Below are 55485 nucleotides of genomic sequence, written 5' to 3' on the forward strand. Positions count from 1 at the left end.
GGCTCTGCCGAGTATCGCCCGGCGAGATGGTCGCGTCGCCGGTGTCGACGACGCCGAAGGAATCGAACGGATCGACGCCGGTTTCGATGTTGAAATGCTGGTAGGGCGGCGACGGGACCGTCGAGGCGGCGCGCACCGCTCGTGGCCCGTATCGCGTTCCTGGACGGATCGTCGTCGCCGTGTCCAGCGGCGCACCGAGCACGCCGATGTCCGCGTCGCTGTCTTCTAGTTCCTCCTCCGTCGTCGCCGTCGGGAGTTTCAGAAAGGAGGGAATGCCGCTGAAGATCGGTTCGTTTGCTTCCTTGTGCTTGTCGCCGTAGATATCCTCACCGTTTCTATTGTCTTCCATTGGTATCCTCTTTGTAACTGGTCAAACGTTTTGTGTACTGCCGACATATGTTGTCTCCTTTCGTATCTAATAAGCGCTTCTTAGAATGTGTAATACCGCATCCGGGAGACACAGGTGTCCCAGTTGTTGGGGGTATCGGCCCATACTGTCCAAGGGTCCTAATACAAACAAGCTCGATAGATGAGACAATGCAGCTGAATACGGCAACAAAATCGACACAAGTTGGGCAAATGTGTATCATTTTCGCGCTCGGATAACTGTTTTGAGCACCCGACGCAATCGACCGTGTAGATAGCTCGAATGACGAACGAATGTCGCGCGCACACGGGACGGGTCGGGTATTACGTTCGATGAGAGGTGGCAATCCAGTTCGGTCGAACAGGAAACTCCAGCAGGTCGGTTCCTCGACGCTTGCAGTCACCTTGCCGGTAGACTGGGTTGAAAAGCAGGGGCTGAGCAAAGGCGACGAGGTGGTCGTCCAGCGCGACGAGAGCGGCGGGTCGCTGCTGGTCGTCCCGAACGATCCTCACGAGAACGAACAGAGCGTCGAAATCGACGCCGACGAGTTCAGCCCCGAGCAGTTCAGGCAGGTGTTGCTCACCCAGTACATCCTCGGCCGACACCAGGTAACGGTCACGAGTTCGGATGGACTCTCGAACGAGCAGTTCAACGTCGTCATCGAACTCGAACAGCAGTTGATGGGCTTCGGCGTCGTCGAGCAGACCCAGCAGCGGGTCGTCATTCGGTGTTCGGTCGCAGTGAAGGAGTTCGATATTCGGAATCTGCTCGAACGACTGGCCAGGACGGAGGCGGGGATCCGGGCGGCAGCGGTGTCGGTGGCGCTGGGTGAGCAAGAGACACTGCCAGACCGACAGGAACAACAGCTCTGGCGGCTGTTCTGTCTGTTCCTTCGGCTTGTCTTCACGACCTACCGAAACCCTCGGCTCAACGATGCCGTCGGCATCGACACCGGCTTCCCACTGATCGGCTACCGGTCGGTCGGGACGGACCTCGTCATGATGGCCGGGAGTTCCCGCCAACTCGCCGAATCCGGCAAGCAGACCGGACTCGACCGCCAGCAGCGTGTGGACCTCGCCGACGCTGTCGACGAAGCAGTCACGGCGACGGTCGCAGTCGTCGTCGAACCGACCCACGACGATGTCGAATCAGCCCGGACGATGATCGCCGAGACGCGGACACAATTCGAGGAGACTGCGACGGACACCGGCCCTGAGGGGACCCGGCTCTTGCCCTACTTCCGGACGATTCTTGATCACGCCGAGCGGATGCAAGCAGTCGCTGCTCGGTTGGCCTACCGGGAAGCAGAGACAAAAAACGAAACTGAAGACGAGACGAGGGTCTAGAAGAGGTCTTCGACGTGGTCGGCGACCTCGTTTGGCGTGTCACCGACGGGGACGCCAGCGCTCTCCAGTGCGTTGATCTTGCTCTCGGCCGTTCCGGTTCCGGAACTGGAGACGATTGCACCGGCGTGGCCCATTCGTTTGCCCGGCGGTGCCGTTCGGCCGGCGATGAAGCCGACAACCGGCGTGTCGACGTGTTCGTCGATGTAGGCAGCGGCTTCCTCCTCGTCCTCGCCGCCGATTTCGCCGCACATCACGATGGCGTCGGTGTCGGGGTCGTCCTCGAACAGTTCCAGCGCGCCGATGAAGTCCGTCCCGATGATCGGGTCGCCGCCGATCCCGATTGCGGTCGACTGGCCGAGACCGCGCTCGGTGAGGTTGTCGACGACCTGGTAGGTGAGCGTTCCCGAGCGGGAGACGAGACCGACGTTGCCGGCCTCGAAGATGTTGCCCGGCAGGATGCCGAGTTTGGCGACTCCCGGCGTGATGAGGCCCGGACAGTTCGGCCCGACGAGGTGCGTGTCGGTGTCCTGAAGCTGCCGGTAGACCCGGCTCATGTCCTGGGTCGGAATGCCCTCGGTGATCGCGACGACCAGATCGACCGGCGCGTCCAGCGCCTCGAACAGCGCGTCACCGGCGAAGGCCGGCGGGACGAAGACGACGGCTGCGTTGGCGTCTTCTTCGCGGGCCGCTCCCGCGACGGTGTCGTAGACTGGGACGCCAGCGACTTCCTGTCCGCCGCGGCCGGGCACCGCGCCGGCGACGACGTTGGTTCCGTACTCCATCATCTGTTCGGTGTGGAACTTCCCTTCGCCGCCGGTGATTCCCTGCACGACGACGCGGGTGTCCTCGTCGACGAGGACGCTCATTGTTCCACCTCCTCGGCCGCCTCGACGGCAGCCTGGACGGCGTCTTCGAGTGTCGCTTCGACCTGAACGAGATCTGTGTTGAGAATTTCCATGCCTTCCTCCGCGTTCGTCCCCGCGAGGCGGACGATGACCTGTTTCGGAATGTCGTCGAACTGTTCGAGCGCCTGGTTGATCCCGTTGGCAACCTCGTCACCGCGGGTAATCCCGCCGAAGATATTGAAGACGACGGCGTCGACGTTCTCGTCAGAGAAGACCATATCGAGGGCGTTGGCGACTCGCTCGGCTTTCGCACCGCCACCGATATCGAGGAAGTTCGCGGGCGTACCGCCGTAGTAATCCACGAGATCCAGCGTCGTCATCACCAGTCCCGCACCGTTGCCGATGATGCCGACGTTGCCCGAGAGACGGACGTAATCGAAGCCGTACTCGTTGGCTTTGGCTTCGAGGTCGTCTTCTGCGGCCTCGTCTTCCATCTCGGCCAGATCCTGCTGGCGGAACAGCGCGTCGCCGTCGAGGTTGAAGACCGCGTCGGCGGCGATCACTTCGTTGTCGTCGGTGACCATCAGTGGGTTGATCTCGGCGTCCGCGCCGTCTCGCTCCTCCCAGAGGTCGTACAGCGTCGAGAGGACACTCGCAACGTCCATCGCGATGTCCTGATCAACGCCGGCCTCGTAGACCACCTTTCGCGCTTCGTACTCGTGCAAGCCGAAGGCGGGGTCGATGTGTTCGCGGGCGATTGCGTCGGGGTCTTCCTCGGCGACCTCCTCGATGTTGACACCGCCGCGGGTCGAGACCATCGCGACTGGCTGACCCTCACCGCGATCCATCGTCACGCCGACGTACAGTTCGTTGACGAAGTCGACTGCTTCCTCGACCAGCACGCGGTCGACCGTGTAGCCTTTGAGATCCATCCCCAGAATCTCGTCGGCGGCCTCGCGGGCTTCCTCGTCGTCTTCGACGAGTTTGATCCCGCCGGCTTTGCCACGCCCACCCACGTGGACTTGTGCCTTGATGGCGACGGGGTAGCCGATCTCACCGGCAGCCTCGACGGCCTCGTCTACTGTCCGCGCGAGCGTTGCGTCGGGTGTCGGAATTCCTGCATCGGCGAATACCTCCTTCGCCTGATATTCGTGTAATCGCATCCTAGCCACTTGTTCTCCCGACGCCGTGTTAGTTGTACCGAAACGGATCGCTCCCGACCGTGCAATCGTGGCGATACTGACCGCCTTCTCCCGAATTTGTTCATTATCTTTGCGGACAATAACAGAGATGCCCCCTTCGATGTCTGTGATGGTGACAGGTCCGATAACTGACTTACAGATTCGCGTCACGGGCCGCCGCGTTGAGCGACGTTTCGGCGATATTTCCGCCGTACTCGGCGGTCCGGGTCAGGCTGTCGAGAGTGAGCGCGATCAGGTGACTCTCTGAGATTTCTCGCTCGTGCAGTTCTCGTCCGATCGCGTTGATATCCTCGATCAGTTCGTCTCGCCGGTCCAGTGCCTCGTGAGCCGTTTCAATCTCTCCTTCGTCGATAATCGTGGTTGCGGACTGTTCGACGATGTCACGGGCCGTCGCCCCGGCGGTCACGATTCGATCGGCGAACTCCGTCGGCGGCGGGTTCTCGAACTGTGTCGCGAGATCTGCGATCTTGACTGCGTGGTCGGCGATTCGCTCGAACTGTCTCGCTGTCGTCTGGTAGTCTGACAGCGCCAACTGTTCGAGTTCCAGTTCCTCGGCGTTGACTGGATTCTCCAGCGCGCGCTGGAAGTGACGCACCACCATCGCGTACAGTCTGTCGATCTGGTCGTCTCGCTGTGCAATCTGTTCGGCACGGTCAGTATCTCCCTCGGTGAGTGCCGTGATCGCATCCTCGTGCATCGAGAGCGCCACCTGTTGCATCTGTTTCGTCGACTGCTCGACGGAGACGGTCGTCGAGTTGAGCAGGTTTTTGACCGTGACCTGCGTTTCTGTCGATTTGATGATCTCCAGACCGATCAGTTTCCGTGCCGTCTCTGCGACGACACGACGGGTGTCTTCGAACCCTGTCGGGTCAGTGAACGTCACGCTGTCGAATCCGCTCGTGTAGAACGCGAGGATGATTCGGCGAATCTTCACCGCTGAGTACCCCTTGACGGAGACGGTGGCCTCTTTCAGTTCGTCACTTATGCGGGCCGGCTGGATGACCATCTGCGACCCATCCGGATACAACTGCAGGATATCTCCCGGCTCTACGTCGATGTCGTTTGCCCACGCTTTCGGCAGTGAAACCGTGTAGGTCGACCCGCCTGTGAGCTGTATCTTGCGTTCTTTCATCCCGGCTGATATAACCAACGACGACCTACCGTATTAGTGATTATATGATGTGTACGCACACCACAGTGGGATATATACCAGACACACAGTCTACAGCGAGACGCGTATCACTCTATCCGACTTACGAAAACTACGTTACGAACTGATTGCTATTGAGTGATATATATCACAAATATCTGGATTAGCCCGCATGTAGTCGAACGGTCCGATCTGTCTCGGAGGTACGCCTCTGGTCGGGTCAGTTAACTCCGTACCAATCTGAGCAGTTTATATCAATATTATAAAATGTCTTTATAGGCACTCCGGTAGATGCAGGTGATGACGCAGGACTCAGAGCGTCTGTCTGGGCGAGTATCACGACGCAAATTCCTCATTGGCGGAAGCACAATCGGCGCGACGGCGCTGGCCGGTTGTACCCTCGGGAGCGGTGACGAGTCAGACGGTGGGCCGCAGTCGCTGACCGCTGACGGCTCTTCGACGGTGTACCCGATCACGAACGACGCGGCCTCACTGTGGAACGGTAATCCGCCGGCGGACGACAAAGAGTACTGGGGACCGGGCCAATACGATATCGACACGGGCCAGAACCTCGCCGACTACTGGGGAGGACTCTACGGATTCGAGGCGACCGAGGAACGGAGTGTCCCGCCCTTCCAGACGCAGGTGGCACTCAGCCACTCCGGTACCGGTGTCGAGGCGGTGATCAGTGAGCGTGTCGACATCGGGGATGCGAGTTCGACCGCAGAGTCGATTCTCGGTTCGGATTCCGATGATCTCGACAACATCGTCGACCACGTCGTCGCTGTCGACGGCCAACCAATCGTCGTGAGTCGGGAAATCGCCGATGCAGGCGTCGAACAGGTTACCGGTGACGAACTCCGAGCGATCTACAAAGGAGAGATCACCAACTGGAGCGAAGTCGGCGGTCCCGACAAGGAAATCTTCGCGATCGGCCGTGCGGAGAACTCCGGTACTGACACTGCGTTCCGCTCAAATCTCTACGGCGACCCGGACGAGCCGATTTCGCCGGACACACGACAGGGCCAGAACCAGCAGGTCGCACGCCTCGTCGGCAACAACGACAACGCCATCGCCTACATCGCACTGGCGTTCGTCGAACCCGACGGCGATACGCCGCCGATCGGTCTCGAACTCGACGGCACACTCTACGAGTACGGAACCAACCTCGGCGCGAAGGGCTACCCGCTGAGCCGAGACCTGCACTGTTACACCTGGGAGGACACCGACAAACGGGAGAGTGCCTTCCTCAACATGATCCTCTCGGAGTTCGGCCAGCAGAACTTCGTCGAGCCGAACAACTACTTCAAGCTCCCGCCCGAGCGACGCGAGGAAGAGCGCAGCAAACTGTCCGATCAGGCCTAAGGCGTCCGTCCGGTCCCTCGCTGCCGTTTCGGAACGCAGGCGGGATCATTTTTACCTACACATGAGCAACACACAACATTCGGTCGCGCGCGCGGGCTCGTACATCCGGGAGCGGAAGGACTCGGTGGTGCGAACAGTGACGGAGATGGATCGCGGCAGTCTCTCGCTGTCGGTGGTACAGATCTCGCTGATCACGCTGGCGTTCGGGAGCTTTCTGCTCCAGTCTGACTGGGCGCTGGCCTTTCTGTACGCGTTCGTGGTCGTTACCGGTATCGGGTGGGTCACGAGACAAGGATTGACTGCCAAGCTTCTCACCTTCCAGATGACCGTATTGACGCTGTCGACGCTTGGGTTGATCGCGGTGTTCCTCTTTATGGAAGCCGTTCCGGCGTTCCAGGAGATGGGTGTCGGACACGTCCTCTCCCCGTTCGGATCGAACCAGTGGGGTGTCGCACAGGGACAGTACTCGCTGGTCCCGATGATCGTCGGGACGTTGATAACGACGGCGTTTGCGATGCTCGTCGCGGGACCGTTCGGAATCGCTGGCGCGCTGTTCATCAGCGAGATCGCGCCCGACTGGCTCCGTGAGATCACGAAACCGGCCGTCGAACTGCTGGCCGGGATCCCCTCGATCGTCTACGGATTCATCGGATTCAACCTGATCAACAACTACGTCGGCAACGTATTCGGGCTCAACTACGGCGGCGCGCTGATATCGATCGGTTTCGTCATCGGCTTCATGGCCCTACCGACGGTGATCTCGGTGGCTGAAGACGCGCTGTCGGCCGTCCCCGAATCGATGAAAGACGGGTCGGTGGCGATGGGCGCGACGGACTGGCAGACGATGAAAAGCGTCTCGATCCCCACGGCATTCTCGGGTATCTCCGCGGCGGTCCTGCTCGGTCTCGGGCGGGCAATCGGTGAGACGATGGCCGCGACCGTGATGATCGCTCACGTCCGCCGAATGCCGGGGCCGAACGTCTACGACTTCTTCGACAGCACCGAGACGCTGACCACGCTGATTGCCTCGGGATACGGGAACGCGCCCGCGGGATCGATGTTTCTGAGCACGCTGTTCGCTGCCGGGGTGCTCCTGCTGGTGATCGTCACCGGACTTGGGATCGTCTCACAACTAATTCAACGGCGGATGCAGCGCAAACTGCGAGGCGGACAATGAGCCAACGGTACGAGACACAACTGGTTGACGGCGGTGGAACGACCTACGAACAGTTTGCACTCGGCGTGATTGTGGGATCGTTCGTCGCGTTCGTGGCCGCGGCGGCCACGTTACTCGGCTGGGTGCCCCTCGCCGAACAGATCGGCGGTGTCACCGCAGCCACGTACTTCGGCGTCGCTGTCGTCGGACTCGGCACCGCGACGGCAGCGCTGGGTGGCCTCTCCGCCTGGGGGGCCGCGAACACGACACCCGATCAATCAGCAGGACTCGCGGTCGGGCTCCTCCACGCCGTCCTCTGGACGATGATCGTCGGCCTGGTGCTCGCCAACACACTCGGAATCGGCCTTCTCGGCTGGCTGGTCGCCGTCGGTGCCGGACTTACGACAGGATATCTGACACTCGCGATCCGGGAAGATCTCGGTGCGACGATTCCGACCGCGGCGTTCGTCTGTCTGATCGGGCTCATCTTCGCTACCGGGATCATCTCGCCGGAATGGCGCTGGAATCCCGACGGTTTCATCGCAATGATTCCAGGGACACTCGTCGTCCCGCTGTTGACAATGACAGGGAGCCTCCTCACAGGGTGGGCGAGCGCCTCCGCCTACGAGGGGTTCGGAACCCGTGGGCGACAGAACGGTGCCTTCGTCCTCATCTCGCTGGTCGTGTTGCTGACGCTTTCGGTGCTCGTCTTTCTGGTCGGGTTCGTCTTCCAGCGCGGGATCGGAGTCGTCGTCGAGAACCTCACGCTGAGTGCTGGAACGGTCGTCGTCGTGCTCGGAACGACGCTGTTCGCTTTGCTGCGAGGGACGACTGTGAACCCGGCGCACGCTGACGGGACGGACAAGATACTCGCCTTCGTTAGCCTGACGACGGCCGTCGTGACTGGCATACTCGGCGCGGTCTTTCTGGGCACGATCGGGCTGAACTACACCGTCTCGGGGTACGCCGTGACAGTCGAACCGACGGCGCTCGTCGGTGCGGTACCGGGTCTGCTTGCGGGCGGACTCCTCCTCGGCCTCACTCGTGGGTCGGGTCGGTGGAGTCCGGCGACTGGCCGCGGCCAACAGATCAGACGGGCGTTTCGCGTTGCGTTGCTCGTCGTGATGGCTGTCGCGGTGGTCGAACTGGTCGCCGGACTCGAACTCGCTGTCGGCGGAGTCGCGGCCGTGACAGTAATCCTCGGTGGAGTCGGGATGGCCGGATTAGCGCTCGCGGCACTTCGACCCACCACAGACGAACCCGACGGTGAGACCGCACTGGTCCCAGTCTCCTGGCTCGGCCGGCTTGGACTGGTCGTCTTCGCCGTCGCCTGTCTCCGCGTCTTTCTTACCGGCCATCCGATTGGGGCTGCCGAGGTCGGCATCGTCGGTAACGGTACCATCGACTGGCCGTTTCTCTCCAATCCCTCGCAGGGACTGGGCATCCAGCAGGGGGTGATGCCAGCGATGTTCGGAACGATTTGGATCGTTCTCGGAGCTGTGGTCTTCGCAGTGCCGATGGCGCTCGGCGCGGCTGTCTTCCTGACCGAATACGCCGAAGATAGCCTGTTCACACAGGCCGTCGACATTGCGACCAACGGGCTCTGGAGCACGCCGAGTATCGTCTTCGGGCTGTTCGGACTCGCCTTCCTCGTGCCGCGGCTGGGCGGGAGCCCCTCGGTTCTCGCCTCGCAGCTCGTCCTCGGATTCATGTTGCTCCCGCTGGTGCTCATCACCAGTCGTGAGGCGATGAAAAGCGTTCCCGACGAGTATCGTGACGCAAGCGCGGCACTCGGCGTCTCGAAGTGGCAGACGATCAGAAGCGTGGTCGTCCCGGCCGCGATGCCCGGTGTCATCACCGGTGTCATTCTCGGGGTCGGCCGGATCGCGGGCGAAACTGCACCCCTCCTGTTGGTCCTCAACGGGCCGAACTTCCCGAACTCCGGGCCACAGGTGCTCTCCAGTTTCGTCGTTCGGATCGGGGCACAGCCGCCCTTTATCCACGTCTCAAACCCCGCCTTGCTCGAACGAGCGAGTGCGCTGCCCTACCAACTGTTCGCAGTCATCACGGCCGGCGTCGGTGCGGAAGAGTCGTTCGGCTGGGCAACGGCACTGGTCCTTCTCGGTGTCGTCCTCGGCTTCTTCGCGATGAGCATCGCAACCAGACGCTACTTCAGGAGCAAACTCCACCAATGACAGAATCACTCAGTACCACGACCGAAGACAGTATCGACTCCGAACAACCCTCGTCACCGGAACAGACGACAACCGGAGAGAGCGAGGAACGGACGAAAGCGGAGTGGCGCGAGTACTCCTTTGCCGGCGATCCGGTCCTCTCGGTCGAGGATCTCAACGTCTGGTACGGCGACGACCACGCGCTGAAAGACATCTCAATCGACATTCCCGAACAGAGCGTCACGGCACTCATCGGTCCCTCGGGCTGTGGGAAATCGACGTTCCTTCGCTGCCTCAACCGGATGAACGACCGGATCAAGGAGGCCGAAGTCGACGGCACCGTCGAGTTCAACGACGAGAACATCTATGCGGATGGCGCGAATCTCGTCGAGTTGCGTAAACGCGTCGGGATGGTGTTCCAGCACCCCAACCCCTTCCCGAAATCGATCCGGGAGAACGTGGCCTATGGTCCGCGAAAACACGGCGATCTGAACCGCGGGCTCGTCTCGCGACTGCTCGGCCGCGACGAGAAAGCACAGGAAGACGAACTGGTCGAGGACTGTCTCCGTGATGCCGCGCTATGGGACGAGGTGTCTGATCGCCTCGAAGACAATGCACTGGGCCTCTCGGGCGGCCAGCAACAGCGGCTCTGTATCGCCCGCTGTCTGGCCGTCGACCCGGAGGTTATCCTGATGGACGAGCCAGCCTCTGCACTGGATCCAATCGCAACCTCGAAAATCGAGGATCTGATCGAGGAACTCGCAGAGGAGTATACAGTCGTTATTGTCACCCACAATATGCAGCAGGCCGCGCGGATCTCCGACCAGACGGCAGTCTTCCTGACTGGCGGCGAACTCGTCGAGTACGGCGACACCGAGCAGGTGTTCGAAGATCCAGAGAGTCAGCGCGTCGAGGACTACATCACCGGCAAGTTCGGGTGATCTCGATGGCTGGAGAGGGATATCAACAGTCGCTGACGGCACTGCGCTCGGATGTCTGTTCGATGGGAGAACAGACCGTCGATCAGTTCGAACGCGCACTCGAAAGTCTGGCGACCGGAGACAAACGGCTCGCGAGGGCGGTGATCGAAGGTGACGGCCAACTGAACGAGACGTATCTCTCGCTCGAAGACCAGTGTGTCCACCTGTTCAGCCAGCAGGAGGCCTTCGCCGGTGATCTCCGGTTCATCACCGCTTCGTTCAAGATCATCACTGATCTCGAGCGGATCGGTGATCTCGCGATGAATCTCTCGGAGTACGCGCTGGCAGCGAAACACGAACTCGTTCCCGAAGACTCCGTCGACGAGATTGGGCAGGACGCACTTTCGATGCTCGAACAGAGCCTCTCAGCGTACGAAAGTGAGGATGTCGACCTCGCTCAGCAGGTCGTGGCACGAGATGATCAGATCGACGAACTCTGTCAGACTGCCAGCGAGCGGGTCACCCGTGATCTCATCGAACGTGAGGCCGAAGACGACGGCCCGTGGCGGATCGAGCAACTGTTAGACGATGTGACGCGCGTCCTGATGACGATCCGTGACATTGAGCGCGTCGCCGATCACGCGGTCAACATCGCCGCTCGAACCTACTACATGGTGGAGAACGACCCCAAACTCATCTACTGACATGAAAACACGCAAAATTCAGTCCGTTGGCGGCGGAACTTTCACCGTCTCGATCCCGAAAGAGTGGGCGGACGCACAGGGGATCGCCGCCGGTGACACTGTCGAGCTACATAGACACCTGGATGGCATCTTCGCCATTCAGGCACCCGAGTCCGAACAGACCGCGCCGGCCCACATTACGGTCCATCTCACGCGGGAGGAGACGGCTGCAATCGAACGGACGATCCGGGCAGCATACGCGACGGGGGCGAAAACGGTCCGACTCGAACACTCGGAGCGGTTTACGGCCGAACAGAAGGAACTGCTCGACCGGGTCGCACGGAACCTCACCGGCGTCTCCATCGTCGAGGATTCGGAGACGACGATCACGGTCAAGACGCTCCTCGATACCAGCGAGGTTTCGGTGTCGCAGTCGGTCCGACAGCTCAGATTTGTCGTGCTTTCGATGCACAGAGACGCGACCGCTGCGCTGGCCCAGGGGGACGCGCCGCCGACAGCGGGCGACCGCGACGATCAGGCTGACCGACTCTCGGCGATGATTACTCGGTCGTTCTCGCGGGCGATCCGGCGACTCGACGAAGCCGACGCGCTCGGCGTGCCCCGGGCCGAACTGTTCGAGCTCTGGGAGGCCACCCGGGAACTCGAACGCATCGGCGACCACGCCGAGGCGATCGTAACCACGGGCGCGGCCGCCGGCAACGAGTTCGACCGCGAGACTGTGGCTGAGCTTCGAGCGCTCGCCGAGACGGCCCGAGAGATCGTTTCGGACGCAGTCAGCACGCTCATCGACGACGCGGGTGTCGAGACGGCCCAGCAGGCCCTTGACACTCGCGAGCGAGTTCGTGAAGAGATCTCTGCGGCCAAAAGCCGGCTCGGGTCGGACGCTGGGGACCACTCTCGGGCGGTGCTCGACAGACTTCGCCGAACGGCCGAACACGGCGGCAATATCGCCGAGATCGGTCTCAAGCAGGCAGTCCGAACCGGGGAGTTGACCGCCGTGAGCGGAGCCAGCGACCCCCTGTGAGTACGACCATTCTGAGACTGACAGGAGCGACGACCGCTTACTCGTCGAGTGCCACTTCGATCCCGCGAGCACCGAGATCATCGGCAAAGGCTGTCGAGTCTGTCTCGATCGCCTCGAAGGTGTTGTAATGTATCGGCACGACCAGATCGGGATCCATCGCCTCTGCGAGGTTGGCGGCAGCCTCGCGGTCCATAGTGAACCTTCCGCCAATCGGTGGGAGTAACACGTCCACGTCCAGTCGCTCGTGTCCGGGCAGCACGTCTGTATCGCCGGGCCAGAACAGCCGTGTCCCGTCTACGCTCAGGAGAAATCCACAGCCTCGGCCCTCGGGGTGGATCGGCGTTCCGTCCGCGCGTGTGTGCGGTCCGTCGGGTTCGTTGTACGCAGGGACCGTCCAGATCGGCGTGTCCGCGGCGATCAGTTGCGCTTCCGTCCCGATTTTTTCGAGGTCGTACGCCAGGTCGAGGAGTCGCGGCAGGTTGCGGGAACTCGTGCGGGTGTTGATCCCCTCACAGGCTACGACCGTCCCTCCGTCATCGAGTACGCGGTCGATTCCGTCTGGGTCGTAGTGATGGACGTGACTGAGACAGACGAGATCACCGTCTTCGGGGCGGTAATCGGTCGCCTCGGGATGGGCCCGCCCGCGGTCGGAATCCGGTTCCCACTCGCCGGTCAACACGCCATACCGGCCCGGATCGAGGTAGATCGTTCGCTCGCCCTCGATTCGGACGGTGGCGTAGCCAAGCCACTCGATAGTGAGGTTGTCGTAGCTGACGGTCATATCTCCCGTTTGGGCCGAGCGGTATCTACATGTTCGGCCTCGGCGGCGGACGAAAGTCGTTTGTTCGAGACAGCCAAATCGCGGGGTATGAGTCTCGACGATCTGACCGAAGATATCGAAGGACAGTACGCCGATCTGGGCGAGGAAGTCGACATGGAACTGGACCGGGAGACGCGCAACGAACTGGCGATGCTTTCGGTCGCGCTCGAACCCGACGATACCGACGAACTACTCCGGCGGGCAGTACACATGCTCTTTCAGACCGCCGTCGAGACCGGCAACCTCGATTTCCACCTGCGGAGCCAGTACGACGTGACCTACGACGAGTATCTCTCCGGCATGACATTCGAGGAGATGACCGGCGGACAGTTCCCGCAGCCACAGCAAAACGACGACCGCCGGTACCAGTTCTAAGCCTCAGACCGCCCGAACGCTCTCGGCGAACAACTCGGCACCGAGTCCGATCTCACGCGCTGTTACGTCCAGCGGCGGGAGCAGCCGCATCGTCCGTTTCCCACAGCCCATGATCAGGAATCCCCGCGAGAAAGCTTCTTCCTGGACGGCATCGCGGAGATTCTCACTCTCGAATTCGACGGCCAGCATCAGCCCCTTCCCGCGCACGTCGACGACGCCGTCGAGAGTCGCGTCCCGGAGCAGTTCTTTCATCTGGCGGCCGCGCTCGGCGGCGTTGTCGAGCAGGTCGTACTCCTCGATGGCGTCGATAGTGAACACGCCCTGCGCGGAGGCTATAATATCGCCAGCCCCCCACGTCGATGAGAGACGGCTCTTCTCCTCGGGAAACACTTCTTCTCGGGAGATGGTCGCGCCGACGCGGGCTGATTTCGCGCTCGCGATAACATCTGGCTCGATGGCGTAGTGATCTGACCCCCACCACTCGCCGGTCCGGCCGAGTCCGGACTGCACTTCGTCGACGACCAGCGGAATATCGTACTTTTCGGTGATCGACGCGATTTCGTTCATAAACGCATCCGAGGGGAACCGGTAGCCGCCTTCGCCTTGGATCGGTTCCATCACGAGGGCGGCGACTTCCTCTGGATTGACGTATCCTCCGTCACCGACCATCTTCCGCAGACTCGATGTCTCGTCGAAGAAGAATCCGCAGTCACACGTCTCCGGCGAACAGTTTCGATCCGAGCAGTACGGCATATCCTGCACGCTCGCGATTTCGGGGAACTCTCGGCGATAGATCTCCTTCGATCGGTTGAGCGAGAGTGTTCCGAGAGTGCGGCCGTGGAAGGCACCTTCACAGGTGATAGCGTACTTCCCGTGGGTGTGATCGTAACTGATCTTCAGCGCGTTCTCGACGGCCTCGGCCCCGGAGTTCGAGAGAAAGACCGTATCCATGTCGTACTGGCCGGAAATCGAGGTTAGCCGCTCCATCAGGTCGGCCGGGCCTGGCAAGCCGGCGTCGTCCAGCACCGACGTAGCCGGGAGATAGAAATCCTGTCCGGCGATTTTCAGCGGATCGACCACGTCGAACTCCGCGAGTGGATCGAGAACTTTCGGGTTGTTGTACCCCAGCGGCATCGCCCCCACGTGGCCGGTGAAGTCCATGAGTACGTTGCCGTCCACATCGGTACAGAACGGGCCGATTGCGGGCGCGCTGGGGTCCCAAACGAACTCGTAGACGTAGGTGCTCGGGGCCGCGCGTTCGTGATGAAAATCGACCACTCGCCGCCCGCGCTCACCCGGCAACTCGGTGACCTGAGGCTCCGCAGTCTCTCGATCCATGGCGGATTTTGTGCGGGTGACGGCAAGTAAGTTAGCCTCAGCCCAGCACGAAGTCTTTGAATGTCTTGAAGTACAACCGTGGCGTGCGCGCTCGGGAACCAGTCAGGGCGTCGTCGAGAATCGTCGGCGCACCCTCGCTCACGCCGCTGCCGTGGCCGACACGGATTCTGCTCGGGTCGAAGTAGTCCAGACGGGTCGGCGGGAACAGTCGAAGCATCGGATGAACGCCGAGTTGGCGCTCGTTCGTGTGGAAGTAATCCGTGTTGCCGACGGACTCCGGCACGATGAGTACGCCCGTCTCCTCGTTGAACAGGGCACCCTCCTGCCAGAATGAGTTGTCGACCAGTTTGTGTAGTGTGAATCCGGATTCGTCGAGGGAATTCCCGAACCGCTCGACCGGAGCGCCGATGTCTTCTTCGACGCCGCTCATGAAGGATGGAATCCAGACGGAGACGTCGTGTCGGTTGGCCAGTTTGGCACTATCGCGTTTGTGTCTGTCGAGCAGAATGACGACTCCGGCAACGTCGCCGAACTCTTCGACGAGATCGTCGAGACCGGGCACGTCGATCGGATCGATCAGCCAGACACCGCCGTCGTCGCCCTTGATCGCGTGGCAGGCCCGCTGCATCGCCTCGTCGGGGTGCGGAATCCAGCCCACACCGTCTTCAGATCGATCGATCTCGCGCCACTCCGTTGGCTCTCCTGAACCTTTGATTGACATATGTCTAGTTACTGAACCGCTCAGTACAAAAGACCGTCTATCGACACTGCGGTTCGATCTCTCAATTTATACGTCGATGCTCGTCGAGTCGTCGACGCGGTCGAAGACGACTTCGAGGACGCCGTTGTTGTATGTCGCGCTGGCGGAGTGTTCGTCGACACGGCTCGGAAGCGAGACGCGTTCATCGTAGCGTCGCTCGCCGCCACCGGCTTCGAGGTGGAGGGTCTTACCGTCACACTGCAGATCGATTGCGTCTTTCTCGACGCCCGGAATGTCCGCGACGACGCGGATTTCGTCGTCGTGTTCGTGGATGTCGAAGTGGATGTCGTGACCGCCCTGGTCGCGGTCGCGCCCGCGCTCGGAGTTGTGCTCGAAGTGGACGTTCGCGTTCGGCCCCATCATCTCGTTCATCATCCGTTCGATCTCGTCGAAGAACTCGTCGAAGGGGTCGTCTCGATCGTCGTCTCTCATGAATACCATGTAGGTCCAGACTACTGAAAAGGCTTCGGCAGAATGCGCGTTCTGAGAACGGGACAACACCGACGGCTTTTGTACCGGTGTATCCAAGGTGTCTCTATGAGCGAACCTACAGAACGGATTGCAGTCGCCTGTCCGGCGTGCTCGCCGGAGCGGGAGACTGTCCACGAAATCCTCTCCCCCGGCGGTCAGGCGACGATCCGCTGTACCGAATGTGATCACGTTCACAAAAAACAACTCCCGGAAGAACAGACCCAGACGAAAGATGTCGTCGTCTCCCAAGACGGCGAGTCGTTTTCGGCCTCGACCGAGGCACCGGTCGACGAGACGATCGCAACTGGTGAGGAGTTCCTGCTCGAAACCGACGAGGCGATTCTGACGGTCCGAATCACCAGCCTCGAAATCGACAAGGGACGCACCGAAGAGGCCGCCGTCGAGGATGTCAATACGATCTGGACGCGCGCGGTCGGCAACGTCAAGGTCAACGTGACGGCACACCCGAAATCCGGTGAACACGACGAGACCCGAAGTTTCTCGTTGCAGGTGCCCGGTGATTACGAGTTCGTCGTTGACGAGACCGAAGAACTCGGAGGTGAGGAGTTCACCATCGAGGGGATTTATCTCCGCGACGACGCGACCGGCTACGACCACGAGAAACTGGATTTCGGCGGCGACGCAGCACTGGCGAAAGATATCAAACGACTGTACGTCAGAGACGAGTCGACTACGGCGTGGTCGGCGTGGTAGCATGGCGTACGAGCAGGCCCGCGGCCAACTGATTGCGGATCTCGTCGAGCGGGAATCGCTGAGCGAGCGGACGGCTGAAGCGATGCGCGCAGTCCCACGTCACGAGTTCGTTCCTCCCTCGCGACGTGAGTCGGCCTACGAGGACCGGCCCCTGCCGATCGGCAACGGACAGACCATCAGCGCCCCGCATATGGTTGCGATCATGGTCGATCTGCTCGATCCCGACCCAGGTGACCGCATTCTCGAAATCGGGACTGGCTGTGGCTACCACGCGGCGGTGACCGCCGAACTGGTCGGGCCAGAAAACGTTTTTAGCGTCGAATACCACGAGGATCTCGCGGCACAGGCCCGGGAGACCCTCGACGATCTAGGGTACGGAGCAATCAGTGTCCGATCAGGTGATGGCAAGCAGGGCTGGCCCGAACACGCACCGTACGATGGCGCGTATCTCACCTGTGCTGGCTCGTCGTTCCCGTCGCCGATCGTCGAACAGGTCCGTTCCGGTGGTATCGTCCTGGGACCAATTGCCGACGGTCGCCAGCGGTTGATCCGCGGCGTCGTCGATGAAGACGAACTCGACGAGCGCGAACCGCACGGGTACGTCAGGTTCGTGCCGCTTCAATAGCCGAGCGGTCCATTCATTACTGCTCGGGACAACAGCTATCCATGGACCCTGCGGTACTGCGAGACGATATGGTCGACAGTCTGGTCCACCCCAGCAAGGGATGTGTCCAGAGTGACGATATCGCCGGCGCGATGCGAAGCGTCCCCCGGGATGCCTTCGTCGAGGACGAACGCGCAGCGTACGCCGACCGGGCCTTCGAGCGGTTCGGGACCCGCGTGCTGGCCCCGAGCACGGCTGCCCGCCTGCTCGAAGCTCTCGCTCCCGACTCCGACGATTCGGTGCTCGTCGTCGGTGTCGGCGTCGGCTACACGACGGCTGTGATCGCCGAAATCGTGGGCAGCCGGCAGGTACAGGCCGTCGACATCAACCGCCAACTCGTCTACGAGGCGCGGGACAATCTTTCCGGGGCCGGCTACGCTGAGGTACTCGTCGACTGTCGTGACGGAGCCGACGGCCTCCCGGAGTATGCTCCCTACGACCGAATCCTCCTCGAAGCTGCGGCCGTTCGGCCGCCCGAGGCACTGCTGAACCAGCTAAGCGAGGACGGCCGACTCGTCATGCCGCTCGGCACGGCGACACAGTCGATATCGGTGGTCGACAGCGACGGCGACGTGCAACGGCTGGGGAGTTGTGCGTTCAATCCGATGCTCGTCGAAGGCGAGCAAGCGAACACTGTCGAGCGCAATCGGACCCACCGAGAGGACCGGGAGTTTGCCGAACGTGACGCTCGCCGTCGCAAGGGCTGGGAACTCGATTGGATCGACTGGGACTAACTGGCGATCACCAAGATTCCGGTATTTTCCTGTTTGTCCACGTATTCCCCGTGTGGGGGCTTGATATCGAGTTCGATTCGGCCTTCGTCCTGATTCGGACGGAGCCGTGGCTCGACTGTTAGCTGTGCCACCCCGTCTTCGTTGGTCTCAGCGCGGGCGAGTGCGTCCAACTGTGCGGTGTCACCGCGGGCGATGACCGTCGCCGCTTCGATCGGTTCGCCGTCGGTATCGACGACGGTGACGTTGACTGTCTGATTCCCTTCCTCGACAATGTCTGGCTGTGGATTCGTGTCCAGTTCGGTCTCGTTCAGTGAACTGAAGCCGCCGACGACACTCAACATGACGCCGAGACACGCGACCCCGACGACGAGTGCGATCACCAGACGGATCGGCAAGCCTTCGATTGCTCGTTCGTCCTGCCAGAGAGTGCGATCTGACATACGCGCTCTGGCCCGGGGTTGGTATATAAATCCTCGTCCGATGGTGCAGAAAAGAGTCGATCAGTTCCCTTCGACCAGTCGGCGCAACTGCTCGGGCGGGACCGCACCACGGGCGGCGTGGGCTCCGTACACGAAGGTCGGAACGCCTGTAATCCGCTCTTTCTGTGCGGACTCGAACGCCGCTTCGAGTTCTTCGGCAGTCGAGTCGTCTGACAGAGCCGCAGCGACGATATCGGTCGGGATGCCGGCATCGTCGGCCAGATCTTCGAGCACCTCCTGATCGCCGATATCGCGGCCGTCTTCCCAGAGTGCGTCGAAGACACTCCGGTGGAACTGGCTGAACTGCTCGGGATGTTCTTCCCGGATGCGGTAGGCGACGCGCTGGGCGTCGTAGGAGTCGACATCTTTCATCAGTGGTTCGGCCATCTCCACGCCGTACTCCTCGGCGAGACGTTCCACGTTCTGTTTGGCTTGCTCGTAGTATTCGTCGTCTTTCCCGTTGTCCACGGAGTGATCGATCGTTCCGTCGGGGCGGCGCTGTTGGCTTCGGAGGTCGAAGGGATGCCAGTCTGTCGGGACTGGGTTATCGCGCTGGTCCTGATACTGATCGAGTGACTCGTAGCCGAGATAACAGAACGGGCAGACGTAATCGGCGTATACGAGGACTGAATCGGTAGCCTGTTGGCTCATGGCCTAATTAGACGGTGGATACAAAAAATCCCGTCGCTGTGTAACCTCGGCCGGTCACTCGGCGGCCTGCAGTTCGATTACGAAGACAGCGCCGTCGGATTCCTCGCGGTCCTCGATCCAGATCTCACCGCCGTATCCGGTTACGATCTCACGGACCAGATATAGCCCGATTCCGGTTCCTCCGCTTTCGAGTCCTTTCTCTTCTTTTCCGAACACCGTCTCCTTCTGGGAGTCTGGCACACCGGGGCCGTTGTCGGCTACTCGGATCGTTACAGTTTCGCCGTCGACGTCCGCGGAGACGCTGACTTTGGCTGTCTCCTTGTCGTTGTGCTGGACCGCGTTTTTCAGCAGATTCCTGAAGACGGTCTCCAGCATATCGTCTCCGTGTACCGAGATCCCTTCGAGCGAATCTGAGACGGTGAACTCTGCGTCAGGCTGTGACGACTGAAGTTCGGAGACTTCGCGGTCGACGACGGTTTTCAGTGGAATCGGTTCCAGGTCACTCTCGGACTGGAGGATGACATCAGTGAGATCACGCGCGGTGACGGTCAGTTCGGCGGCCTGCTCGTTGCTCTCCTTGAGCCGTTTCAGATGTTCTTTCCCCTCTTCGTCGAGATGGTCTTCGAGCAGTTCGGCGTACGTCGAGACAACTTGCAGGTCATTGCGGATATCGTGGCGGACGACCTGATTGAGCAGTTCGAGGTCGTCGCGCTGGGATTTGAGTTTCTGCTCGGTCTCCTTGCGTTCGGTGATGTTCCGACTGGTGGTGATGAACCCGTCGATAGGACTGTCTGGATCCGGCATCGTTCCGGTCGTGGCCAGCCAGATCCAGTCTCCCTCTTTCGGTTTGAACCGAAATTCGACTTCCTCGTTGAATTCTTCCTCGTTCGAGAGCGTCTCGAACGCGTCGACGACTCGACCCCGATCATCGGGATGAATATAATCGAGGATATTTTCCCCGAGCAACGCAGTTCGTGACCACCCCTTCACAGGTTTCGAGTTCGGTGACTGGTACAGTACGGTACCGTCGTCGTCGATGATCGAAACCACATCAGAGGTCTCTTCGATAAGCGTCCGGTATTGTTCCGCACTGAGTTCTTCCAGCCCGTTTCTCCCCTCGCTCATGCTACGTATCTGGCAATATGTGCTGGGTAGTTAAGTATCCTGACGGTAGATTGCGCTGTATCGAAATTGCTGTCAGGGAAATCCAGTCAGTAAAAATTCAGGTTTTGGTTGGGCCTCTCTGTGGTCGGAACCACCCTCATCGGAGGGCGCCACATGGATACCGTCTCGGTCGAGCGAACGTTCGATGCCCCGCCGTCGCACGAGGACTCGGCTTCTACGAGCAGGGCATCGTCCAGACCCTGTTCTGGGCGCGACTGCCCGGAGACACGCTGATTATCCTCGGGACGGTGATCTACGCTGCCGATATCGTACGTAAACGGTCTGTCCTCCGAGCGACCGAGTCCGATCCCAGTGCCGAGGATATCGCCGTCGCTGAGGGTGTACTTGACGACGACTGAGCGATGCGTCCGCTCAGTCAGCAAAATTCTCCCGGATAATCAAAACCGAAAGCGGTGCTACAGGCGTTCAACCGGCCAATTCCGGTAGCTTATCACCGTGGGCAACATCAATAAATTATGACGAATTCCTTCCTGGAACGGTTCCAGCCGTTCGGGATCCGGTCGCTGATAACTCACGCGATTATGGCGGTCACGTTGATGGGGGCAATCCTGTCTGCGTTCGTTCTCGAAGGGGAGGTTGGCAGGATCTCTTTCGTCGCCTTTGTGAATTTCACCGCCGGGATGTGGATCTGCCAGTCGATTCACGCCCTCGGTAATCCTCAGTACGAGGGTGTCCTCAGCGTGGTGAGGGGTAATAGTGACTGACGCGATCGATGTTGGGCGACTGGCTCGACTACTGGCGTTGATCGCCTTCGTGACTGCGCTGTTTGTCCTCACCGCTGCGGAGACACTCGACGGTCGGATCCTCCAGATCGGCGTGTTCGCGATCGGAACCATCTCGGCGATCACCGGACTGATCGGCGTGTTGATCGCGGCCGGTGCCGCCTACGACGCCCCCTGAAAATCGCCCTTCGGAACGGGGGTTGACTTTCAGTGTATATATTAACCTATAGTTTGATGTGACGCCAGTTAGATAGTTGCTCTATGCACAAGCCACTGCTGGTAACGGACTTTCTCGACCGTGCACGAGATCACTACAGCGAAGAGGAAGCAGTCGTCGCGACGACGGGGGAACGGTACACGTACGAGGAACTCGGTGAGCGCGCCGACGGATTCGCCGCTGCGCTCCAAGAACGCGGCATCGAGAAGGGGGACCGAGTCGCCGTGCTGGACCCGAACACACACTACCATCTCGAAGCCGCATACGGGTCGATGCAGATCGGTGCCGTCCACACGCCGCTGAACTACCGGCTCACACCGGACGACTTCACGTACATCCTCGAAGACGCTGGCGTGGACGCTGTCTATGCGGACTACGATTTCGCCGAGAAGATCGAGGCCATCCGCGACGAGGTGCCGACGGAGACGTTCATCACAAACGATACGGATGCCGTCGACGGCGACTGGGAGTCGTTCGAGGCGGTCCTCGACGAGAACGATGGCGAGTACGACCGCCCTGATATGACCGAAGACGAGGTCGTCACCATCAACTACACCTCCGGGACGACGGGCGATCCGAAAGGTGTCTGCCGGACACATCGCACAGAGACGCTGCACGCTTACATCATGTCGATCCATCAGGAGATCAGCGATGACGATATCTACCTCTGGACGCTGCCGATGTTCCACGTCAATGGGTGGGGACATATCTACGCCATCACGGGAATGGGCGCGAAACACATCTGTACCCGTGGTGTGGAGGCAGCGGACATCTTCGAGGCAGTCCAGACCGAGGATGTCTCCTACATGTGCGGCGCGCCGACGGTGTTGAACATGCTGATCGATTACTACGAGGCGGAGGATCCGGCGACGACCGGGGCCAACGACGTGCGAATCGCGACCGCGGGCGCTGCGCCGCCGGAGGCGACCATCCGTACAGTCGAAGAAAAGTTCGGTTGGTATCTCAAACACGTCTACGGCGCGACCGAGACGGGACCGCTGATCACCACCTCCGACGCCCGCCGGTACTTCGACGACGACAGCAGCGACCGGTTCGCGGTCAAGAAACGGCAGGGCTTCGGCTATCTCGGCACCGAGATCCGCGTCGTCGACGAGGACGGCAACGACGTGCCACAGGACGACCAGACCATCGGCGAAGTCGTGGTCAAGGGCAATCAGGTCATGGAGAAGTACTGGAACAAGCCCGAGGCCACCGAGGAAGCGTTCAACGACCGCGCGGAGGGGTACTACCACCTCGGCGACCTGGCGGTAGTCGACGAAAACGGGATGATTTCGATCCAGGACCGCAAGAAGGACATCATCATCTCCGGCGGGGAGAACATCTCTAGCATCGAACTGGAGGACACGCTCTTCGAGCACGACGCCGTCAGTGATGTCGCGGTAATCCCCTCGCCGGACGAGGAGTGGGGCGAGACGCCGAAGGCCTTCGTCGTCCCATCGAACGAGGATCCGGAGAATCCACCGGTCTCTGCGACGGAGTTGACCGAGTTCACGCGGGAGAACCTGGCGAACTACAAGACCGTTCGGCGGATCGAGTACGTCGAAGAACTGCCCACGACGGCAACCGGGAAGGTGCAGAAATTCGAACTCCGCGAGCAGGAGTGGGAGGACGAAGACCGGATGGTCGGACAGGGATAATTTCTCCACCCGACTGATTCCGAGCGACAGCAGTTTTTCACAGAATTGTGCTCTGGGAGTTACAACCAGCGCTACCGTCAATATTCGGCCGAATTTAACATATTAACATCTTGGTTTTCATGGGATGCTACTGTATTCATATACAGACATGGGATCCAATCTCACGCGACGACAGCTACTGGGAACGATGGGGACGACAGGTGCACTGGCGCTCGCCGGCTGTGCGGTCGGCGATGATGAGGAGTCTTCGGCGTCGCTGACGATCGGTGTCCTGCAGGACTTCTCGGGACCGCTCCCCGCTTACGGTGCGCAGGGGACCGCCGGGTTCTACAACGGACTCGCACAGAAAGCCGACGACGACCCGCTGCCATCCGACGCCGTCGACGCAGGCGAGTACGAGTACTCCGTCGGTGATACCGACATCGAACTGCTCGTCCGGGACACGCAGTTCAATCCGCAGGAAGCGCAGTCGCTTGCGGAAGACCTGACGACCGAAGACGAGGTCGATCTCCTCTTTGGTGTCGGGAACTCCGGCGGTGCTCAGCGTGTCATCACACAGGTTGTCGACCGGTCTGATGTGCCGTTCATCATGGGCCCGGCCGCGTCGGCGGGACTGACTGCCAACGACGAGACCTGTCGAGAACAGGTATTCAGAGCGAACGAGAACACGGCCATGGACGCTCGAAGTGGTGGTGTCTACATCGCCGAATCGACCGATGTCGACAAGATGGCGCTGTTCGGGGCGGACGATACCTTCGGACAGTCGGTCATCAACAACTACCGGACGGTACTGGAGAATCGGGGGGTCGACATCGTGCTCGAACGGTCGGTGGCCAGCGGGCAGCAGGAGTGGGAAGGGCTGCTCGAAGACGCCGAAAACGAGGGCGCGCAGGGAATGGTCGGCGGGTTCACCGCGTCGACGCTGCCCTTCTTCGCGACCGAGTTCCTCACTGGAGACTACGATCTGCAACTGTTCGGCGGCTTCGCCTCTCGTGTGACGCTCGGAATCGTCGGCGATACACTGAGCGACGTGCTCGGTGACAACTTCACCAACGAGGGGATCGCAAACGCCAACTTCGGACCGTTCACCACGCGCTATCACTGGAACCAGTACGACAACGAGATCAACGACGCCTTCATCGACCGGCACACGAGCACCTACGATGTCGTCCCGGACCTGTTCACCAGCGGAGCCTTCACAGCCGCTTCAGCAGTTGTCCAGGCCGTCGAGGAGGAAGGCGAGGGCTCGCGAGACGCCATCGTCTCGGGCCTGCGCGGGATGACCGTCGAGGAGACGCCGAAAGGCGAGGGCGGGTACACTTTCCAGGAGTACAACAATCAGGCTCAATCGCAGATGACCGTCGCCAACGTCGAAGTGACGCCAGAGGACCAGGGCAACTGGCCAGCGGCCATCCAGCCCGGCGAACCGGTCGAGACGGTCGCGGCCGAGGACGTGACAATCCCGGCGAGCGAAATGAGCTGCGATCTGTCGTAACATGCTCCGGACGACAGATCTCACGAAGCGATTCGGTGGAATCACCGCCACCGACCACGTCAATTTCGAGCTCGGCGAGGAGCTCACGTCGCTGATCGGTCCCAACGGGGCCGGAAAGACGACGTTTTTCAACCTCCTCACCGGCGCGCTCACGCCATCCGACGGCACGGTCGAGTTCAAACAGGATGGCGAGTGGGTCGATATCACCGACGCAAAGCCTCAGGAAACCGCCAAACTGGGGATCCACCGCTCGTTCCAGATCACGAATATCTTCCCGACGAGCACGGTCCTCGAGAACGTCCGTGTGGCGGCCCAAGCCCACGGCCAAAACTCCCTGCGCTTCTGGCGCAACGTCAACGCTTTCGAGGAACACCACGAGGAAGCACACGCAATTTTAGAGCGTGTCGGCCTCGATGGACAGGAGCAGGTCACGGCGGAGAACCTGAGCCACGGCGAGAAGCGCCAACTCGAAGTCGCGATTGCACTGGCGGGTGATCCGGACGTGCTCCTACTCGACGAACCGAACGCCGGCGTCTCGACGGAGAACGTCGGCGATATCAAGGACCTGATCGAGGATGTCGCGACCGATCACGCCGTGCTGCTGGTCGAACACAACATGGACATCGTGATGGATGTCTCGGAGCGTGTGGTCGTGCTCAATCAGGGCGCGGTCATCGCCGACGACAAGCCGGAAAACGTCCGCGGCGATCCGGACGTCCAGGAAGCCTATCTCGGCGGCTACGAAGCCGGTGATCTCGAACAACAGACGACGACGGACGGAGGTGTGGTATGAGCCTGCTCGATGTGTCGGACATCCACACCTACTACGGCGAGAGCCACATCCTCGAAGGCGTTTCGCTGGAAGTCGGGGAGGGTGAAGTTGTCGCGCTGCTCGGCCGCAACGGCGTCGGGAAGACGACGACGATGCGATCGATCCTCCAGCTAACCCCACCGGTCGAGGGGTCGATCACCTTCGACGGCGAGGAGCTTGTGGGCAAGGACACCTACGAGGTCGCGGAGGCGGGAATCGGCTGGATTCCCGAGGAGCGACGAATGTTCGCCCGGCTGAGCGTCGAGGAGAACATCCGCGCAGCAGTGCCGGACGGCGAGGACGTGCCAGAGGCGCTGCAGACGTCCTACGAGACGTTCCCGATTCTCGAAGAACGGTCGGATCAGCGGGCCGGTGATCTCTCCGGCGGCCAACAGCAGATGCTCGCAATCGCTCGCGGCCTCGTCGGCGACAACGATCTACTGCTCGTCGACGAACCCAGCGAGGGGCTGGCCCCACAGATCGTCACAGACGTGGGCCGGGCGCTGATGGACGCCGCCGAAGAGATTCCGATCTTGCTCGTCGAGCAGAAACTCGGTCTCGCGCTCGACCTCGCGGACCGATTTTACGTGATGGATCACGGCCAAATCATCGACGAGGGCAAGACGGACGAGGTTTCCACTGAAGACGAACGACTCAGGAGGTATCTCTCAGCATGATCGAACAACTCGCACTCGACCCGCTGTTCGTCGGCGACCTGTTCGATCTGCTCACGTCGCCCGGCGACTTCAGCGGCGTTCTGGTGGAAGGGCTGGCAAAAGCGAGCCTGTACCTGATGATCGCGAGCGGACTGACGCTGATCTTCGGGTTGATGGACGTGATCAACTTCGCCCACGGCGCATTCACGATGTACGGCGCGTACATCGCGGCGGGGTTGATGCTCGGCCTCGTGACTGCGGGGATGGGCTGGGGAACCGTAATGCTCGTCTTCCTCGGCGTGATCGTGCTCGTATTCGCCATTCTGGCCGCGCTCGGCACTCTCTTCGAGGTGACGCTGGTCAGAAAGCTCTACGAGTATCCGCCGATCTATCAGATCCTGCTCACGTTCGGCATCACGATCACGATGGAGCAGTTCATGCGGATGATCGTCGAGTTCCGCGATATCAACAACGGCCAGTGGAATCTCGACTGGGCCTCGCCACGACGGCAAACCCTTCCGTCGGAACTCGGCGATGGCGGGTTTCTGTTCATCGAATACTCGAATCTCCAACTGTTCGAGATTCTGCTCGGTGTCCTCACCGTCGTCGGAATCTGGGCCTTCCTCAACAAGACCCGATACGGGCTGTTCGTCCGCGCGGGCGTCGAGGACGAAGAGATGGCCAAAGCGCTCGGAGTCAACGTGCAGCGCACCTTCACGGTCGTCTTCGCTATCGGCTCGGGAATCGCCGGCGCGGCGGGGGTCATCCTGATGTGGGACCCGCTCTGGAGCGTGAGCGTTCCGCTGGCACTCGATGTTCTCCTTCCGGCGTTCGTCATCGTGATCGTCGGCGGCCTCGGGTCGTTCAAGGGAACAGTCGTCGCCTCGCTGCTCGTCGGAATGATCGACGCGCTCGGGACGTGGGCCTTTACGACCGGCGTCATCGAGTTCACCGGGGTCGACGAACTGATGATCTTCAGCATCCTCGTGGTCATGCTCATCTTGCGGCCACGTGGACTGTTCGGTGTCGAAGGAATGGGTGATCACGGATGAGTACTGACACAGTCGACGGATTCGAGACGACGGATAGCTGGCCCGTTCAGTACCTGCAGGACCACGCGATTCACGTCGCGGTCGTGCTGGTGTTTCTGGCCTATCCGTTCGTCTACGACATTCTCGTCGATCTGTTCGCACTGACCGCAGAGATGATTCTGCCCGAACCGCGGACGATGCTGATGATCTTCGTTCTCGGGCTGTTCGCGATGTCGTTCGACTTCGTGAGCGGGTACACGGGCTATCTCTCCTTCGGTCACGCAGCCTTCTTCGGGGTCGGCGCGTACATCGTCGTGCTCGGGTACAACGGACAACTCCCGGGTATTCCGGCGGAGTTCCCGTTCCTGGCGTTGATGATCATCGGAGCGATTGTCGCTGCGGTGTTCGCCTTGCTCGTGGGACTGCTGGCGTTCAGGCTCAGCGGTGTCTACTTCGCGATGATCACACTCGGTATCGCGGAGATCATGTACGTCGTCTCCCAGCACTGGGATTACCTGACGCCCGGTACCTCCGATCCGGCGACCGGAACCGCTGCTGGTTCGCCGCCGGAGGTGGCTCCGTTTGAGCCGACAATCGGGATTCCGTTCGTCGATCCCCTCAACGCGAAGGTTCATCCGAGCTTCGGCGATACGTCGATATTCGGCATCGAATTCGGCGAACCGGTGATCGTCGCCTATCTCGCCATCGGCCTGATCGTTCTCCTCAGCTATCTCCTCATGCAGCGGGTCATCCACTCGCCGTTCGGACGGGTGATGATCGCCATCAGGGAAAACGAGGAGCGTGCGAAGGCCATCGGCTACAACGTCTTCTACTACAAGATTGGGGCGTTCATGATCAGCGCCTTCTTCGGTGCCATCGCTGGCGCGTTACTCATCGTGATCGAGGGGACGGCAGCGCCGGACACGACGCTGTTTTTCCTCGTCACCGGCTTCGCGCTAGTCGCGTCGATCATCGGCGGCCTCGGCACGCTGGCCGGGCCGCTGTTTGGCTATCTCTTCCTCGAAAGCGTCAACGAGTTCCTCACCCGCGAGGCCAACGGCGGTGGCCTCCAGCCGTGGTTACAGGAGGTCCTTCCAGGGTCGGTGCTGGACGCGACCATCGGGAGCATCACCGTCGACGAGGCGATGGAGGCGTTCATGACTGGCCACGGCGAGTTCTACGCCGGCATCATCTTCGTCATCTTCGTCCTCTACGTGCCGGTGGGGATGCTGGGGTCGCTTCGCCAGCGCCTCGCGGCGGACACTGTCTCCAAATCCGTCTCCCAGCGGATTGGCCGATTGCGATCGAACGGCAACAACGGGGGCGAACCCGTCGATACCGACCCGGCTGAGGCGGAGGCTGAGCCGGACGAATCCGACTGATCGCTCCGTTTTTACACCGACTCCAGAAATTCTCGCAGGATACTGTTGACTTGCTTGCTGTCTTCGATCATGAACAGATGCGAACCACCGTCGATAGTCTCGAAACGGTTGTTCGGAATCTTCTCGGCCAGAAGCTCGCTGTTCTCGACTGGCAGCACGCGGTCGTCGGTGCCGTGCAGGATAAGCGTCGGCAGATCGATTTCGTGGACTCGCTCGCTCACGTCGAAGTTGACACCGGCCGCACCTTGTGACTCCCGGGCCACCTCACCAGCGTCCTGTTCGAGTCGCCAGTCGATGATCTGCTCGACTGTCTCCGGGTTGTTCTCGACGAATTCCTCGCCAATCGCAGGGGCCATGCGATGACGGATCGTCTCGCGTTCGTCCGCGCCGTCGGGCACGCTGAACATCTGTTCGACAGTCTCGTCGGGAATCGGTAGCGCCTCCTCGCCGCCGTGGGTCGTACAGAGCAGCGATAGCGAGACTGCACGGTCGTAATCGAGTACGTACTGCTGGGCGATCATGCCCCCGAGGCTCGCACCCACGACGTGTGCTTCGTCGACGCCAGCATCCGCAAGGATGGCCTCCAGATCGGCCGCCAACCCCTCGGTCGAGTAGCCGGCGAGTTTCGTGAACAAAAGGAGTCGAAGTGGGCGAGGCAGCCGAGGAATGATCGGCGGCAGGGCGGCCTCAGAGTTGCCGGTTCCGCGATTGTCCGGGAAGAGCAGATCGAACTCCTCGAAGGCCTCTCGCTGCCACTGCCAGGACCAGCGGCCGACCCCCAGCCCCTGAACGAAGACGACCGGTGGACCAGTCGACCCTGCATCGTCGGACTCGTAATACAGCCTCACGCCGTCGCGCTGGACAGTCGGCATAGCACGTTCTGGTTTCGGCCGCTACTAAAATCCACCACCTGCGTTCGTCTGCGAAACCATACTCACTCGCGTTGTCGCGCGGTATCACCGACGGAACCGGCGAGTAATGCCAGGATTTATCACGAACAACCACGATAGATCGCTCAGGGGGGTAAGACAGTGATAGATATCTCGATGGAGATGGAGCAACAGGATTGTCCTTTCATCGACACGACAGCCGAGTACGATGTATCGTTCTCGTCGTTCCAGTGGAACTTTGACGGGGCTGACAGGGAACTCGAGACCCGGATGGTCGTCGAAGGTGACCAACGGGAGGCGCTCGACAACGCCCTACAAGCGCTTCAGGATCACCGGAATATGTACAGCTGTACCCTTCGCAAGCGGATGGGAAAGACAGCACATATCCGGACGACAATCGACGAGACCGACGCGATGGAGACGATCCGAGCACACGACGGCTACGTGACGGGGCCGTTCCACATCGAGGGGGGCTCGGAGACGTGGCACGTCGGTTTCGATTCGACCAACTCAGCGAACAACACGCTGTCGGATCTCGACCGGAATAACGAGTTCACGGTCATCTCACGCCGGCAGACCGCCCTCGCCGAGATGCAGGAACTGATCGAGAAACGCGACGCAGCGATCGAACTGCTCCGGGGGAGCCAGAGTCTGACCGCGACAGAACGGCGGACAGTTGCGACCGCTTTCGAGTCGGGGTACTTCCAGTCACCGCGGGAGACGACACTTTCCGATCTCGCCGAGGAGTTCGACATCTCGAAACCAGGTGTCTCGAAGAATCTCCGGCGCGGTCAGCGCAAGATCACGCGAAGCGTCGCAGGGGCGCTCGAACATCTCGACGACCCGGAGTAATCGGCCGGACTGATCGTCGCTGTCTCGCAGACTGCCGAACCCCGGCGACGAGATCAAGTGGATTGCGACCAACAGAACGACATGCTCACCTGCCCACAGTGCGGCTATCTCCACGGTAGCACCGACGAACGCGGGCGTCCGGCGGGTCGGTACGACGATTCGATCGACCAGACGGCCGCTCAAGAAGATGACGGATCGTTCTACTGTCCACGGTGTAACGAGAAAGTCACGGCCGAGCGCTAGGGTTTGGGCTGTTCGTCGTCAGTCGACGTACCGTTGCCAGGGTCTGACGGATCACTCGATTTGTTGATCTGTTCCGCGGCATTGACGACAGGTGGCTGCGTGTCCTGCTGAACCTGGAAATCTGAGAGTGACTCTCCGGAGTCCGGCACTTTCGATTTCGACCCGAGGCCGACGCCGCTGGTGACGATTGCCTGAATACCTTGCTGGACTGAAAGATCCACTTCGACGACTCGCTCGCGGCTGACGCTGATAACGAACCCACCCATGACCGGGTTCGGTGCCATCGGCATGAACAGTGTTACCATCTCGTCGTGCCCAGTCGCTTCCTCGATATGCTCCGGTGTGTCCGCAGTCACGAAAGCGATGGCGTACGAGTCGTCAGTCGGGTATTCGACGAGTTTCACGTCTTTGAAACTCTGGCTCTGGCTGTCCAGCAGTAACTCACTCATCTCGTTGAAACTCGAATAAATGGGCCCGACGCCGGGGATACTCGTCATGAGGCCGTCGAATGCGTTCTCGACGCGATTGAAGTTCTTCCACTCGAGAGAGATTAGTCCAATAAAAAGAATCAGTCCGATCAGGGTAATCAGTACGACAATCTCGACGGCCCACGTTGGAATATTTGGCAACCCAAAGACCGTCTCGACGACACTGACGAGTGGCTTGAGTCGGCTGAAAATAAAATTCGCGATGAATCCGAGAATGATCAACGTCAGTGCCAGCGGCACTGTCAGAACCACCCCTCGAATGAGTCCGTCCCGGAGTCGACGCCGAAGTCGACTTCTGTTGGAGTCTTTTGGGTTCGTTGTCAGAATAGGCATATCGGGACAACGATACCTGAAGTCGAAAGTATTGCGGTTGTCGAAACGTCGACGACGAGTCCCGATCCTAGAAGCAGATACATTACGAACGTGATTGCACGATGGACTAACGATCAAGTATATCATACAAGTCAGGTAGTGGCCACCCTTTACACATCGGATGACACCACATCACATAACCAATTTTGGGGTAGCGGACCAGTTTAGCTGAGAAATCTGGGAATATTTATATATGTAAGTATGTACCACTCTCGATTTCGGAAGCGAGCGTCTGCTCGATGGAGAGTTCGGCCCGCATTATACCTGAAAAATCAGGAAGTGACCTTTTGATAGTTCTCACCATACACCCATACGTGGTTTGTCATGACTTGGTCAGCTAGCGCGGTAACGAGTACTGTACTGTCAACAGGAGGACTGGGTGTCGGGTACACGCCGGGGGACGAGGCGTTGTTCCTGTGGATTGGAACCGCCGGGATGTTCCTCGGAATGTTGTACTTCATCGCCAAGGGATGGGGCGTCACTGATGCTCGTCAGAAGAAGTTCTACATCGTGACGACCTTCATCGCCGGCATCGCCTTCACTAACTACCTGTCCATGGCGACAGGCTTCGGTGTGATCGATCTGGCGCCGTTTATCGAGGGTACAGAGGAGTTGCCCATCTACTGGGCTCGGTACACCGACTGGATCCTGACGACGCCACTGTTGATCTACGACCTGGCACTGCTGGCTGGGGCCGATAGAGAGACGATTTCGACGCTGGTCGGACTGGACGTGATGATGATCCTGACTGGACTGGTTGCGACGCTGACTATCGCACCTGTCGAGGCACTCGGTGGTGTCGACGGCCACCGTGTCCTCTGGTGGGGCGTCAGCACCGGCTTCTTCGTGGTCCTTCTGTTCTACCTGTTCAGCGGCCTCTCGGACAGAGCCGCACAGCTGGACAGCGAAACGAAGAGCACGTTCAACCTCCTTCGCATCCTGATCGTCGTCCTCTGGTCGGCCTACCCGGTCTGGTGGCTGATCGGCAGCGAAGGACTCGGCGCTGTCAGCCTCTACATCGAGACTGCAGGCTTCATGGTCCTGGATCTGACCGCGAAGGTCGGGTTCGGTATCATCCTGCTTCGGAGCCACAGCGTCCTCGATAGCTCGAAGACCGCGACCGGCGACGCAGCAGCGGCCGACGACTGACGATCCGAAATCCGAGTACGACACACCGGTTGGCGTTTCTTTTTTCGAAGACATCACACGACCAGGTTGCCTTGCGCCGCTGTGAGGCAGTCATAGCCTTTTCGAGGCTTGCGACCAACTGCAGTCTGTGCTGCAACACAATCGGAGGAACGATGGCCGACGGTGAGCGGACTCATATCGAACGCGCGGTCGAGGCGCTCGCAGACCGGCAGTACGAGCGGACTGGTGATGCCTACAGTCGCTCTGGATGGGTGCGTCTGGCGAATCCGCGACCGGACCTGAATCCGTTCGACGCCGACGAGAAGGGCTGGGTCGGTCGCGGACTCCGCTCGCTCGCACTCGCTGGGGTTGCGTATCGGGTGGCTGGTGAGTCAGCGCGCGCGACCCGCCGGAGCGTCGAGGGCGTCGCCGTCTCGAAAGACCTCAGAAACGCCCTGACGGAGCCAGCACAACAGGCCTGCCTGCTCGAATTTGCCGCTGACTTTCAGGTGATCGGCGGGATGGACGGCGCGGACGAGGCATACGAGCGGGCGGCGTCAGCGTATTCGGACGGCGATATCGACTCACCGCAGACCTGGGGGACCACTCCGCTGTTCGAGGCGGCGGCCGATCCGATCAAACAGCTCGCACGGAGCACGGCCAACGGCGAAATCGCGATCAAGTGGGAAGACCTGCACGGCTCGGATCCCGACCAGCCCGGCGCGTTTCTGGCTCACCGCGTTCGATTCAAACGCTCGCGGTTCCCGAGTCTGCTGGAGACGGTCTGCGAGGAGGGGTATCTTGCCGCTTCACGGGGAACGACCGAGTACAACAACGACCAGTACGAGTGTCCAGCCTGCGGAAGTCACGATGTCAACTGGACTGGCGACAGCACGCTCTGTATGCGCTGTTCCAGACAAATGGAACGCAGGTAGACTCACTCGATATCCAGCAGGTCGACCGTTCGCTCACCTGCGCGGACGGTTATCGTCTCCCCCGCATCGAGTTCGTACGGTTCGTCGTCGTCGTCGCGGGTCAATACGGCTCCCGAGGAGCGTTTCGTCGTCAGCACTTCGAGTTCGACGACTGCATCCTCCGTACAGCAGATCATCTCTGGAGTCTCCTGTGGCGTGTGGATGTTGTTGAACGCGATTCCGAATCCTTCGGGGAACGTCTGGCCGGTAATCGCCCTGAAATAGCCCGTCGAACCGAACGGCGTCGCGACGAGGACGCCATCACCGATCAGTTCGGGAAACGCCCAACTGGTCCCTCTGTCCTCGATGCGGGTCGCAAACGTCGTCGCCAGCACGGGCGATTGATGATGTAGACTGATCTCGTTGAGTGCGCGGAATCCGCCGCGGAGTTCTTCGCCCCCATTAAACGCCGTCAGCGTCTGAAAACTCGTCGAGACGACCTCGCCGTCGCCGTCTTCGAGGCTAGTCAGCTTCTCGATCAGCACCTCGACATCGAAGGCGGCCCTGAGACCTTTCGACGTGCCGGCCCGAACCGGGAGAATTGTCGGATCCGAATACATCCGTGCCGCGTACAGAATCGTCCCATCGCCGCCGATTGTGATGATCGTCGCGGACGGGTCGTACTCCTCAAGAACATCGAACCCGTCGGCTCGCAGACGGTCGCGCCAGCGTTGTTCCCGCTCGGGTTCGTTTGCAATCGGAAAGTACTGCACGTATTAAATGGCGATGACGGCCGCGCTCAAGTGTGCTTCGCTGCCACTCCCGAATTCAGTAGAAGGTGTCTCCGGTCTTGGCCTTCTCGACCAGCAGGTCACAGGGCAGCGTCTCGGCGAGTTTGTTCGTGTCTTCGTGTCGGCTCGCCACCTCGGTCAGCTTCTGGAGGATCGTGTCTGCGCCGACCTCGTCGGCTTTCTCGAGTGGCCCTTGCGGCCAGTTGCCGCCCAGTTTCGCGCCCGTGTCGATGTCTTCTGGCGTCGCCACGTCGTTTTGGACCATCTTCGCAGCCTCGTTGACGATGGGCGCCCAGACCAGCAGCGTATCGAAGCCCTGTCCGGCGTCGACCGGAATGTCCGGTTCGTTGTCGTCGCTGTAGTCGTAGTAGCCGGCGTCGGCCTTCTGGCCGTATCGGCCCTTGTCGTAGAGTTGGTGGACAATCGGACAGACCTCCGTGTCGTAGGACATTGGTCGGTCGTCTTCGAGGTGGTCCTGTTCGCCCTCAACCCGGAGTTGAATGCCTCCCGTGTAGTCTGCGAGTTCGAAGGGCCCCATCGGGAACCCTTCCTTGTACTTCATCGCCGAATCGATTTCCTTCATCGAGTGCTCGCCGCGGTAGATCATCCACGCCGGCCCTTCGCCGTAGGGTCTCATTAGTCGGTTGACGATAAAGGAGGGGATATCCATCTTGCAGCGGATTGGCGTCTTGCCGAAAGATTCGACCAGCGCCTCGGCCGTGTCGCCGACTTCCTCGGGCGCGTATTCGGTCATGATGACCTCGACGAGATCCATCAACATCGGCGGGTTGAACCAGTGAGTGCCGACGACCTGCTCCGGTCGGTCGGTGACTTCCGCCAGTCGGGTGATGTTCAGTCCGGAGGTGTTCGTCGAGAGAATCGCTTCCTCCGGCGCAACCTTGTCCAGCGTCTCGAAGATATCCTCTTTGACGCCTTGCTGTTCGACGGCCGCCTCGGTGACGAACTCAGAATCGCCGACGGCGGACTCCTGATCTGTCGTGAACGTGATCCGGTCCATCGCAGCATCTGTCTCCTCTTCGGTCGCCGCGTCGTTGTCGACGGCTTTGCCGTAGGACCACTCGATGTTATCTTCGGCCTCTTCGAGTTGGGACTCGTCGATATCTTGCAGGTACACGTCGTATCCGGCGAGTGCTGCGACCGCGCCGATTCCCCGACCCATCTGTCCAGCGCCGATGACCGTGATCGTCTCGATGTCGTCGATGTCGACTACCATACGCCCCGTTTCGCTCCGGGCCGGGTTAAAAGTGAAGACGTCTATCCGCCGGATTATCTCTCAGGCGTTCTCCCGGACTTCCTCGGGAACCTCTACTTCGACCGGTTCCCCGTAGGAGGTGATCTCTTCAGTGATCGTCATATCGAGCGTCGAGAACTGCTCGAAGTTCTCCAGTTGTAGGTCGAGACTGGTGCTGGCTGGGCGGTATAGCTCTGAGTCCACCCGATACTCTATCGTAAGACCCGTGATCGATTCGGCCGAAATATCTTCTTCATCGCTGGTCGCCGCCCAGAACTCGGTCGCTTCTCCAGACGTCTGTGGATCGATGGTGAACACGTATTCGCCGTCCGTTTGTTCGACGGTCAGGTACTGCCGAGCCACCTCGTCCGAGAATTCGGAGTCGTTCTCGAACTCGTCGCTCGGTCCCCGTTCGTACTCTACTGTCCCGTCGTCTTGATCCTCGATCTTTGCGTATCTCGTCCCGTCGACGATCCACTCTTCGGTCGTTTCCTCGTTGGTCTGCCCGAGCACTTCGGTCGTACCCTCTGTAACCGTGTACTTTGTCTCTTCTTCGTAGTTCGTCCGGATCGTTGCTGATTCCTCGATGGTGACATCGTACTCGCTCCCATCTTGGACGAATACACCGCTTCCGTTCGTTAGTTCTTCCGAGACTCTCGTTCCCTGATCGAAGTCGGCTTCCAGGAACAGGTCAGTCGGCGATTCGTACACCGTGAGTGTCTGTTGGTCGTCACCGACCGAGAGGTCGTATTCACCGGTCTCGTCGAAGGCGTGCGTCAGTGTGACTGTCTCTGTCGCATCCTGGGCGACTGTCACCGACTCGGAGGTGACTGTCTCCCCGTCGGCCTGTAGTTTCGCTTCGTGTGTTCCCTCTTCGCTTCCGGTGTTCTCGACTGTCACTTCGACAGCGACTTCCTCTCCCGTGATGCCGGCCCAACTGAACTGCACATCCTGGCTGAATTCAGCGTCTGCGGCGTCTGTCTCACCGGTGTCGTCGCCAGACCCGCCATCATCGAGCGCCGCACATCCAGATAGCGCGACCATCGCTACAAGCACAATCGCTAAATATCGTCCTCTCATCGGCGCGGAGTTGTATCAAAGGGGACATTAAACTGTTCATCTTATACCTGTCACTGATCACTCACCCCGGAGGACTGCAAGCACCGGCACAACGTATATCGATCCCACGCTGTTAGCGCTGCCATGTTCGGTCGCTGGCTCTCGCTGCTCGCCCTCGGATGCGGTGCAACGCTCGGGTTCGTCGTTTCCTACGCGGTCCCGACGCGGTACAACCGTGGTCCAGAGGCGCGATGGTGGGAACGACTCCGCCGGATCAGTTCCCGACTGTTCGGCCTCATCGACGAAGATGGCGGCCCCCGACCGATCACGGACGGCGAGTACGCCGGGAGACTGGACTGTGACCTCGGCACCGCCGAGTCGCTGCTCTACGAGGAGGGATACATCCGCAACCCGATGTCTCGACTCAAAATACGTGACAGCAAGCCCGAGGATGGGTCGTGGGTCTATCGTGAGTCCCCGCTCGCGACTCGACAGTTGCACCTCATGCTCTTCGAGAACGACGACGGAACGACCGACGTGTACGCCCACGAGGAGCTTTCGAGCGTCCATCCGCTCTGTGGCCCCGCGCATTTCCGTGGGGACGGCCAGTCCGTCCGAGCGGGCGTGAAACGCGCCCGCGAGTGGTTCTCGTTGGATGCCAGCGGAGTCACTACGACACCGCCCGAGGGTTCGTGGGACGAGAACTAGGCCCGATCGAACCGGCCGCGGCGGTACTGCGGCGGCCACTCGATTTCCTCGCCGAGTTCGTGGGCGGCCTGTAGCGGCCAGTACGGGTTGCGGAGCATCTCTCGGCCCAGTGCGACCAGATCGGCCCGTTCGTTCCGAATCAGCGCGTCGGCGTGTTCCGGTTCGGTGATCCCGCCGACAGTCGCGACGGCGATATCCGTCTTCGCTCGGATTTCGTCGGCGTAGGGCACCTGATAGCCGGGGCCAGTGCTCGGAATCTGCTGGTCCGGGTGGATCCCGCCGCCGGAGACGTCGATCAGATCTGCACCGATTTCATCCAGCAAGTCGGCGAGTTCGACAGATTGCTCGATGTCCCACGACTGGCGGTCGGGCAGCCAATCGCTGGCGGAGATGCGGACGAACACCGGCTGATCGTCGGGCCACACCGACCGAACCCGCTCGGTCACTTCTCGAACGATCCGGGTCCGGTTCTCGAAACTCCCGCCGTACTCGTCCTCGCGGTCGTTTGTCACCGGCGAGAGGAACTCGTGGAGCAGATAGCCGTGTGCGGCGTGGACCTCGGCAACCTCGAAACCAGCGTCGAGTGCGCGCTCGGCAGCCGCACCGAACTGCTCGACGACGCTGTCGATGTCGGATTTGTCCATTCGACGCGTCGGGACGGTCCCCTCCTCGTGAGGGTATGGCTTTGCGGAGGGAGCGATTACTTCCCACCCACCGTCGTCAGGGTGGATCGGGCCGCCACCCTCCCATGGGCGGGCAGTCGAGGCTTTCCGGCCGGCGTGGGCGAGTTGGATGCCCGGCATCGCACCCTGAGAACGCATGAAGTCGGTGATCGGCGCAAGCTTTTCCGCGTGGTCGTCGGACCAGATGCCGTGACAGTTGGGGGTGATCCGGCCGTCGGGTTCGACCGCAGTGGCTTCCATCATCACCATCCCCGCGCCGCCGACGGACCGGGTGCCGAGGTGGACCCGGTGCCACTCGTTGGCCAGTCCATCCTCTGCTGAGTACTGACACATCGGCGAGAGCATCACCCGGTTTCTAAACTCGGTGCCACGCAGCGAAAACGAACTAAACAGCGAATCGGTCACACGCTCACTAGTCGTTCTAGCCGATAAGGATTGTTGGTCTGGGAGTCCGTCGATCACCGGTAGCAGGCCTCATACTGGCGTTTATTCGCTGACAGGTGCGGTCTTCGTCCGTGCTGTGCAATCCGCGAACACTGCCGGTGTGGGTTTTTCTGTCCGGCTGTCGTTCGTACTGGTATGAGCGATCAGAATCCAGACCTCGTGCTGTACGAACTGCAGAGTTGTCCGTACTGTGCGAAGGTCCGCAAGGCTCTCTCGGATCTCGATTTGCAGTACGAATCGCGGTCGGTTCCGAGTGCTCGAAGTCAGCGCTCGGACGTACAGGAGGTGAGTGGTCAGTCCGGCGTGCCGGTGCTCGTCGACCGAACCAACGGCATCGAAGGGATGCCCGAGAGCGACGATATCGTCGCGTATCTCTACGCGGAGTACGGCGACGGCCAGTCGCCGCCCCCGTCGGGACTGATCGGCCGGATTCTCTCCGCCCTCTTCTGAACTTGAACGCCCCAATCTCGGGTTTCGATCGGTCTAATGACAAGGTTGAAGGTTAGATTCAATCTAAACCCTCTATGAACGAGGCGGCCAGCAGACGGCGATTCGCCCGCGCGGCGTGGGTGAACGTTCTCGGGAACACCGCCAAGATCATCGCCGAGGGCGCAGTCGGACTGCTGTTCGGCAGTGTTGCCCTGCTCGCCGACGCCGCTCACTCTGTCGCCGATCTGGTCGCCAGTTTCGTCGTCCTGCTGTGGGGCGGAAGTCGCTTCGACGCCGCCGACAGCGACCACCCCCACGGCCACGCTCGCATCGAACCGCTCACCGCACTCTTTGTCGGCGCGGTGATCGTTCTGCTCGGTGGCAATTTACTCTACGAGTCGGTGCTCGGATTGATTGAGGGCGCGCCCATCGAGTTCAGCCTGCTCATGGTCGCTGCACTGGTCTTTGCGATGGCTGATATGTACCTGGTCTACTGGTACACTGCGCGAATGAACGTCGGCCTCGATTCGACGGCACTCGACGCGCTCGCGCTGGACTGTCTCAACGACCTCTACACCTCCGTCGCCGCGCTGGTCGGCATCGTCGGCATCGCGCTGGGCTATCCGATTCTCGATTCGGTCGCCGGAGCCGTGGTCAGTCTGCTCGTGATCTATCAGGGAGTCTCTATCGCCCGAGAAAACCTGACCTACCTGTCGGGCAAGGCAGCCCCGAAAGACCGCAAGGACGACGTGCAGTCGACGCTGCTCGATCACGACGAAGTCCACGGCGTCCACGACCTGGCTGTCTTCTGGGACGGCTCTGTGCTGGAAGTCGAGGCACATGTCGAAGTCGACGGCAACCTCACACTCCGGCAGGCTCACGACCTCGAAACGGAACTAGTCACGAGTGTACAGGATCTCGAAGACGTTCGAGATGTCCACATCCACCTCGATCCCTCGGGTGTGGGCGAGTGGAAAGACACCCAGGAGTCACTCACAGAGCCAGTCATCACCGAGACGACGGCCGGCGAATTCGAGATCGGCAGCCGTCCACCGGGACCGGCACAGTCGAGAGACGACCGCGATTCCTGACGCCTGGTCAGTGTTCGACGAATTCGATCAGGACGCCGCCGGTCGATCCGGGATGGAGAAAGGCCACATCGTGGCCCCACGCACCGGCCCGGGGCTGTTCGTCGATCAGATCGATATCGAGTTCGCGAGCCGTCTCCAGACTCGCCTCGATATCATCCGTCTCGATGGCGAGGTGGTGAATCCCGGGCCCATTCCGGTCGAGATAGGACGCAATCGCGCCGTCTTCGAGCGGTTCGATCACCTCGAAATAGCAGTTCCCGAGGTCGAGGAAGTGGATCTCCATGCCGTCGAACGTCTCCTCGTGAGCGACCGAGCAATCGAACAGTGCTGTGTACCGTTCGACCATCGATTCAGCATTGTCGGTGGCGATGCCGGCGTGATCGACTCTCACATCGCCCCACCCTGTTTGTACTCGCCGAAGACGTTGCGCATCGCATCACAGATCTCGCCGGTCGTCGCGTAGGCTTTCACTGCGTCGATGATGTACGGCATGAGGTTTTCGTCGTTACGGGCGGCCTCTTCGAGGTCCGCCAGTCGCTCGTCGACGAGTCCGTCGTCACGTTCCTCACGGAGACTCTCGAGGTCGTCTTTCTGTCGCTCTTGCTGTTCTTTCGAGACCTCCTCGATATCCACTTCCTCCTCTTCGTCGACGGTAAACTCGTTGACGCCGACGATGATCCGGTCGCCGTCTTCGATCTCCTGCTGACGCTCGAAGGCGGTATCTTGGATCTGTCGCTGCACCCAGCCGTTGTCGATTGCCTTCGTCATTCCGCCGCGGTCGTCGATTTCGCCGATGATCTCGAACGCCTCGGCTTCGAGTTCGTCGGTCAGCGACTCGACGTAGTAGCTTCCCGCGAGTGGGTCGATGGTGTCTGCCGCGCCGGATTCGTGGGCGAGAATCTGCTGGGTCCGGAGTGCGGTCCGCACGGACTGCTCGGTCGGCAGCGAGAGCGCCTCGTCTTTGCCGTTGGTGTGGAGACTCTGCGTGCCGCCGAGGACGGCCGCCAGCGCCTGGTAGGCGACCCGGACGACGTTGTTCTCGACCTGCTGGGCGGTCAGCGTCGACCCAGCGGTCTGAGTGTGGAATTTCAGCTGTTTCGAAGCCGGATCTTCCGAATCGAATCGCTCGTCCATGATCCGGGCCCACATCCGGCGGGCGGCCCGGAACTTCGCCGCTTCCTCGAGGATGTTGTTGTGTGCCGCGAAGAAGAAGGAAAGTTGCGGGGCGAACTCGTCGACATCCAGTCCGGCGTCGAGCGCGGCCTGGACGTAGTCGATACCGTCGGCGAGGGTAAAGGCCAGTTCCTGGGCGGCGGTCGCACCGGCTTCGCGGATATGATAGCCCGAAATCGAGATGGTGTTGAAATTCGGCGTCTCCTCGGCACAGAACTCGAAGATATCAGTGATGATTCGCATCGACGGCTCGGGCGGGTAGATGTAGGTGTTCCGGGCGATATACTCCTTGAGAACGTCGTTTTGAATCGTCCCCCGAAGCTCCGACCGGTCGACGCCCTGCTGGTCGCCGACGGCGATGTACATGGCAAGCAGGACCGAGGCGGGTGCGTTGATCGTCATGCTGGTCGAGACTTCGTCCAGCGGGATCCCCTCGAACACACGCTCCATATCTCGGAGTGAGTCGATTGCGACGCCGGATTTGCCTACCTCCCCGGCAGCCATCGCGTCGTCGGAGTCGTAGCCCATCTGCGTCGGCAGATCGAAGGCCATCGAGAGGCCGGTCTGGCCCTCGTCGAGCAGGTAGTTGAACCGCTCGTTCGTCTCGGCGGCCGTTCCCATTCCCGCATACTGGCGCATCGTCCAGAGCCGACCCCGGTGTCCAGTCGGATAGACGCCGCGAGTGTACGGCTCTTCGCCTGGGAAGCCGAGGTCTTCGGTGTAATCGAGGTCCTCGACATCGTTTGGCGTGTAGAGTCGTTTGACCGGTCGGCCGCCCGTGTCGGTCTCGAACTCCTCTTTTCGTTCCCCGAACCGTTCGAGTGTCGGATCGAGTTCGTCGGCCTCCCACTCCGATTTGGCCGACCGGATCTCTTCGAGTTCCTCGGGATCGAACATACCTCGACTGTACAGTTCCGCGACCTTAACCCTTCATAGTAGTTGCAGTGATCCCGCAACGGCGAAAGGATAACCAGCAGAAACCACGGAACAGATAGACGAATGATTTACGCTCGGTGATCCAGAGACCAATGTTAAAACAGATCACGCGCCGAGAGTCGTTTGACGAACGTTCGGATCGCATCCTGATTGTAGTATCCGACGAGCGAGAAGAAGACGACGATCGCGATGATCGTCAGGCCCGATGCAAAATCCCCGCTCGCAAGCTGACCGCCCGCGTAGACGGTCAGGAAGTACGCCGGTAACCGTCCGATAGTGATAACCACGAGAAACGTCCGGAGTGACCACGTGGTGAGCCCGCTCAGAAAACAGATGATGTCGTCCGGAAGCCCCGGAATCAACACGAACAGAAGAAGCCCGGGGATGCCGACACGCTCGACAAAGCCATCGAACCGGGTGAGCACGTCGTCGTGGAGAACGTTTTCCGCAAACGTTCGCCCGTATCGCTTTGTGAGCAAAAAGGCGATTGTGCTCCCGATGAGTACGCCAGTGAAACTGTACACTGTCCCGGCGACTGGTCCGAACAGATATCCCGCGATGAGCGCGATGACCTGTCCGGGAATCGGGGCGATGACGACCTGTGCGGCCTGGATGATAACAAACACGATGGGCGCAAATATCCCGAACTGCCCGACCCACGTGCGGAGCAATTGGGGGTCGAATAGGAACGGTGCGTATTCTCGAATACTCAGATACAGCACACCGAAGCCGACGGCTACACACAGGAGGGCGAAAATCCCACGCCAGCGATCAGTTCGTGAAGCGAATAATCTCACACATGACACGATTCGGTAGCGTGTGATTTGTACTCTCTGCTCTGTTTAGCAACGAGCAACGCTGGGGCGTGAGACAGATGGCCTCGAACTGCTCGCGGCACCTGTTACATCGGTCCAATTATGTATCATATGGCGGATGGATCATCCGGTATCGTACTTGTAGCTCGCTTCGTCGGGGTCGATACCGAAATCCTCCGGCCCCTCCTCCGGTTCTGGTTCTTCCTCTGGCTCTGAGTGAGCGTTTTTGAACGCCTCGCGGAGGTGTCCAGGCATTCTGAACCGATCGACGTCGATACGGAGGGGGACCGCCCCGGGATCGATTCCCTCTTGTTTGTCCTCCAGGCGGCGCTGTAAGGCGTCGGGCAACTGTGCGGGTTCGACCGCGGAGAACCCGAACTGAGAGAGATACGACGTTTCGCTGGTCAGCGAATAGACCGTCTCGAATCCGTTGTCACGCGCCGTGGTCACCAGCCGTTCGACGACGTGAGCACCGACGCCCTGTTCGCGCCAGTCAGGGACCACGCCGATACTCGTGAGTTCGCAGATTTCCTCGTCGTCGGCCTTGTGGATCCGAATCCGTCCGAATCCCGCCCGTTCCCCGGTGTGTTCGTCGACGGCGATAACGTAGTCCCGGGACCGAAACGCTGTCTCATCGAGTTCCATTGCCTCGATCTGATCGAGTAGCCAGGCCTCATCACGGTTTTTCGCATCCCGGACGTACATGGTTACACCTAAGATGGGGCCGGATGAAAAGCATTTCTGGGTTCGTCGGTACGATTTGCTCACCTTCCGATCCGGGCGGTTTATTTCACCGCTTCTCAAATGGGTTCACGAATGCGATTCCGGAATCCGATCGGCTTGCTGGCTGCCCGGACGAACGTCTCCTACGGCTGGTTTGTTGTCGCCTGTTCGTTTGGCCTGTCGGCGATGGCTTTGGGACGATCTACTCCTACACCGTCTTTTTCGAGTCGCTGCGAACGGTCTTCGGCGGTTCACACGCGAGCACCTCGTTGCTCTTCGGTGTCCAGACGCTGGTCACGTTCGGAAGCGCCGGCATCTCTGGCGTCGCGATTGACCGCTATGGCGCGCGGCCCATGCTGGCCGTCGCCGCGGTCGTCCTCAGCGTCGGACTCGTCTATCTCGCCTTCTTTTGTGCGTTCGTGCCGACCTACGCAGTGTCGGTGTACTTCGTCGAATTCGCCCGCTCTCTCGGGCTCGCACGATGGATCGGAATCTGGGCCCTCAGCGGATTTGGCCTGGCCGGTATCGGCATCAAGTTTCGTACTGGTCCGCTCTCCAACCGGGCGGGAATCGCGCCGGTGATGGCCGGGTTTGCCGCCGTTATGTGTGCCGCAACGGTTGCGGTCGTCGCCCTCCCGACCGGAGTTGGCCTCCTCGCTGCTGCCATCCTGCTCGGCGTCGTCGGCGGTATCGTCCCCTAGGCCGTTGGCGTTGGGTTCGACCGATTCGGTAGCTTCGACGTACCCTTCCTACTCGCCGCCGGTTTTGGAACGATTTCCGTGCTCGCCTTTGCTGGCATTGCTCGAATCGATGGTTAATCGTCCCCCGTTTGGGCCTGCTGCTCCGCTCGTGTTGCGCCCGCTGTCTCCGCAGAGTGATAGACCGCCTCGCCTGAGTCCGGATCGAAGACGTGCAGCCGGTCGGGGTCGTACGAAAGTGTGATCTCGTCGCCGCTTTCGACCCCGAGTCGCGGCTCGGACTGAACCTTGAACTCTGTCCCGTCCGGTGTCTGACAGTAGAATAGCACCGTGTCTCCGAGCGGCTCGGTGACCGTTACCGTCGCTTTGAACGCTTCGTTGTCCGGTTCACTCTCCCGAACATACTTGATGTCCTCCGGGCGCAGTCCCAGCAGTGCCGACCCCTCGAATCCGTCGTACTCCGGCAACGGGATGCTAAACCCATCGTGCTCGGCCGTCTGGTCTGTAATGTTTACGGAGAGCATGTTCATCGCCGGATCGCCGATGAACTCGGCAACAAATCGGTTTTGCGGGAAGTCGTAGAGTTGCTGTGGCGGATCGACCTGCTGGAGCTGTCCGTCGTCAAGAACCGCGACACGGTCGCCCAGCGTCATCGCTTCGGTCTGGTCGTGAGTCACGTAGATCGTCGTCGTTCCAAGTTCGTCGTGCAGGCGAGCGAGCTCTCCGCGCATCTGCACCCGCAGCTTGGCGTCGAGATTCGACAGCGGCTCATCCATCAGAAACACGTCGGGATCGCGACAGATCGCGCGGCCGAGGGCGACCCGCTGGCGCTCTCCGCCGGAGAGTTCCTTGGGTTTCCGATCGAGTAGATCTGTAATATCGAGGATCTCGGCGGCGTTCTCGACCCGGTCGGCGATCTCCTCGTCGTCGAACTCGCTCATGCCGAAGGTGATGTTCCGTCGGGCGGACATGTGTGGGTACAGCGCGTAGTTCTGGAACACCATCGCTACGTTTCGCTCGCTGGCGCCGAGGTCCGTCACTCGCTCGTCGTCGAAGAACAATTCGCCGTCGGTAACCGTCTCTAATCCGGCGATCATCCGCAACGTCGTTGATTTTCCGCACCCCGAAGGCCCGACGATGACCAGAAACTCGCCGGGCGTCACGTCGAAGTCGACATCCTCGACTGCCCGCAGCGATGCGTACTCTTTCGTGATGCCATCTAACTGTACTGTCGTCGGTTCTGTTGTGTGTTCGCTCATACCTATTTCGTCTGGAGATTGAACGTCGTCAGCAGTTGTTTTCGGAGCAGGATCAGCAAGACGACCGGCGGGATGAGCGCGAGAACGGTCCCCGCGGTAATAATACCCCACGGCGTCTCACCGGCAGCGTTACCCATCAGTCCCTGTAAGCCGATCTGGATCACTGTGTCGCCGCCGCTGGCGTCGACCACGAGCGGCCAGAGATACTGATTCCACGCCCAGATGAACGAAATGACAAAGAGCCCGACCAGCATGTTCTTCGACATCGGGATCAGAACGTAGACGAGAAACCGGATCGGCCCGATGTCATCCAGTTTCGCTGTCTCCAAGTAGGAATCCGGAATCGACCGGAAGTGCTGGTATAGCAGGAGTAGAGCGGTCGGACTCGCCAAAAACGGAACGACGAGCGCAAACATCGTCCCTGGACCGAGCATTGGATGGATCGCGCTGAGCTCGCTCAGCATCTGGAACAGCGGCACGATCAACAACGGAATCGGCAACAGAAGTGTGAGCAAAATCCCGATCAGCAACAGCCGCTGGAATGGGAAGTCGTAGTAGACCAACGCCATCGCCGCCAGAAGCGCCAGCAGTACCTTTCCGACGGCGATGAGCGTCGCCATAATAAATGAGGTCGTCATATAGCTGATGAAGTTCCGCTCGAACAGTGCCGCGCTGTAGTTCTCGAACAGCTGGCTGCCAAATGTGAGCTGGTTGGTCTGGATCTGAGCGAGCGACTGCGTGCTCATCATGATCATCGTCACCAGCGGGAATGCAACGAGTGCCAGCACCCCGATCAGCGAGACGTGAATATACCACTCCTCGCGGAACTGCTTCCACGCGACTCGATACCGTTCGCGCCGGCTCTGACCGAACTGGTCGGTCGACCCGGACATATCGATCTCGTCGCCGGTTGTGCCAGCCATCTCAGGCACCCCCCACGTGGGAACTCTGTTCGGAGAGTACGAGCTGGCCAACCATCAGCGCGCCGACAATGACGAACAGCACGATCGACTGCGCGGCAGCCAGTCCCGTGTTTCGCTGTGCGATTCCCGTCTCGTAGAGCTCGTAGATCAACAGATGTGTCGTCTCCGGCGAGCCGCTAGTCATAATGTCGATGACAGGGTACGGCAGGAAAAACGAGTAAACGGTGTTCATGATGACGAGGAAGGCAAGCGTCGGCGCGATCAGTGGAATATAGACACGGGTGAGCATCTTGAACCCGCCCACGCCATCGAGTCTCGCGGCGTCGCCGATGTTGTCGGGGATGCCGCTGAACGCACCGAGGATGAAGATCAGATTGAATCCGAGCATCTTCCAGATCGTCGCCAGACAGATCACGAAGAAGGCGAGCGGGCCGCTCGTGAGCCAGTCGAAACTCCAGCCGGTCAGCGCGTGTAACAGCCCCGACTCCGGCTGGAGAATAAACTGGATCGCCACCGCAGCAACGGCAAACGAGAACCCGTAGGAAAGCATTCCAACGACGAGATAGGCCGTTGATCCGACCGAGACTCGGTAGATGAGAAATCCGATCAACAGTGACAGCGACAACGATCCGACCACAATCACACCGGCGAAGACAAACGACCAGAAGGCCGTCGTCCGATACCCCTCGGAGTTGAACAGGAGTCGGAAGTTATCGAGCCCGACAAACGTCTCGACGCCGCCCGGCTGCGTGACGTACATGCTCAGCCGGAACGTCTCGACTGCTGGCAGATACAGAAAGTACGCACACGCAGCTAGCGTGGGCGCGAGCAGTAGAATCGCCTGCCAGGATTTCTGGTATTTAATGGACATTGTGACGGGGTGTAAACGTCAGGCCTGGCGCTGGTACCGGGCGAGTGCGGCTTCGGCCTCACTTTTGACTGCTTCCATCGCCGCCTGCGGATCTTTGCCGCCGAAGACCTCGTTCATCTGGCTGGCGACTTCGGAAGAGATAGCCGGGTTCTCGCCGGTCTGTGTCCCGATGTTCGTCGGGTTACGCTCCCACGATTCAATCTGCTCGCGCGCGACCTGGTGGCGGGGATTGTCCTCAAACCAGCCTTCGGATTCGAGTACGTCCCACGACCCCTTGTGCGCAGGGTAGTAGCCGCTTGCCTTGTGGAAGGCCGCCTGCTGTTCGGGGCTCATCGCGAAGTCGATGAACTTCTGGAGTGCTTCGCGCTCCTCGTCGGATCGGGCTTTATTCACCGCCAAGATCTCGGCGCCACCACGGTGGTGACCGATTCCGTCGCCGCCCAGTGTCGGGAATTTGGCCGTCCGAACGTCGAACTGGTCGCTGTTGACATACGCGATCGAGGTGCTAGAGTTGAAATTGAACGGCACGCGTTGCTCGCGGAAGACGGTCGCCGGCTCGGACCAGTTTTCGATACCGCCGTTGAAGTACAGTCCGTCCGACGCCAGATCTGCCCACCAGTTGACGATGTCGAGCGTGTACGACTCCGTCGAGAAGACTGTCGACGGCTCACCCTCGTAGCCGTTTTTCTTATCCATCCAGAACTCGTCTTGCTCGGCCACCCAACAGGTGAGGAACCACGCGGCGTTCGGAATTGTCACACCGAACTCGGCGTCCGTCTGCTCGACGGTGGTCTCGCCCATCTCTCGAACCTCGGCGAGCGATTCCGGCGGATTAGCTGGGTCGTAGCCCGCCTCGGCGAGCATATCCGCGTTATAGTGCATCACGACGTTCGAGACGTAAAACGGTGCGCCCCACATCGTCCCGTCCAGCGTCGATGTCGCCGCTGCCGGTTCGATGATATCGTCGGGACTCACCTCGCTCATCAGCTCTTCGATTGGCTGGAACCAGCCGGTGTCTCGCGCGAGAATTGTGTCCGCGGTGTTGAAATGCGTGATATCGGGCATGTCCGCGGGATTGCCACCCTCGATGTTCGTGAACGCGGTCGTCCGGGAGTCACGGTAGTTCGTCAGGAGGTTGGTGTTGATCTTGATGTTGCTGTTGTTCTCCTCGAACTCCGAGACCATGCTGTTGATCGTCTCCTCGTAGTACCCCCCCCAGGCCGGCCAGAAGTTGATCGTAATGGTGCCGTCGTCGTCGGTCATCTGACCCGGTTCGCCGAAGCCGTCCTCTCCGGGGCCGCTATCGTCGCCGAGTAGACCCAGACAGCCAGCCGATGCTGCTAGTCCTGCAGCCCCGCCGGTCGCGAGTACTGCCCGCCTGCTGTGGTATCCACCAGCCTGTTCGGTTTCAGTTCGATTCTCTGTCATCTCTCCTGAATCAGTGTGTCCGTGCATACGTTAGTCGTGTGTGGCTAGTAGCTGTCGCACAATCCGACGGACGCCGTCTCCAAATCGCACAGAAGGGACCAATTTTCTGAAACAGATAAACGCTTGGAATATCGTTATATAGGGGTATAACCAGTATGTATCGATCATAGCCGTGTGATCAGAGATGATCCACAGTTCTTTGTACCCGGGGCCTTCCAGCAACCGATGTGAGGATCATCGGTCATCGAGGTTGTGCGGCGGAGTTTCCCGAGAACACGCTCGCGGCCGTCCGGGGCGCGGCCCCACACGTTGACCTGATCGAAATCGACGTGCGACGCTGTCAGTCCGGAGAGCTCGTCGTCTTTCACGACGAGACACTCGGCCGACTCACAGCGGCCTCTGGCCGCGTCAGCGAGACGGACTACGAGGAACTCGCTACGCTCACCGTCGGCACTAGTGACGAGTCGATTCCGACACTCGCCGCCGTGTTGGACGCAGTACCCAACGGCATCGGGCTCAACATCGAACTCAAGGAGCGCGGACTGAGCGAGGAGATACTGGGACTGCTTGAGGGCCGCTCGACGGAGGTCATCGTCTCGTCGTTCGATCCCGAAGCGCTCGCTCCGTTCGGCAACGTTCCGACTGCAGTTCTCTGTGCCGAGTCGTTCGAGAACTCACTCTCGACCGCTCTCGATCTCGACTGTCAGTATATTCATCCACGGTACACGATAGTCGACGGTGACTCGATCGGACTGGCTCACCAACAGGGGCTGTCGGTTAACGCTTGGACCGTACCGACAGCGACGGAGGTCGAGCGACTAGCCGAGCAGGGCGTCGAGGGCGTAATCGTCGACTCCTGGCGGATCGTACCTGACTGATCTATCCATAGTGACAATATCGCCACACTATGGGCAATTTTCAATACATACTTTCGGGTGCCCATCCAGTTCGTTGCCATGGACGACAAGTATCTCGGAGCGAGTGGTAGTCGGCCGTTCCCAGATCCCGTCCCAGAGCCGGCGGAGTGCCGTCTCGTTTCGTATAACGTACTCTACGAAGGTGTCGCGCCGGATGGCCACGGCTGGAGCGAGCGATCCGCAGCGGTGATCGCCGAGTTGCGGCGCTTGAGCCCCGATATTATCGCATTCCAGGAGGCCTGGAAGAACCAGTACGCCGAGCTACGTGAACTGTTGCCGGCGTTTTCGTGGGTCGCGGCAACGGACACGCCAGCGCACACGCCAATCGCGTATCGGAGCGATCAGTTCGATCTCGCCTCCTCGGGGACGTTCTGGCTCTCGCCGCCGGAGGCTGATCCCGGCACGCCGGCCTGGGACGCAATGTACCAGCGATTGGCAACGTACGCAACTCTCGATGATCTTGACACTGACCGTTCGCTGACGGTGATGAACGTCCATCTTGACCACGAGGGTGACCGGGCGCGTCGAGAAGGAGTTGCACTCGCCCGCGACCGACTGGCCGATCTCGCTACGGGAAGTGAGATCGCCCTCGCGGGCGATTTCAACTGCCAGCCGGGCGATCGCGCGTACGATCGCGCGACGACGGACCACGAGGGCTGGCCCTCGCTGTCCGATGCGGGGACTGTCGCCGAGCAGACTGCCGGGCCGACAGAAACGTACACCGGATTTCCCGGAGAGGACTACCAACCAGAGAACATCGATCACGTCTTTGTCTCGGACGGGGTTGCGGTCGACCGGGTTCTAACCTGTCTCCCGGCCACTAGCCCCGACCAGCGTCCGTCTGACCACCGGCCGGTGCTCGCTGACCTCTCCTACTGATCACCGAGTACCGATATCTCCGCAAGCACCGCGCGCAGTTCCGGCGTCGACATGACGACTCGGTTCGCCCGCGACAGATCGTTGTCGGCGTTGCCCGCTCCCCGCAGCGCGATGCAGTACATCCCAGCTCCGACCGCGGCGTCGATCCCGTGTGGCGAGTCCTCGACGACGATACACGCCTCCGGCTTGACACCCAGTTTTTCGGCAGCGACGCGGTAGCTCTTCGGATCGGGTTTCGACGGTCCCTCGACATCCGACGACGAGACAACGACATCGTACAGTTCGTGGAGATCAAACCGATCCAGCACCATCTCGACCCACCCGCGCCGGGAGGCCGAGACAAGGCCTGTCGCGTATCCCTCCGCCCTGAGCGCTTCGATCAGATCGACGTAGCCGTCCAGTAGCGTCGCCTGCTCGCGGTAGACTTCGGCCGCGTTGTCGTCGTACAGCGCGTCGAACTCCTCGGCGGAGACAGACAACTCGACACTATCGAGGTCGTTGAGGCGGTCGTAGGCGTCGGTCACGCTGAGCGCCCGGACCTCTTCGAGTGGTGGCTTGCCGGCGACGGCCGCGGGCAGAATTTCGGTCTCTTCGAGGTCACGCCAGATGTCGGCGGTCTCGACGGTGACACCGTCCATATCGAACAGCACCGCTGCGAACTCGGAACTCATTGGTTCGTTCTTTCACGCCAACGGGGAAAGCCTGCCGTCCGCAGAATATATAGCGCTCTGTAGCCCGGAAACCCTCCCAATATCCCTCCTAGAAGCGGTTAAGAGGATCATCCCCCATCTATCGATATGACTGAACTGACCGGCGAAGTCCCAGACCTGCATTTCGAGGAGGCCCTCGACGTGATCGAATCGGAACGGGCAATTCTCACCACGGAGATCGAGGCATTCGAGGAGTTTCTCGACGTTGTGGAATCGGTCACTCCCACGTCCACAGCGGGTTCGAGACTGCCGCCCGTCCAGTCTCAGACTGGCGGCACTGATCTGTTTCAGACGCTGCGCGCCGGCTACGAGTCGTCCGTCATGGCGGTTCCACATTACGAGACGGAGTATGGCGAATCCTTCGAGACGAACGCCCATACCGAGTTCGGCCCGGACATCGCGACACTGCTCACGACCGGTCGGGTTTTCGAGGCCCACCACAAACAGGCTGTTATCGTCGCGACCGAGGAGAGCATCGAACAGCGTCGCCACCTTCTCGAAGCCATCGACGAAGAGCAGGCATCGCTCGAACGGTTTCGGGATCCGGTGCAGTCGGTCATCGACGCCATTCGTTCGTTCGACGGCGGGACGCTGGCGAGCGACTCACCAAAATTACTCGACGGGTATCGCAGACGGATCGACGTTCTCGAATCGCGCTGTCACGACCTCGTCGACCAGCGTCAATCAGAAATCGTCGGCGACAGGCGCGCACTCTCTCTTCCGATCAGCGGCCCCGACCTGCCCTCCTATCTCTACACTGAGTTGCCGGTCACCTATCCGGTGATCGCTCCGCTGACCACGGTGCTCGAATCCGCCGCCGGAATCGGTGCCGCCGTGACGACCGATCAATCGATCCGTTCTTGATCCACTGAAGCTGGTCCTTTTGAGCGTCCTCGACGTAGCTTTGGTATGCCGCGGGAATTTCCAGATCTCGACACGACAGTCTCGGAGATCAGTCCGGCCGAGTTCAAACGACGCCTCGACGACGGCGAGCAACTGACGCTTCTCGACACCCGGAAACGCTCGGATTTCGAGACGTGGCAGGTTTCCCACCCGAATCTCACCGTGACGAACGTCCCGTTCAGTGAATTTCTCGACGACAGCGGCACCGAAGTCGCCGACGAGGTCCCGGAGGGGGTTCCGCCGGGGCCGCTGATCACCTGCTGTGCGAAAGGCCTCTCCTCGAAATACGTCGCCGAGTTTCTGAGCCGGGAAGGGTGGGAGGTGCTCCCGCTGGAAGACGGAATGCGCGGCTGGGCGAACCTGCTCGAGACACACCCAATCGACTCGTCGGCGGAGACGACTGTGCTCCAGTTTCACCGCCCGTCGAGTGGCTGTCTGTCGTATCTGTTCGTCGCTGACGACGAGGCTGCCGTCATCGATCCGCTCCAGGTATTCGCTGACAGATACGCCGACATCGCCCGCTCGCACGGGGCCGAACTCGTCTACGCGCTCGACACCCACGTCCACGCGGATCACGTCAGCGGTGTCCGAGAAGTCGCTCGACAGACAGACTGTGCCGCTGTACTTCCGCGAGGGAGCAACGAGCGAGGCCGCCAGTTCGACGCTCGATTGGTCGACGATGGCGATTCGGTTCCGCTTGGCTCGCAAGCGATCGACGTTCGCGCGCTCCCCGGCCACACGACCGAAAACACCGGCTATCTGTTCGAGGGTGTCCTCGCCGCCGGAGATACGATCTTTCTCGACGGCGTTGCACGCCCTGATCTCGAAGACGGCGACGCGGCCGAGGCAGCGGCGGGGCAACTCTGGCAAACCCTGCAGGATCTCGACGACCTGCCCGAGGAGACAGTCGTCGCACCGGGACACGTCGGTCCGACGACAGTCCCAGACGACGATGGGTCGTTCACGGCCACGCTCGGCCACCTCCGCGGACGCTTGCGAGCCTTCGACGAATCCCGCGAGGAGTTCGTCGAGCGCGCGACCCGGGACCTGCCGCCACAGCCCAACAACTACCGCGAGATCATCGCGATCAACCTCGGCCAGCGGGATGCAGACCCAGACGAGGCCTTCGAGCTCGAATTAGGCCCGAACAACTGCGCTGTCTCCGAGTGAAGGCGTTTAAACGGCATCCAGCCCGGCATCCCGAGCGATGCCGTGGATGATATACTCGGCGGAACTACGGGTGGTCGCCAGCGGGATATCGTGGACATCACAGATCCTGAGCAGCGCCGAGATGTCCGGTTCGTGAGGCTGGGCTGTCAGCGGATCCCGAAGAAAGACGATCGCGTCCATCTGCTCTTCTGCCACCTCGGCGGCAATCTGTGCATCACCGCCGATCGGTCCGGATTTTTTGCGTTCGACGCTGAGATCCGTCTCCTCAATGATTCGCTGGCCAGTGGTCCCGGTTCCGACGAGGTCGAACTCCGAGAGTATCTGCTCGTGTTTCTGAACGAATTCGATCATCTCCGGCTTCTCGTCGTCGTGGGCGATCAGGGCGATTCGTGGTGACATACCACACTATTCTCCGGAGAGAATAATGATCGTTTGGGCGGCCGGCGGGACAAAACCGCGAAAATCAGGTCAGCATCCGGGTCGATGAACGCTTCAGACTCGTTTACTCCTCGTCTTCGTCGTCAACGTCCTCGAAGTCGGCGTCGACGTACTCCTCGTCGTCACTCGCACCGGCAGCGCCTGCGCCCGGCCCTGCAGCGCCCGGGCCCGCGCCCGCTGCGCCGGCACCCGGACCCGCACCGCCAGCACCACCGGGACCGCCCGCACCGGCGGCGCCGGCCTGCTGCTGGTACATCTGCTTGCCGATCTCCTGCAGTTCCTCGGTTAGCGTCTCGGTTGCCTCTTCGATCTCCTCACGTTCTGCATCCTCGTCTTCGAGGACTTCTTCGACATCCTCGATGTGACCCTCGATGGTCTCGCGGAGTTCGTCGTCGACGGCGTCCTCGTTCTCGTCGAGGACGGTTCGCGCGCGCTGGATCGTCGACTCGGCCTCGTTGCGGGCCTCGATCCGTTTGCGACGTTCCTCGTCTTCCTCGGCGTGTTTCTCGGCTTCCTCCTGCATCTCCTCGATTTCATCGTCCGAGAGACCGACACCGCCCTCGATGGTGATGTCTTCTTTGTTCCCGGACTCGCGGTCCTCGGCGCTGACGTTGACGATGCCGTTCTCGTCGAGTTCGAAGGTCACTTCGATCTGCGGGACGCCAGCAGGGGCCGGCGGGATGCCCGAAAGCATGAACTCACCGAGCAGTTCGTTCTCCTCGGCGATTTCGCGCTCGCCCTGGAAGACACGAATCTGGACAGAGGTCTGGTTGGCCTGTGCGGTGGTGAAGACCTTCGACTCCTCGGTCGGAATCGTCGTGTTCTTCTCGATGAGTCGCTCGAAGAGGCCACCCTTGACCTCGACACCGAGCGAAAGTGGCGTCACGTCGACGAGCACGATGTCGTCGACATCGCCGGAGAGCACACCGGCCTGAATGGCCGCGCCGAGCGCGACCGCTTCGTCGGGGTTGACGTTTTTCTTCGGCTCTTGGCCGGTCATCTCCTCGACTTTCTCCTGGATCATCGGCATCCGCGTCGATCCGCCGACGAGGATGACTTCGTCGATGTCGTCTTTGCTCAGGCCGGCGTCGGCCAGCGCCTGCTCGGTCGGGTCGACCGTTCGGTCGACGAGATTCTCGGTCAGCGACTCGAATTTCGCACGGGTGAGCGAGGCTTCGAGATCCTTCGGGCCGTCGTCGTCCGCGGCGATGAAGGGTAGGTTGATGGTCGTTTCCTTGCGGTTCGAGAGTTCGACCTTGGCCTCTTCGGCGGCCTCGTGCAGGCGCTGCAGGGCCTGTCGGTCTTCGCGGAGGTCGATGCCGTGTTCGGCCTCGAAGTCGTCGGCCAGATAGTCGATGATCGCCTCGTCCCAGTCGTCTCCACCGAGGTCGTTGTCACCGTTGGTGGCGACAACCTCGTAGACGCCGCCGCCGAGTTCCAGGATCGACACGTCGAACGTTCCGCCACCGAGGTCGTAGACGAGCACGGTCTGATCGGACTCGTCGTCAAGTCCGTAGGCCATCGCCGCTGCGGTCGGTTCGTTGATGATCCGTTCGACCTCGAAGCCGGCGATTTCGCCGGCGTCCTTGGTGGCCTGGCGCTGGCGGTCGGAGAAGTAGGCCGGGACCGTGATGACGGCGCGTTCGATCTCCTCGCCGAGATACTCCTCGGCGTCGCGTTTGATCTTCTGCAGCGTCATCGCCGAGACCTGCTCGGGGGTGTACTCCTCCCCTTCGAGTTCCACAGTATAATCCTCCTCGCCCATGTGCCGCTTGATCGATTCGACGGTGTTGTCCGGATTCTGGACGGCCTGGTTTTTCGCCGGTTTGCCGACGATCTGTTCACCGTCGGAGAAGGCGACGACCGACGGTGTCGTCCGGTC

At 60.6% G+C, this 55485-nt stretch carries 58 protein-coding genes and 2 pseudogenes (2 of these 60 cut by a window edge); 32 read left to right on the forward strand and 28 right to left on the reverse strand.

Annotated elements, in window-relative coordinates:
- Positions 1 to 349, reverse strand: partial view of an agmatinase family protein gene (locus tag V8P86_RS10525; protein WP_336327220.1) — the 5' end (the start) only. Its footprint begins 758 nt before the window's first position; the window shows 349 of its 1107 coding nt (coding positions 1-349); its start codon is at positions 347 to 349; the stop codon falls past the left edge of the window.
- Positions 350 to 699: 350 nt separating this feature from the next.
- Here V8P86_RS10525 and V8P86_RS10530 point away from each other — a divergent pair, with 350 nt between their 5' ends.
- Positions 700 to 1713, forward strand: coding sequence for an AbrB/MazE/SpoVT family DNA-binding domain-containing protein (locus tag V8P86_RS10530; RefSeq protein ID WP_336327221.1), 1014 nt, complete (start codon positions 700 to 702; stop codon positions 1711 to 1713).
- On the opposite strand, the gene sucD is transcribed toward V8P86_RS10530, so the two are convergent.
- From sucD to V8P86_RS10545, 3 genes are all read right to left on the reverse strand, one after another.
- Complete coding sequence (gene sucD, locus V8P86_RS10535; RefSeq protein WP_336327222.1) at positions 1710 to 2579, reverse strand: succinate--CoA ligase subunit alpha; 870 nt, start codon at positions 2577 to 2579, stop codon at positions 1710 to 1712. The two genes, V8P86_RS10530 and sucD, sit on opposite strands and share 4 nt — an antisense overlap.
- Complete coding sequence (gene sucC / locus V8P86_RS10540) at positions 2576 to 3721, reverse strand: ADP-forming succinate--CoA ligase subunit beta (RefSeq protein ID WP_336327223.1); 1146 nt, start codon at positions 3719 to 3721, stop codon at positions 2576 to 2578. Before sucC ends, sucD begins: the two co-directional genes overlap by 4 nt.
- 172 nt (positions 3722 to 3893) lie before the next feature.
- On the reverse strand, positions 3894 to 4892 hold the full coding sequence (locus tag V8P86_RS10545; protein ID WP_336327224.1) for a PhoU domain-containing protein: 999 nt from the start codon (positions 4890 to 4892) through the stop codon (positions 3894 to 3896).
- A gap of 318 nt (positions 4893 to 5210) precedes the next feature.
- Here V8P86_RS10545 and V8P86_RS10550 point away from each other — a divergent pair, with 318 nt between their 5' ends.
- From V8P86_RS10550 to V8P86_RS10575, 6 genes and pseudogenes are all read left to right on the forward strand, one after another.
- Positions 5211 to 6275 carry a PstS family phosphate ABC transporter substrate-binding protein gene (locus tag V8P86_RS10550; protein ID WP_336327225.1) on the forward strand — a complete coding sequence of 355 codons (1065 nt, stop codon included), beginning with the start codon at positions 5211 to 5213 and terminating at the stop codon, positions 6273 to 6275.
- A 61-nt stretch (positions 6276 to 6336) separates the two neighbouring features.
- Positions 6337 to 7452 carry a phosphate ABC transporter permease subunit PstC gene (pstC, locus tag V8P86_RS10555; RefSeq protein ID WP_336327226.1) on the forward strand — a complete coding sequence of 372 codons (1116 nt, stop codon included), beginning with the start codon at positions 6337 to 6339 and terminating at the stop codon, positions 7450 to 7452.
- 1283 nt (positions 7453 to 8735) lie between these two features.
- A pseudogene (pstA, locus tag V8P86_RS18925) lies at positions 8736 to 9626 on the forward strand (phosphate ABC transporter permease PstA); the annotation flags it as partial.
- A complete protein-coding gene (gene pstB, locus V8P86_RS10565) occupies positions 9623 to 10546 on the forward strand; it encodes a phosphate ABC transporter ATP-binding protein PstB (protein ID WP_336327228.1) in 924 nt (307 codons plus the stop codon). The pseudogene pstA and the gene pstB, both read left to right, overlap by 4 nt.
- 5 nt (positions 10547 to 10551) lie before the next feature.
- Positions 10552 to 11229 carry a phosphate signaling complex protein PhoU gene (gene phoU / locus V8P86_RS10570; RefSeq protein WP_336327229.1) on the forward strand — a complete coding sequence of 226 codons (678 nt, stop codon included), beginning with the start codon at positions 10552 to 10554 and terminating at the stop codon, positions 11227 to 11229.
- Position 11230: 1 nt separating this feature from the next.
- Complete coding sequence (locus V8P86_RS10575; protein ID WP_336327230.1) at positions 11231 to 12253, forward strand: PhoU domain-containing protein; 1023 nt, start codon at positions 11231 to 11233, stop codon at positions 12251 to 12253.
- 37 nt (positions 12254 to 12290) lie between these two features.
- On the opposite strand, the gene V8P86_RS10580 is transcribed toward V8P86_RS10575, so the two are convergent.
- The gene (locus V8P86_RS10580; RefSeq protein ID WP_336327231.1) at positions 12291 to 13034 is read right to left on the reverse strand and encodes an MBL fold metallo-hydrolase; all 744 of its coding nucleotides are present in this window, start codon (positions 13032 to 13034) and stop codon (positions 12291 to 12293) included.
- 87 nt (positions 13035 to 13121) lie between these two features.
- Here V8P86_RS10580 and V8P86_RS10585 point away from each other — a divergent pair, with 87 nt between their 5' ends.
- Entirely contained in the window at positions 13122 to 13448 is a 327-nt protein-coding gene (locus V8P86_RS10585; protein ID WP_336327232.1) for a ribbon-helix-helix protein, read from the forward strand.
- A 3-nt stretch (positions 13449 to 13451) separates the two neighbouring features.
- On the opposite strand, the gene V8P86_RS10590 is transcribed toward V8P86_RS10585, so the two are convergent.
- From V8P86_RS10590 to V8P86_RS10600, 3 genes are all read right to left on the reverse strand, one after another.
- Positions 13452 to 14786: an aminotransferase class III-fold pyridoxal phosphate-dependent enzyme gene (locus tag V8P86_RS10590; RefSeq protein WP_336327233.1), complete on the reverse strand. Its 1335-nt coding sequence runs from the start codon at positions 14784 to 14786 to the stop codon at positions 13452 to 13454.
- 37 nt (positions 14787 to 14823) lie between these two features.
- On the reverse strand, positions 14824 to 15507 hold the full coding sequence (locus V8P86_RS10595) for a hypothetical protein (RefSeq protein WP_336327234.1): 684 nt from the start codon (positions 15505 to 15507) through the stop codon (positions 14824 to 14826).
- Between the two features lie 66 nt (positions 15508 to 15573).
- Entirely contained in the window at positions 15574 to 15978 is a 405-nt protein-coding gene (locus V8P86_RS10600; protein WP_336327235.1) for an Hsp20/alpha crystallin family protein, read from the reverse strand.
- A 105-nt stretch (positions 15979 to 16083) separates the two neighbouring features.
- On the opposite strand from V8P86_RS10600, the gene V8P86_RS10605 reads away from it, so the two are divergent.
- Genes V8P86_RS10605 through V8P86_RS10615 form a run of 3 tightly spaced genes read left to right on the forward strand, consistent with a single transcriptional unit; the run spans position 16084 to position 18129 of the window.
- On the forward strand, positions 16084 to 16731 hold the full coding sequence (locus V8P86_RS10605) for an HVO_0476 family zinc finger protein (RefSeq protein WP_336327236.1): 648 nt from the start codon (positions 16084 to 16086) through the stop codon (positions 16729 to 16731).
- 1 nt (position 16732) lies between these two features.
- Positions 16733 to 17356: a protein-L-isoaspartate(D-aspartate) O-methyltransferase gene (locus V8P86_RS10610; protein WP_336327237.1), complete on the forward strand. Its 624-nt coding sequence runs from the start codon at positions 16733 to 16735 to the stop codon at positions 17354 to 17356.
- 41 nt (positions 17357 to 17397) lie between these two features.
- On the forward strand, positions 17398 to 18129 hold the full coding sequence (locus V8P86_RS10615; protein WP_336327238.1) for a protein-L-isoaspartate O-methyltransferase family protein: 732 nt from the start codon (positions 17398 to 17400) through the stop codon (positions 18127 to 18129).
- Here V8P86_RS10615 and V8P86_RS10620 read toward each other — a convergent pair.
- The 3 genes from V8P86_RS10620 to V8P86_RS10630 are packed head-to-tail and all read right to left on the reverse strand — an operon-like array spanning position 18126 to position 20384.
- Positions 18126 to 18569, reverse strand: coding sequence for a DUF7382 domain-containing protein (locus V8P86_RS10620; protein WP_336327239.1), 444 nt, complete (start codon positions 18567 to 18569; stop codon positions 18126 to 18128). The genes V8P86_RS10615 and V8P86_RS10620 overlap by 4 nt on opposite strands.
- Before the next feature lie 60 nt (positions 18570 to 18629).
- Entirely contained in the window at positions 18630 to 19259 is a 630-nt protein-coding gene (locus tag V8P86_RS10625) for a DsbA family oxidoreductase (protein ID WP_336327240.1), read from the reverse strand.
- 54 nt (positions 19260 to 19313) lie between these two features.
- Positions 19314 to 20384, reverse strand: coding sequence for a PAS domain-containing sensor histidine kinase (locus V8P86_RS10630; RefSeq protein WP_336327241.1), 1071 nt, complete (start codon positions 20382 to 20384; stop codon positions 19314 to 19316).
- Positions 20385 to 20575: 191 nt separating this feature from the next.
- Here V8P86_RS10630 and V8P86_RS10635 point away from each other — a divergent pair.
- The 9 genes and pseudogenes from V8P86_RS10635 to V8P86_RS10675 all read left to right on the forward strand — a co-directional run.
- Positions 20576 to 20782, forward strand: a pseudogene (locus V8P86_RS10635) (hypothetical protein); the annotation flags it as partial.
- A 117-nt stretch (positions 20783 to 20899) separates the two neighbouring features.
- On the forward strand, positions 20900 to 21148 hold the full coding sequence (locus V8P86_RS10640; RefSeq protein WP_336327242.1) for a hypothetical protein: 249 nt from the start codon (positions 20900 to 20902) through the stop codon (positions 21146 to 21148).
- Complete coding sequence (locus tag V8P86_RS10645) at positions 21141 to 21344, forward strand: hypothetical protein (RefSeq protein ID WP_336327243.1); 204 nt, start codon at positions 21141 to 21143, stop codon at positions 21342 to 21344. Before V8P86_RS10640 ends, V8P86_RS10645 begins: the two co-directional genes overlap by 8 nt.
- Positions 21345 to 21427: 83 nt before the next feature.
- A complete protein-coding gene (locus V8P86_RS10650) occupies positions 21428 to 23041 on the forward strand; it encodes a long-chain-fatty-acid--CoA ligase (RefSeq protein WP_336327244.1) in 1614 nt (537 codons plus the stop codon).
- 148 nt (positions 23042 to 23189) lie between these two features.
- On the forward strand, positions 23190 to 24536 hold the full coding sequence (locus V8P86_RS10655; protein ID WP_336327245.1) for an ABC transporter substrate-binding protein: 1347 nt from the start codon (positions 23190 to 23192) through the stop codon (positions 24534 to 24536).
- 1 nt (position 24537) lies between these two features.
- Positions 24538 to 25329 carry an ABC transporter ATP-binding protein gene (locus V8P86_RS10660; RefSeq protein ID WP_336327246.1) on the forward strand — a complete coding sequence of 264 codons (792 nt, stop codon included), beginning with the start codon at positions 24538 to 24540 and terminating at the stop codon, positions 25327 to 25329.
- On the forward strand, positions 25326 to 26024 hold the full coding sequence (locus tag V8P86_RS10665) for an ABC transporter ATP-binding protein (protein WP_336327247.1): 699 nt from the start codon (positions 25326 to 25328) through the stop codon (positions 26022 to 26024). The genes V8P86_RS10660 and V8P86_RS10665 overlap by 4 nt, the downstream gene beginning before the upstream one ends.
- Positions 26021 to 27055: a branched-chain amino acid ABC transporter permease gene (locus tag V8P86_RS10670; protein ID WP_336327248.1), complete on the forward strand. Its 1035-nt coding sequence runs from the start codon at positions 26021 to 26023 to the stop codon at positions 27053 to 27055. Before V8P86_RS10665 ends, V8P86_RS10670 begins: the two co-directional genes overlap by 4 nt.
- Positions 27052 to 28416 carry a branched-chain amino acid ABC transporter permease gene (locus V8P86_RS10675; protein ID WP_336327249.1) on the forward strand — a complete coding sequence of 455 codons (1365 nt, stop codon included), beginning with the start codon at positions 27052 to 27054 and terminating at the stop codon, positions 28414 to 28416. The genes V8P86_RS10670 and V8P86_RS10675 overlap by 4 nt, the downstream gene beginning before the upstream one ends.
- A gap of 11 nt (positions 28417 to 28427) precedes the next feature.
- On the opposite strand, the gene V8P86_RS10680 is transcribed toward V8P86_RS10675, so the two are convergent.
- Entirely contained in the window at positions 28428 to 29288 is an 861-nt protein-coding gene (locus tag V8P86_RS10680; RefSeq protein ID WP_336327250.1) for an alpha/beta fold hydrolase, read from the reverse strand.
- A gap of 159 nt (positions 29289 to 29447) precedes the next feature.
- Here V8P86_RS10680 and V8P86_RS10685 point away from each other — a divergent pair, with 159 nt between their 5' ends.
- Positions 29448 to 30158 (forward strand): helix-turn-helix domain-containing protein, encoded by a 711-nt coding sequence (locus tag V8P86_RS10685; protein ID WP_336327251.1) that lies wholly within the window; start codon positions 29448 to 29450, stop codon positions 30156 to 30158.
- Between the two features lie 57 nt (positions 30159 to 30215).
- The gene (locus tag V8P86_RS10690; RefSeq protein ID WP_336327252.1) at positions 30216 to 30401 is read left to right on the forward strand and encodes a hypothetical protein; all 186 of its coding nucleotides are present in this window, start codon (positions 30216 to 30218) and stop codon (positions 30399 to 30401) included.
- On the opposite strand, the gene V8P86_RS10695 is transcribed toward V8P86_RS10690, so the two are convergent.
- Complete coding sequence (locus V8P86_RS10695) at positions 30398 to 31222, reverse strand: DUF502 domain-containing protein (protein WP_336327253.1); 825 nt, start codon at positions 31220 to 31222, stop codon at positions 30398 to 30400. The two genes, V8P86_RS10690 and V8P86_RS10695, sit on opposite strands and share 4 nt — an antisense overlap.
- 363 nt (positions 31223 to 31585) lie before the next feature.
- Here V8P86_RS10695 and V8P86_RS10700 point away from each other — a divergent pair, with 363 nt between their 5' ends.
- Both V8P86_RS10700 and V8P86_RS10705 read left to right on the forward strand, forming a co-directional pair.
- Positions 31586 to 32410, forward strand: coding sequence for a bacteriorhodopsin (locus tag V8P86_RS10700; RefSeq protein WP_336327254.1), 825 nt, complete (start codon positions 31586 to 31588; stop codon positions 32408 to 32410).
- 152 nt (positions 32411 to 32562) lie between these two features.
- Positions 32563 to 33324: a hypothetical protein gene (locus tag V8P86_RS10705; protein ID WP_336327255.1), complete on the forward strand. Its 762-nt coding sequence runs from the start codon at positions 32563 to 32565 to the stop codon at positions 33322 to 33324.
- Between the two features lie 2 nt (positions 33325 to 33326).
- Here the strand turns inward: V8P86_RS10705 and V8P86_RS10710 are convergent, their stop codons facing one another.
- The 3 genes from V8P86_RS10710 to V8P86_RS10720 are packed head-to-tail and all read right to left on the reverse strand — an operon-like array spanning position 33327 to position 36426.
- Complete coding sequence (locus V8P86_RS10710; RefSeq protein ID WP_336327256.1) at positions 33327 to 34076, reverse strand: NAD(+)/NADH kinase; 750 nt, start codon at positions 34074 to 34076, stop codon at positions 33327 to 33329.
- A 55-nt stretch (positions 34077 to 34131) separates the two neighbouring features.
- A complete protein-coding gene (locus tag V8P86_RS10715; protein WP_336327257.1) occupies positions 34132 to 35328 on the reverse strand; it encodes a 3-hydroxyacyl-CoA dehydrogenase in 1197 nt (398 codons plus the stop codon).
- Positions 35329 to 35388: 60 nt separating this feature from the next.
- On the reverse strand, positions 35389 to 36426 hold the full coding sequence (locus tag V8P86_RS10720) for a DUF6612 family protein (RefSeq protein WP_336327258.1): 1038 nt from the start codon (positions 36424 to 36426) through the stop codon (positions 35389 to 35391).
- A 123-nt stretch (positions 36427 to 36549) separates the two neighbouring features.
- On the opposite strand from V8P86_RS10720, the gene V8P86_RS10725 reads away from it, so the two are divergent.
- A complete protein-coding gene (locus tag V8P86_RS10725; RefSeq protein ID WP_336327259.1) occupies positions 36550 to 37113 on the forward strand; it encodes a hypothetical protein in 564 nt (187 codons plus the stop codon).
- Here the strand turns inward: V8P86_RS10725 and V8P86_RS10730 are convergent.
- Complete coding sequence (locus V8P86_RS10730) at positions 37110 to 38201, reverse strand: NADH:flavin oxidoreductase/NADH oxidase (RefSeq protein ID WP_336327260.1); 1092 nt, start codon at positions 38199 to 38201, stop codon at positions 37110 to 37112. The genes V8P86_RS10725 and V8P86_RS10730 overlap by 4 nt on opposite strands.
- 174 nt (positions 38202 to 38375) lie before the next feature.
- Between V8P86_RS10730 and V8P86_RS10735 the strand changes: the two genes are divergently transcribed.
- Complete coding sequence (locus V8P86_RS10735) at positions 38376 to 38690, forward strand: glutathione S-transferase N-terminal domain-containing protein (protein ID WP_336327261.1); 315 nt, start codon at positions 38376 to 38378, stop codon at positions 38688 to 38690.
- A 74-nt stretch (positions 38691 to 38764) separates the two neighbouring features.
- Entirely contained in the window at positions 38765 to 39760 is a 996-nt protein-coding gene (locus V8P86_RS10740; RefSeq protein WP_336327262.1) for a cation diffusion facilitator family transporter, read from the forward strand.
- Between the two features lie 7 nt (positions 39761 to 39767).
- On the opposite strand, the gene mce is transcribed toward V8P86_RS10740, so the two are convergent.
- The 4 genes from mce to V8P86_RS10760 form a co-directional block, all read right to left on the reverse strand.
- On the reverse strand, positions 39768 to 40151 hold the full coding sequence (gene mce, locus V8P86_RS10745; protein WP_336327263.1) for a methylmalonyl-CoA epimerase: 384 nt from the start codon (positions 40149 to 40151) through the stop codon (positions 39768 to 39770).
- Positions 40148 to 41830 carry an acyl-CoA mutase large subunit family protein gene (locus tag V8P86_RS10750; RefSeq protein ID WP_336327264.1) on the reverse strand — a complete coding sequence of 561 codons (1683 nt, stop codon included), beginning with the start codon at positions 41828 to 41830 and terminating at the stop codon, positions 40148 to 40150. The genes mce and V8P86_RS10750 overlap by 4 nt, the downstream gene beginning before the upstream one ends.
- 134 nt (positions 41831 to 41964) lie before the next feature.
- Entirely contained in the window at positions 41965 to 42666 is a 702-nt protein-coding gene (locus V8P86_RS10755; protein ID WP_442909384.1) for a TVP38/TMEM64 family protein, read from the reverse strand.
- Between the two features lie 141 nt (positions 42667 to 42807).
- Entirely contained in the window at positions 42808 to 43389 is a 582-nt protein-coding gene (locus tag V8P86_RS10760) for a GNAT family N-acetyltransferase (RefSeq protein ID WP_336327266.1), read from the reverse strand.
- Positions 43390 to 43412: 23 nt separating this feature from the next.
- Here V8P86_RS10760 and V8P86_RS10765 point away from each other — a divergent pair, with 23 nt between their 5' ends.
- The gene (locus V8P86_RS10765) at positions 43413 to 44108 is read left to right on the forward strand and encodes an MFS transporter (protein WP_336327267.1); all 696 of its coding nucleotides are present in this window, start codon (positions 43413 to 43415) and stop codon (positions 44106 to 44108) included.
- Positions 44109 to 44221: 113 nt separating this feature from the next.
- On the opposite strand, the gene V8P86_RS10770 is transcribed toward V8P86_RS10765, so the two are convergent.
- The 4 genes from V8P86_RS10770 to V8P86_RS10785 are packed head-to-tail and all read right to left on the reverse strand — an operon-like array spanning position 44222 to position 48586.
- Entirely contained in the window at positions 44222 to 45364 is a 1143-nt protein-coding gene (locus V8P86_RS10770; RefSeq protein WP_336327268.1) for an ABC transporter ATP-binding protein, read from the reverse strand.
- 2 nt (positions 45365 to 45366) lie between these two features.
- A complete protein-coding gene (locus V8P86_RS10775) occupies positions 45367 to 46287 on the reverse strand; it encodes a carbohydrate ABC transporter permease (protein WP_336327269.1) in 921 nt (306 codons plus the stop codon).
- 1 nt (position 46288) lies between these two features.
- Positions 46289 to 47158, reverse strand: a complete 870-nt coding sequence (locus V8P86_RS10780; RefSeq protein ID WP_336327270.1) for a carbohydrate ABC transporter permease — start codon at positions 47156 to 47158, stop codon at positions 46289 to 46291.
- Positions 47159 to 47176: 18 nt separating this feature from the next.
- Entirely contained in the window at positions 47177 to 48586 is a 1410-nt protein-coding gene (locus tag V8P86_RS10785; RefSeq protein ID WP_336327271.1) for an extracellular solute-binding protein, read from the reverse strand.
- A 227-nt stretch (positions 48587 to 48813) separates the two neighbouring features.
- Here V8P86_RS10785 and V8P86_RS10790 point away from each other — a divergent pair, with 227 nt between their 5' ends.
- Positions 48814 to 49464 (forward strand): glycerophosphodiester phosphodiesterase, encoded by a 651-nt coding sequence (locus V8P86_RS10790; RefSeq protein ID WP_336327272.1) that lies wholly within the window; start codon positions 48814 to 48816, stop codon positions 49462 to 49464.
- 78 nt (positions 49465 to 49542) lie between these two features.
- Complete coding sequence (locus V8P86_RS10795; RefSeq protein WP_336327273.1) at positions 49543 to 50382, forward strand: endonuclease/exonuclease/phosphatase family protein; 840 nt, start codon at positions 49543 to 49545, stop codon at positions 50380 to 50382.
- On the opposite strand, the gene V8P86_RS10800 is transcribed toward V8P86_RS10795, so the two are convergent.
- A complete protein-coding gene (locus V8P86_RS10800) occupies positions 50376 to 51053 on the reverse strand; it encodes an HAD family hydrolase (RefSeq protein ID WP_336327274.1) in 678 nt (225 codons plus the stop codon). The two genes, V8P86_RS10795 and V8P86_RS10800, sit on opposite strands and share 7 nt — an antisense overlap.
- 126 nt (positions 51054 to 51179) lie before the next feature.
- Here V8P86_RS10800 and V8P86_RS10805 point away from each other — a divergent pair, with 126 nt between their 5' ends.
- Positions 51180 to 51956: a DUF7260 family protein gene (locus V8P86_RS10805; RefSeq protein WP_336327275.1), complete on the forward strand. Its 777-nt coding sequence runs from the start codon at positions 51180 to 51182 to the stop codon at positions 51954 to 51956.
- Between the two features lie 45 nt (positions 51957 to 52001).
- Positions 52002 to 53165: an MBL fold metallo-hydrolase gene (locus V8P86_RS10810; RefSeq protein ID WP_336327276.1), complete on the forward strand. Its 1164-nt coding sequence runs from the start codon at positions 52002 to 52004 to the stop codon at positions 53163 to 53165.
- Between the two features lie 6 nt (positions 53166 to 53171).
- Here V8P86_RS10810 and V8P86_RS10815 read toward each other — a convergent pair whose 3' ends face one another.
- Both V8P86_RS10815 and dnaK read right to left on the reverse strand, forming a co-directional pair.
- The gene (locus V8P86_RS10815) at positions 53172 to 53564 is read right to left on the reverse strand and encodes a methylglyoxal synthase (protein ID WP_336327277.1); all 393 of its coding nucleotides are present in this window, start codon (positions 53562 to 53564) and stop codon (positions 53172 to 53174) included.
- A 103-nt stretch (positions 53565 to 53667) separates the two neighbouring features.
- Positions 53668 to 55485: the 3' portion of a molecular chaperone DnaK gene (gene dnaK / locus V8P86_RS10820; protein ID WP_336327278.1), read on the reverse strand. It continues 102 nt past the right edge of the window; only the last 1818 of its 1920 coding nucleotides appear in the window; the start codon falls outside the window, past its right edge; its stop codon occupies positions 53668 to 53670.

This window comes from Halovenus anhuiensis, from assembly GCF_037080055.1.
Classification (GTDB): Archaea; Halobacteriota; Halobacteria; order Halobacteriales; family Haloarculaceae; genus Halovenus.

Excerpts from the sequence above, each read along its gene's own strand:
- V8P86_RS10530 (WP_336327221.1), top strand. The coding sequence starts at position 700 with ATGAGAGGTGGCAATCCAGTTCGGTCGAACAGGAAACTCCAGCAGGTC.
- sucD (WP_336327222.1), bottom strand. The coding sequence starts at position 2,579 with ATGAGCGTCCTCGTCGACGAGGACACCCGCGTCGTCGTGCAGGGAATC.
- sucC (WP_336327223.1), bottom strand. The coding sequence starts at position 3,721 with ATGCGATTACACGAATATCAGGCGAAGGAGGTATTCGCCGATGCAGGA.
- V8P86_RS10545 (WP_336327224.1), bottom strand. The coding sequence starts at position 4,892 with ATGAAAGAACGCAAGATACAGCTCACAGGCGGGTCGACCTACACGGTT.
- V8P86_RS10550 (WP_336327225.1), top strand. The coding sequence starts at position 5,211 with ATGACGCAGGACTCAGAGCGTCTGTCTGGGCGAGTATCACGACGCAAA.
- pstC (WP_336327226.1), top strand. The coding sequence starts at position 6,337 with ATGAGCAACACACAACATTCGGTCGCGCGCGCGGGCTCGTACATCCGG.
- pstB (WP_336327228.1), top strand. The coding sequence starts at position 9,623 with ATGACAGAATCACTCAGTACCACGACCGAAGACAGTATCGACTCCGAA.
- phoU (WP_336327229.1), top strand. The coding sequence starts at position 10,552 with ATGGCTGGAGAGGGATATCAACAGTCGCTGACGGCACTGCGCTCGGAT.
- V8P86_RS10575 (WP_336327230.1), top strand. The coding sequence starts at position 11,231 with ATGAAAACACGCAAAATTCAGTCCGTTGGCGGCGGAACTTTCACCGTC.
- V8P86_RS10580 (WP_336327231.1), bottom strand. The coding sequence starts at position 13,034 with ATGACCGTCAGCTACGACAACCTCACTATCGAGTGGCTTGGCTACGCC.
- V8P86_RS10585 (WP_336327232.1), top strand. The coding sequence starts at position 13,122 with ATGAGTCTCGACGATCTGACCGAAGATATCGAAGGACAGTACGCCGAT.
- V8P86_RS10590 (WP_336327233.1), bottom strand. The coding sequence starts at position 14,786 with ATGGATCGAGAGACTGCGGAGCCTCAGGTCACCGAGTTGCCGGGTGAG.
- V8P86_RS10595 (WP_336327234.1), bottom strand. The coding sequence starts at position 15,507 with ATGTCAATCAAAGGTTCAGGAGAGCCAACGGAGTGGCGCGAGATCGAT.
- V8P86_RS10600 (WP_336327235.1), bottom strand. The coding sequence starts at position 15,978 with ATGAGAGACGACGATCGAGACGACCCCTTCGACGAGTTCTTCGACGAG.
- V8P86_RS10605 (WP_336327236.1), top strand. The coding sequence starts at position 16,084 with ATGAGCGAACCTACAGAACGGATTGCAGTCGCCTGTCCGGCGTGCTCG.
- V8P86_RS10610 (WP_336327237.1), top strand. The coding sequence starts at position 16,733 with ATGGCGTACGAGCAGGCCCGCGGCCAACTGATTGCGGATCTCGTCGAG.
- V8P86_RS10615 (WP_336327238.1), top strand. The coding sequence starts at position 17,398 with ATGGACCCTGCGGTACTGCGAGACGATATGGTCGACAGTCTGGTCCAC.
- V8P86_RS10620 (WP_336327239.1), bottom strand. The coding sequence starts at position 18,569 with ATGTCAGATCGCACTCTCTGGCAGGACGAACGAGCAATCGAAGGCTTG.
- V8P86_RS10625 (WP_336327240.1), bottom strand. The coding sequence starts at position 19,259 with ATGAGCCAACAGGCTACCGATTCAGTCCTCGTATACGCCGATTACGTC.
- V8P86_RS10630 (WP_336327241.1), bottom strand. The coding sequence starts at position 20,384 with ATGAGCGAGGGGAGAAACGGGCTGGAAGAACTCAGTGCGGAACAATAC.
- V8P86_RS10640 (WP_336327242.1), top strand. The coding sequence starts at position 20,900 with ATGACGAATTCCTTCCTGGAACGGTTCCAGCCGTTCGGGATCCGGTCG.
- V8P86_RS10650 (WP_336327244.1), top strand. The coding sequence starts at position 21,428 with ATGCACAAGCCACTGCTGGTAACGGACTTTCTCGACCGTGCACGAGAT.
- V8P86_RS10655 (WP_336327245.1), top strand. The coding sequence starts at position 23,190 with ATGGGATCCAATCTCACGCGACGACAGCTACTGGGAACGATGGGGACG.
- V8P86_RS10660 (WP_336327246.1), top strand. The coding sequence starts at position 24,538 with ATGCTCCGGACGACAGATCTCACGAAGCGATTCGGTGGAATCACCGCC.
- V8P86_RS10665 (WP_336327247.1), top strand. The coding sequence starts at position 25,326 with ATGAGCCTGCTCGATGTGTCGGACATCCACACCTACTACGGCGAGAGC.
- V8P86_RS10670 (WP_336327248.1), top strand. The coding sequence starts at position 26,021 with ATGATCGAACAACTCGCACTCGACCCGCTGTTCGTCGGCGACCTGTTC.
- V8P86_RS10675 (WP_336327249.1), top strand. The coding sequence starts at position 27,052 with ATGAGTACTGACACAGTCGACGGATTCGAGACGACGGATAGCTGGCCC.
- V8P86_RS10680 (WP_336327250.1), bottom strand. The coding sequence starts at position 29,288 with ATGCCGACTGTCCAGCGCGACGGCGTGAGGCTGTATTACGAGTCCGAC.
- V8P86_RS10695 (WP_336327253.1), bottom strand. The coding sequence starts at position 31,222 with ATGCCTATTCTGACAACGAACCCAAAAGACTCCAACAGAAGTCGACTT.
- V8P86_RS10700 (WP_336327254.1), top strand. The coding sequence starts at position 31,586 with ATGACTTGGTCAGCTAGCGCGGTAACGAGTACTGTACTGTCAACAGGA.
- V8P86_RS10705 (WP_336327255.1), top strand. The coding sequence starts at position 32,563 with ATGGCCGACGGTGAGCGGACTCATATCGAACGCGCGGTCGAGGCGCTC.
- V8P86_RS10715 (WP_336327257.1), bottom strand. The coding sequence starts at position 35,328 with ATGGTAGTCGACATCGACGACATCGAGACGATCACGGTCATCGGCGCT.
- V8P86_RS10720 (WP_336327258.1), bottom strand. The coding sequence starts at position 36,426 with ATGAGAGGACGATATTTAGCGATTGTGCTTGTAGCGATGGTCGCGCTA.
- V8P86_RS10725 (WP_336327259.1), top strand. The coding sequence starts at position 36,550 with ATGTTCGGTCGCTGGCTCTCGCTGCTCGCCCTCGGATGCGGTGCAACG.
- V8P86_RS10735 (WP_336327261.1), top strand. The coding sequence starts at position 38,376 with ATGAGCGATCAGAATCCAGACCTCGTGCTGTACGAACTGCAGAGTTGT.
- V8P86_RS10740 (WP_336327262.1), top strand. The coding sequence starts at position 38,765 with ATGAACGAGGCGGCCAGCAGACGGCGATTCGCCCGCGCGGCGTGGGTG.
- V8P86_RS10750 (WP_336327264.1), bottom strand. The coding sequence starts at position 41,830 with ATGTTCGATCCCGAGGAACTCGAAGAGATCCGGTCGGCCAAATCGGAG.
- V8P86_RS10760 (WP_336327266.1), bottom strand. The coding sequence starts at position 43,389 with ATGTACGTCCGGGATGCGAAAAACCGTGATGAGGCCTGGCTACTCGAT.
- V8P86_RS10765 (WP_336327267.1), top strand. The coding sequence starts at position 43,413 with ATGAAAAGCATTTCTGGGTTCGTCGGTACGATTTGCTCACCTTCCGAT.
- V8P86_RS10770 (WP_336327268.1), bottom strand. The coding sequence starts at position 45,364 with ATGAGCGAACACACAACAGAACCGACGACAGTACAGTTAGATGGCATC.
- V8P86_RS10775 (WP_336327269.1), bottom strand. The coding sequence starts at position 46,287 with ATGGCTGGCACAACCGGCGACGAGATCGATATGTCCGGGTCGACCGAC.
- V8P86_RS10780 (WP_336327270.1), bottom strand. The coding sequence starts at position 47,158 with ATGTCCATTAAATACCAGAAATCCTGGCAGGCGATTCTACTGCTCGCG.
- V8P86_RS10785 (WP_336327271.1), bottom strand. The coding sequence starts at position 48,586 with ATGACAGAGAATCGAACTGAAACCGAACAGGCTGGTGGATACCACAGC.
- V8P86_RS10795 (WP_336327273.1), top strand. The coding sequence starts at position 49,543 with ATGGACGACAAGTATCTCGGAGCGAGTGGTAGTCGGCCGTTCCCAGAT.
- V8P86_RS10800 (WP_336327274.1), bottom strand. The coding sequence starts at position 51,053 with ATGAGTTCCGAGTTCGCAGCGGTGCTGTTCGATATGGACGGTGTCACC.
- V8P86_RS10805 (WP_336327275.1), top strand. The coding sequence starts at position 51,180 with ATGACTGAACTGACCGGCGAAGTCCCAGACCTGCATTTCGAGGAGGCC.
- V8P86_RS10810 (WP_336327276.1), top strand. The coding sequence starts at position 52,002 with ATGCCGCGGGAATTTCCAGATCTCGACACGACAGTCTCGGAGATCAGT.
- V8P86_RS10815 (WP_336327277.1), bottom strand. The coding sequence starts at position 53,564 with ATGTCACCACGAATCGCCCTGATCGCCCACGACGACGAGAAGCCGGAG.